The organism is Paractinoplanes abujensis (genome assembly GCF_014204895.1).
GTDB lineage: Bacteria > Actinomycetota > Actinomycetes > Mycobacteriales > Micromonosporaceae > Actinoplanes > Actinoplanes abujensis.
This window is the reverse complement of sequence record NZ_JACHMF010000001.1, coordinates 8867554-8925224: the sequence shown is the minus strand read 5'-3', so window position 1 is coordinate 8925224 and position 57671 is coordinate 8867554. Positions and strand designations below refer to the sequence as shown.

The window sequence follows — 57671 nt, the reverse complement described above, 5'->3', positions numbered from 1 at the left end:
GGCCTTCCGCGAGGACCCGGACGCCGGCCTGGCCGTGATCCGGCACGCGGTCGAGATCGCCGAGCGCAGCGGCCACCCGGACGAGCTCGGCGTGGCCTATCTGCACCTCGCGGAGCTGCTCACCGGTCCGCTCAACAGCATCGAGGAGGGAGTGCTGGTCGCCCGCCGCGGTGCGCAACGGCTGGCCTCGCTCGGGGCCGGCCGCACCTATCAGACCCGTCTGCTCGCCATCGCCGCCAAGGGCCTGTTCCGGGTGGGCCAATGGTCCGAGGCCGACACCGTGCTCGACGACGCGATGCGGCACCGGCCGTCCGGCGCCGACGCCGTCGAACTGCTGCTCTCGCGCTGCCAGCTCTGGGTCGGCTTCGGTGACGTCGACGCCGCCCACCGCGACCTCGACGCGGTGGCCACGCTGCTGGCCGGCGGCGGAGCCCGGCACGTGCTGCCGATGCTCACGCTGCGGGCCGGCCTGGCCATGTGGCAGGCCCGGCACGCCGAGGCCCGGGCCGCCGTGCAGCGCGGGCTGACCGAGACCCGCTCCGACGACCTGGTGCTGATCGGGGTGCTGGCCTGGCACGGCCTGCGCGCCGAGGCCGAGGCGCACGCGGCTGGGCAGCCGGTCGACCCGGGCGCATTGCGCCGGCTCACGGCGGCCGTCGAGCGGATGGCGGCCGGGGTCGGCAACGCCGCGGCGCCGGTGCGGGCCACCATCGACGGCTATCTCGACCTGTGCGCGGCCGAGCTGAGCCGGGCCGAGGGCCGGCCCGACCCGGCGCTCTGGGCCAAGGCGGCCACGGCCTGGGACACTCGCCGGCAGCCCTATCCGGCCGCCTACTCCCGGCTGCGCCAGGCCGAGGCGGCGTTGCAACGCCGGGCCCGGAAGGCCGTGGCGACCACGGCGCTGCGGGAGGCGTACGCGACGGCGATCGCGATGGGCGCCCGGCCGTTCGCCAACGAGATCGTCACCGTCGCCCGGCGTTACCGGGTGACGCTGGCCGACGACGCGCCCACGATCGAGATGCCCGCGCCCGCGCCCGGGCCGGCCGACGAGCTGGGCATGCTCACCACCCGCGAGCGCGAGGTGCTGGCCGCCCTGGCCGAGGGCCTGACCAACCGTGAGATCGGCGAGCGGCTGTTCATCAGCGAACGCACGGTCGGTGTCCACGTCGGGCACATCTTCGACAAGCTTCAGGTGCGCACCCGCGTACAGGCCAGCCGGGTCTTTCTCACAGCGGCGTGACCCTTTCGTTATCTTCGCGCGCGAACGCGTACGTCGAACTACGTCGTTCTACCGATCCCTACGTAGGTCGCCTTTGGAAGTCTGTGGCCACGGGGGAGCACCACCCGGCGGCCACCGCCGCCGGGTGGTGCTAGGGGGCCCTCCGCCTAGGTTGTGGAGGAGAACCGATGAACCAGTCGGTCTGGGGGCCGGCGCAGCAGGAGATGGCGGATCTTCTGAGCAACCACCCCGACGACGTCCCAGGAGTGGTCGAGCAGCTTCGTGAGCTGCAGACGATCCTGACCCGGGTGCCACCGCTGCTGGGCCAGAACCCGCTGTGCGACTTCAACCAGCTCTACCTGACCATCACCGAAGGTGTGCTCGAGCGGCTGTACGCCGGCAAGTTCAAGGATCCGGCGTTCCTGTCCCGGCTCGACGTGGAGTTCGCCGCGCGCTACTTCGACGCTCTGCGGGCCTGGGCCGGCAACGGGGCGAGCCCGCGGTGCCCGCAGGTGTGGGCGGCGCTGTTCACCCGGATCCCCGGGCCGGACTGCCGCCCCCTGCCCTCGGCCTGCGCCGGGGTGAACGCGCACATCAACTTCGATCTGCCGTTCGCGCTGGTGACCACCTTCGACCACCTGGGCCGCGACCCCATCGACGACAGCGAGCAGCACCACGACTACCTCGAGATCAACGAGATCTTCGCGGAGTCGATCCCCGGGCTGCGCCGCGGTTATCTGGAGAAGTGGCAGCTGCTCATCGACATGATGAACGGCTGCCTGGACGACTGGTGGCAGGGCGAAGCCGTCGAGTACACCCGCAACGTGGCCTGGCGCAACGCGCAGAAGCTGTGGGGCCTGCGACACGACATGAACGCCACCGACCGGGAGCGGACGACGCTCGACACCACGGCCGCGGGTGTCAACAAACTGCTGCTGTCCCCGCTCGGCGCCTTCCTCCAGTAGCCGGGTCTCCTGCGGGCCTCACCCCCGACGCGGGCCGATCCGCCGAGTCGTATCGGCACTCCCCTCGCGGCCACGCCTCCCGGGCTTGGAAACCGCTCTCCGAACTCTGGCCCGACGGTCCCCGCGGTGCCGTTATTGCCCGCTTTCAGGGGGCCTTCACGGGCACGACTCGCGGCGCACTATTGACACACATGAAAGCCCGGCGTAACACTGCGGCCATTCATGGAGAGCGCTTTCCCCGAGCGTCGTCCCGACATCCCCAGGAGTTTCCGTGAACTCGGCTTCCTCCCCGCCGCGCCTGTGGCGCCGCCTCGCCATCCCCCTGACCACGGCCCTCGTCGCGGCCGGCCTCGCCGTGACGGCGCACGGCAGCGCCTACGCGGCCGATGCCCTGCTCTCGCAGGGCAAACCCACCACCTCCTCCTCGAACGAGACCGCCGACACCGTGGCCGCCAACGCCACCGACGGCAACCCGGGCACCCGCTGGTCGAGCCAGTTCTCCGACCCTCAGTGGCTGCGCGTCGACCTCGGCGCCACCGCGACCATCAGCTCGGTCGTGCTGCAGTGGGAGAACGCCTACGGCACGGGTTACCAGATCCAGACCTCGCCCGACGGCACCACCTGGACCTCGATCTACACCAGGACCGGGGGCACCGGCGGCACCGAGACGCTCACCGTGAACGGCAGCGGCCGCTACGTCCGCCTCTACGGCACCACGCGCAACGGCGGCTACGGCTACTCGCTGTGGGAGTTCAAGGTCTACGGCTCGACCGGCGGCACCACGCCGACCGACCCGCCGCCGACCACTCCCCCACCGACCACACCGCCGCCGGGCAACTTCACGACGATCTGGGAGGACAAGTTCGACGGCCCGGCCGGCTCCTCGCCGTCGTCGGCGAACTGGCTCCTGCGTACGGGAACGCAGTATCCCGGTGGAGCCGCTAACTGGGGCACCGGTGAGGTCGAGACGGCCAGCAACAGCACGGCCAACGTCTCGCTCGACGGCAACGGGCGGCTGAGCATCAAGGCCCTCAAGGACGGCAGCGGCAATTGGACGTCGGGCCGCCTGGAGACGCAGCGCACCGACTTCGAGCCCCTGGCCGGGCAGCAGACTAAGTTCACCGCCGTGCTCAAGCAGCCCGACGTGGCCAACGCGCTCGGTTACTGGCCGGGTTTCCGGGCGACCGGCGCGGCCTACCGCGGCAACTACAACAACTGGCCCGGCGTCGGCGAGACCGACATCATGACCAACGTCAACGGCCGCAGCCAGCTCGCGCAGACCCTGCACTGCGGCACCGCGCCCGACGGGGTGTGCGCCGAGTACAACGGGCGGTCGTCCGGCTTCGCCACCTGCACGAGCTGCCAGACCGGCTATCACGAGTACACCCAGATCATCGACCGCACCAAGACCGACGAGGAGATCCGCTTCTATCTCGACGGGCGCCAGACCTGGATCGTGCGCCAGTCGCAGGTCGGCGTGTCGGCCTGGAACGCGGCCGTGCACCACGGCTTCTTCCTGCGGCTCGACCTGGCCATCGGCGGCTCGCTGCCCAACGCGGTGGCCGGCCGCACCACCCCGGCCCCGGACACCACCTCGGGCGGCGTGCTCAGCGTCGACTCGGTCAGCGTGGCCCGCACGGCCACCGGCACCGTCCCGCCGGCGATGACCGACCCGGCCGCGCCGACCCAGCCCAGCGTCGTCAAGGTGACCGGCAGCCAGGGCAACTGGCAGCTGCAGGTCAACGGCTCGCCGTACCAGGTCAAGGGCCTGACGTACGGTCCCCCGCAGGCGGCCGCCGACGGATACATGCGGGACCTGAAGAACATGGGCGTCAACACGATCCGCACGTGGGGCGTGGACGACGCGAACACCCCGACGCTGCTCGACCGGGCCTCCCGGCAGGGCATCAAGGTGATCGTCGGGCACTGGCTCAACCAGGGCGCCGACTACGTCAACGACACCGCGTACAAGAACTCGGTCAAGGCCGAGATCGTGGCCCGGGTCAACACCCTGAAGAACCACCCGGGTGTGCTGCTCTGGGACGTCGGCAACGAGGTCATCCTGACCATGCAGGACCACGGGTTGTCGGCGGCCGAGGTCGAGGCCCGGCGGGTCGGCTACGCGAAGTTCGTCAACGAGGTCGCGGTGGCCATCCACGCCGCGGACCCCAACCACCCGGTGACGTCGACCGACGCCTACACCGGCGCGTGGCCCTACTACAAGCAGTACGCCCCGGCGCTCGACCTGCTCGCGGTCAACTCCTACGGTGCGATCGGCAACATCTACTCGGACTGGCAGTCCGGCGGCTACACCAAGCCGTACATCGTCACCGAGGCCGGGCCCGAGGGCGAATGGGAGGTGCCCAACGACGTCAACGGGGTGCCGACCGAGCCCAGCGACCTGAAGAAGCGGGACCAGTACGCCAGCAGCTGGGCCACGATCAACGCGCACCCGACGGTGGCGCTGGGCGCGACCGAGTTCCACTACGGACTCGAGAACGACTTCGGCGGCGTGTGGCTCAACACCACGACCGGTGGGTGGCGGCGGCACGGCTACTACTCGCTCAAGCGGGCCTGGACCGGGCAGACACCGGCCAACACGCCGCCCGAGATCACCAGCATGACCGTGAGCAACCAGACCGCCGTACCGGCTGGTGGCACCCTGAACGTGTCGGTCAACGCGACGGACCCGCAGGGCGACCTGATCCGCTACAACCTGATGTATTCCGACAAGTACGCCGGGGGCGGCACCGGGCTGACGAACGTCACCTTCACCGACAACGGCAACGGCTCCTTCACGGCCAAGGCGCCCGACAAGCTCGGCGTGTGGAAGGTCTACGTCTACGCCTTCGACGGGCAGGGCAACGTGGGCATCGAGCAGAAATCGATCCGCGTGGTGGCGCCGCCGGAGACCGGCACCAACCTGTCGCGCGGCAGGACCACGACCGCGTCCACCTATCAGCCGACCGGCACGAACGGGCCGCAACTGCCCTCGTACGCCACCGACGGCGACTACGGCACGCGGTGGGCCAGCGAGTGGGTCGGCACGGCGTGGCTGCAGGTCGACCTGGGCTCGGTGCAGTCTTTCAACCACGTGCGGCTGGCGTGGGAGGCGGCCTACGCCACGGGCTACCAGATCCAGACGTCCAACGACGGCAGCACCTGGACGACGGTCTACGCGACGACGAGCGGGGACGGCGGGTTCGACGAGGTCAGCGTCTCGGGCTCCGGCCGCTACGTCCGGATGAACGGACTGACGCGGGCCACCACGTACGGTTACTCGCTCTACGAGTTCGGCGTCTATCGGCGCTGAGCATCGCCCGGAGGGCGGGCGTCGCGGTCACGGCCGCGGCGCCCTTTCTCGTGTGCCGCCGGCTGCTCACCTCCGGTGGAACTTCTCCGGCCCCGTACTTTCGGCCCTTCTGCCGTCCCGGTCGCGGTTCCAGGGTCTGGGCGAGGAGGCGGCGAGCACTTCCACGACACCGAGGGCAACCTGATCGGCCTGTGGAAGAACGTGGAGCAGATCATCGCCGGTCACTGTGACGGAGTTCGCAGCTCCGAATAACATAAACTCAGAACGCTCTATGAGTCGATGACCCTTGTTACGGTCCCGTTGCCATCCATCAATATCGAATCATTGACAGTGATGCCATTAAACGGCCAGACTCGCGAACGTGAAATACATTCCCCGGCTCCTGCTCGTCGCCACGCTCGGATTGACGGGCTGCTCGGCGACGGGGTCCGGCGACGCGGCCACCCCCACCGCGAACGCTTCGGCACCGGCGCAGGCGGCCGGCTTCGGAGGCACCGATCTGGCCTGGATCGAAATCAACATCGCGATGAACGAGGAGCTCCTGCCGCTGCTCGACCTTACCCCGAAACACACGCAGGATCCGGCCACGCTCGCCCTCGCGCTGCAGGTCAAGTCGTTCACCGAGGCCGAGCTGAACGTGTTGCGGCAGTTGCACACCCTGGCCGGCCTGCCCGCGGAGAACCCGCACAAGGGCATGCCGATGCCGGGCATGGTCACCCCGGAAGACATCACCGGCGTCCAGCAACTGGTCGGCGCGGCGTTCGACCAGACCGTGACCAAGCTCATCCGGGCCCATCTGGTGCAGGGTCAGAGCCTGGCCCGCAGCGAGGACAAATCGGGAGCCGAGGCCCGGACGCGCGATTTGGCACTACAGATTCTGCGCACGAGGGAAGTGGCGTTGTCGGCGATCCCGAGCAGTTCCCCGTGATTTCCGGCAACGCGAAAACGGGCGCCGTCGCTTCGACGGCGCCCGTTTCTTGGATGCTTACGGCAGCTCGTAGTTCTCGTTGAGCGCGGCGCCGCGGTCGGGCTTGTAAAGGTCGAAGCCGCGCGGGTCGCACTGCAGGCCGCCGTTGATGCAGTGGCGGACGAGGGCGGCCAGTGTCGGCGGGTCGAACGCGTTGAAGACGTCGTAGTGGAAGGAGTAGCCGCGGCCGCTGGAGAAGCGGACGTTGCTCATGTTGCCGCTGACCGGCCAGGCCATCTTGAACTCGATCATCGGGACGGCCACCGGATGTGAGGCCGGGCAGACCCCGAGCACCGGGTACGCCATGTGGCTCTTGTGATCGGGCGTGTCCAGGTGCAGCCCGTTCCAGCAGCTGGGGGCCTGGAAGCGGACGTTGAGCTGGCTGCCCGCCACGCAGTTGGCCGGAATGTCCCACTGGAACGACAGGTCACCGCACTCGAAGCCCTCCACCGCGCCCGGGTGGTTGCGGAAGTCCTCCAGCGTGGCGGTCGGGCTGCCGACCACGTAGCGCAGACCCTCGGGGAACGGGCGCACGCTGCGGTAGTCGATCACCCCGGACTTGTAGTAGATCGTCTGCCGGCCCACGGGCTGCACCGCGGTGGTGCCGTTGAGCAGCGTCGGCATCCAGTAACCGGTCTTGTCACCGGGTGTGATGCACGAGGTGCTGCCGCCCTTGAGGCTGGCGACCGTGGTGGCGGCGTTCGTGGTGGTGTTGCCCATGAACGTGTGCGAGTGCGAGGCACCCGGCATGTTCGGGAAGACGATCGGGTCGTCGTTCAGGTTGCCGCGACTCACCGAGCAGTTCATCTGGAACTCGCGGTGGGTCGTCGGCGGGTTGGTGGCCGGCGGCACTGCGGTCGACGGCACCACACCCGTCACGGGCGGGTTGGCCATGACGTAACCGGGGCCCGTGGTCGGCGGCGGCGTCGCGTACGAGCCGTAGACCTGGAACTCGTACAGCGAATAGCCGTAGCCGGTGCCCCGCTGCGTTCCGTACACCCGGACGTAGCGGCCGCTGCCGCTCACGTTCAGCGTCTGCGTGCCGCCCGTGGCGGTGCTCGTGCTGTAGACGTTCGTCCAGGTGGTGCCGTCGGCCGAGGTCTGGAGCTGGAAGGCCTTGGCGTACGCGGCCTCCCAGATGATCTTCACCTGGCTGATGCCGGCCGTGCTGCCGAGGTCGACGCGGAGCCACTGCGGGTCGCTCCACGTGCTGCCCCACCGGGTGGTGGAATTGCCGTCGACGGCCGCGGCGGCCGGGGCGCCACCGTTCTCGGTCGACGAGGCGAGGACAGGTTTGCCTTGGGAGAGCAGGGTGTCGGCCGCTTGAGCGGTCCGGACACCGGTGAGCAGGGCGGTCACGGTGAGGGCCGCGACCGCGCTCACGGTCAGAATGCGTCTAGGTCGATGGGGATTCACCAGGTCTCCTTTTGGGGGTTGGAGAGCGCTTTCCGAGTGTTACGCCGCGATGTCAAGGGCGTCAATACGTACGCGGGTTTCCGCTGGTTCCGGAACTTCGCGCGCAGTCCCGGCCGTACGGTCGGAGAGCGCTCTCCGGCTGTGCTATAAAGACGTCTATGCGAACCGAGCGGCTCCCGACCCTCGAGGACGTCGCCCGCGTGGCCGGGGTGTCCCGAGCCACCGTCTCCCGCGTCATCAACGGGATCCGCAACGTCGACCCGCAGTTGCACGAAGTCGTGTGGGATGCGGTGGGCCGCACCGGTTACGTGCCCAACCGGCTCGCCCGCTCGCTGGTCACCCGCCGCACAGGCACCGTCGCGCTGGTCGTCTCCGACTCCGAGATGCACGACGACGACCCGTTCATGGGCCGCTTCTTCGCCGACCCCTACTTCGGGCGCGTCGTCGGCGGCCTGATGAGCGTCCTGCGCGACAAAGGCGTCCAGCTCGCCCTGCAGATCGTCGGCACCGACGACCAGCGCAGACGCCTCGTCGGCGACCTGCGCAACGGTCAGGCCGACGGCGCGATCGTGCTGTCCCTGCCGCCCGTCGACCCGCTGCCCCGCATGCTCACCGAGGGCGGCGTCCCCGCCGTGCTGATCGGCCGCCCCGCCGACCCGGTCCCCATCGACTACGTCGACCTGGCCAACGACACCGGCGCCGCGCTGGCCGCCGACCACCTGCTGGCCCGCGGCTGCCAGCGCATCGCCATGATCTCCGGCCCGGCCGACGTCCCCGCCAGCAGCGACCGCATCGCCGGCTTCCGCCGGTCGCTGGCCCGCCGCGGCCACGGCTGGGTCCCCACCGAGACAGGAAACTTCACCCGCGACAGCGGCGAAACCGCCATGCGCACCCTGCTGGCCGGCAACCCTTTCCTGGACGGTGTGTTCGCCGCCAACGACTTGATGGCCCTGGGCGCCCTGGCCGCACTGCGCGACGCCGGCCGTTCCGTCCCGACCGACGTGGCAGTGGTCGGCTTCGACGACAGCAGCGCCGCCGTGGCCGCCTCGCCCGCCCTCACCACGATCAGGCACCCCCTGGAGGACATGGCCGCCGAGGCCGCCCGCCTCCTGCTGGCCCGCATCGAAGACCCCGCCATGCGCGTGTCCTCAGTCATCTACGAACCCGCCTTGATCACCCGCGACTCCGCATAACTGCGCAGCTCTGCCCCTGCGCGCGCAAACGCCCAACAACGCGGGGCCGGCGCCGGCAAACGTTCACCTGTGCGCGGGCCGGAGCGACCTGTGCCCCTGCGGGAAGGCATGAGCGCACCACCGCGCGCGGGTGAGTGGCAAGATGGCGGGCCCGCTACGGGCTGGCCGCCATGAACAGAAATGCTGCCAGCAGCGCCAGGTGCACGCCACCCTGGAGGACGTTGGCCCGGCCGGGCACGATGGTCAGGGTGCCCACGCCCACGGTGAGGGCCAGCAGAACCATCTGGGTACCGCCGAGGCCCAGCAGCAGCGGGCCCTCGAGCCAGATCATGGCGATGGCGATGGCGGGAATGGTCAGGCCGATGCTGGCCATCGCGGAACCCACGGCAAGGTTGAGACTGGTCTGGACGCGGTCGCGGGCGGCGGCCCGGACGGCGGCGATCGTCTCGGGGAGCAGGACCAGCAGGGCGATCACCACGCCGACGACCGCTTGGGGCAGGCCGATCGCGGCCACGCCGGACTCGATGGCGGGGGAGACGCCCTTGGCCAGGCCGACCACGGCGATCAGGGCGACCATCAGCGTGGCCAGGCTGACCAGCGCGGTCCGGGTGGAGGGCGGGTCCAGATGTTCCTCCACGTCGATGACCTGGCCGGCGGTGGTGATCGGGAGGAAGTAGTCACGGTGGCGGCGGGTCTGAACCGTGACGAACAGGCCGTAGAGGCACAGCGAGGCAACGGCGGCGAAGGTGAGCTGGGCCGGCGAGAACTGCGGGCCGGTGCGGCTCGTGGTGAAACTGGGCAGGACCAGACAGAGCGTGGCCAGGGTGGCCACCGTGGCGAAGGCGCCGCCGGTGCCTTCGGCGTTGAAGACCGAGACGTGCCGGCGCAAGGCTCCGACCAGCAACGAGATGCCGAGCAGGCCGTTGCAGGTGATCATCACGGCGGCGAAGACGGTGTCGCGGGCCAGGGACTGGGCCTTCTCGCCACCGCTGATCATCAGGGTGACGATGAGGGCGACTTCGATGACGGTCACCGCCACGGCCAGGACGAGTGAGCCGAACGGCTCGCCTACCCTGTGCGCGACCACCTCGGCGTGGTGGACGGCGGCCAGCACGGCGCCGCCCAGCAGGAGGGCGGCCACCACGACCACGGCCGACGGCAGGTCGCGGCCCCACGTGAAGACGAGGGCGACAATAGCGACGATCGGAACGAACACCGTCCATTGCGTGAGATAGCTTCGGATCGAGGCAGCCACCCGCCCACTCTGGCAGATGCGGGGCGGATCGGGGTTCCAGACCCGTTCGCCGGGCGTTTCCGTCCGGCAGGTCGCAGGATGGGTTCATGGCGTATGTGAACCCCCAGGGCGAATTCAACCGGGATCAGCGGTACATCACGACCCGGATCACCGCCGACGGCCGGGACGGCTACCCGGTCGAGCCCGGCCGCTACCGGCTCGTGGTCGCCCGCGCCTGCCCGTGGGCCAACCGGGCGATCATCGTGCGTCGCCTGCTGGGCCTGGAGGACGTGCTCTCGATGGGCATCGCCGGGCCGACCCACGACGAGCGCAGCTGGACGTTCGACCTGGACCCGGACGGCCGTGACCCGGTGCTCGGCATCGAGCGGCTGCAGGAGGCGTACTTCAAACGGATCCCGGGCTACGAGAAGGGGATCACCGTGCCCGCGATCGTCGACGTGCCGACCGGGCAGGTCGTCACCAACGACTTCGCCCAGATCACGCTCGATCTCTCCGGAGAGTGGACGAAGTTCCACCGTACGGGTGCTCCGAAGCTCTACCCCGAGGAGCTGCGGGACCAGATCGACAAGGTGAACCGGTTCGTCTTCGCGGACGTCAACAACGGCGTCTACCGGGCCGGGTTCGCCGGCACCCAGGAGGCCTACGAGGCGGCGTACGAGCGGCTCTTCGCCCGTCTCGACAAACTGTCGGAGCTGCTGGCCGGGCAGCGTTACCTGGTCGGCGACACGATCACCGAGGCCGACGTGCGCCTGTTCACGACGCTGGCCCGGTTCGACGCCGCCTACCACGGCCACTTCAAGTGCAACCGCAGCAAGCTGACCGAGATGCCGGTGCTGTGGGCGTACGCCCGGGACCTGTTCCAGACGCCCGGTTTCGGCGACACGACTGACTTCGTGCACATCAAGCAGCACTACTACATCGTGCACAAGGACATCAATCCGACCGGGATCGTCCCGGCGGGCCCCGATCTCTCCGGCTGGCTGACCGAACACGGCCGCGAGAAGCTGGGCGGGCGGCCCTTCGGTGACGGCACGCCGCCGCCCCCGCCCCCGCCGGCCGAGGTGGTGCCGGCGGGCCACGGCGTCACCCCCTGAGCGCCTCGCGCAGCAGGGCGTCCAGCTGACGCTGCTTCTCCGGCGAGAGGTGGGCCAGCATGTCCTGCTGCTGGGCGAGGCCGGCCCCGACCGCCTGCTCGACCGTGTCGAAGCCGGGCCGGGTGAGCCGCACCAGCACGCTGCGCCGGTCGCTGGGTGAGGGCAGCCGCTCGATCAGGCCCGCCTTCTCCAGCCGGTCGAGCCGGGCGGTGGTGCCGCCGGTGCTCAGCATCATCGAGGCCGCGAGCTCACCCGGGGAGAGCTGATAGGGATCGCCGGCCCGGCGCAGCGTGGCCAGCACGTCGAATTCGGGCCGGCCGATCCCGTACGGGGAATAGGCCCGTTCCATCCGGTCGCCGGCCAGCCGGGCCAGCCGGAAGATCCGCCCGAACACCGACATGGCCGTCGTCTCGAGGTCGGGTCGTTCCCGCGCCCACTGGCGGACGATCAGATCCACCCGGTCGCCTGAGTCGCTTGTCACCCCACCATTGTCTCGATGTCGAGCTTCTTGACAACGAGAGACCCCGCGCGGTTTTATCTTGATGTCGAGATACTTGGTGTCGAGGGAGTTCGTGATGCGGTCACCGGTCCTGCTGCTCACCGCGATCACCCCCGCCGTCTGGGGCACTACCTACGCGGTCACCACCGAATTCCTGCCCCCGGGCCGCCCGCTGCTCGGTGGTGTCCTGCGCGCCCTGCCCGCCGGGTTGCTGCTGCTCGCCCTCACCCGGCGGCTTCCGCGCGGCTCGTGGTGGTGGCGATCGGCGGTGCTCGGCACGCTCAACATCGGGCTGTTCTTCGCGATGCTGTTCGTCGCCTCCTATCGCCTGCCCGGTGGCATGGCCGCGGTGCTGGGAGCGGCCCAGCCGCTGATCGTGGCCGGGCTGACAGTGCTGCTGCTGACCGAACGCGTCGCCCTGCGTACGGTGGTGGCGGCGGTGCTCGGCGCGGGCGGGGTCAGCCTGGCGGTGCTCACGGCCTCGGCCCGGCTCGACGCCGCGGGACTGATCGCGGGCCTGGTCGGCGCGGCCTCCATGGCGCTCGGCCTGGTGCTCACGAAACGCTGGGGCCGTCCCGACGTACCGCTGCTGACCTCGACCGGCTGGCAGCTGGTGGCCGGCGGGCTCGTGCTGCTGCCGGTGATGCTGGTCGTCGAAGGCCTCCCGCCCCGGCTGACCGCGACCAACCTGGCGGGCTACGCCTACCTCTCCGTGATCGGCACCGCCCTGGGCTACTCGCTGTGGTTTTGGGGCCTCGAACGCCTTCCGGCCGCCCGGCTCGCCCTGCTGAGCCTGCTCTCCCCGCTGGTGGCCACGGTGGTCGGCTGGGCCGCGCTGGGCCAGAGCCTGACGACGCTGCAGGTGATCGGCATGGTCGTCGCCTTCGCCGCCGTCACCTGGGGCCAGCGGACCCGACCACCGACCCTGCAGACGCCGCCCGTGCCCCAGCCCGAGTCAGCGGAGGCCGCCGTTCTCGACGATGCGCTCGGGGAAGCCGATCCGGGCGGCGCGCAGCATGGCCCGGCCCACCCGGTCGGTGGACGTCACGTATTGGGGGGCAACCCGGTCCAGTAGGGGCATGAGCGGCGCGGTGACCGTCCAGAGCGTGTTGTACCACCCCGTCTTGGAGCGGATGCCGTGCTTCGGCTGAATCATCGCGGGCCGGAAGGCGTACGCATCGGGCAGCAGCTCGATGATGTCGCGTTCGGCCCGGCCCTTCACCCGGGCCCACATCTGCCGCCCCTCGGCGTTGGTGCCCGCCCCCGAGACGTACACGAAAGTAGTTTGGGGGTTGACCTCGGCGAACGTGCGCGCGGCGGCCATCGGGTAGTCGTAGGAGACGCGGGTGTAGGCGGCCTCGTCCAGGCCGATCGAGGAGACGCCCAGGCAGTAGAAACAGGCGTCGAAGCCGCGCAGCTCGTCCCTGATCGGCTCGAGGTCGGCGAAGTCGTGCAGGCGGACCTCGCGCAGGCGCGGATGGGTGAGGCCGGTGGGCGTCCGGATGACGGCCAGCACCTCCTCGACGTCGGGCGCGAGCAGGCATTCCCGCAGCACACCCTGGCCGACCATGCCCGTTGCCCCGAAGACCACGACCTTCATGGTCCGATCATTTCACCGCGGCCCGACGACGTGAGCAGGGGCGGAGGAAATTGTCGTACCCGCGGCCTAGGGTTTTCCCGTGCCCGTTGAACGCTGGTCGGCCGCTCAGGTCGAGACGCTCGCTCCCGATGCCTCGTCGGTCAAGGCCGCTCGCAGCCTGTCCTTCCCGGCCTCGTGGTCGGCGACCGGGCGGCTCGACGACATCCTGTGGGGACAGTGCCGCAATTATCAGGTCTGCGTCGACCTGACCGGCCCCGCGTTCAAGTGCTCGTGTCCCAGCCGCAAGATCCCCTGCAAGCACTCGCTGGCGCTGTTACTGCTCTGGGCCGAGTCCGATGTGGCCGACGCACCGCCGGCCGAGTTCGCCCGGGAGTGGCAGGCCGCACGGGCGGCGCGGGCCGCTGCCAAGCCCAAGGAGCCCGGTGCGGGCCCCGATCCGGCCGCCGCCGCCAAGCGGGCCGAGCAGCGGGCCGAGCGGGTCGCGGGCGGCCTGACCGAGCTGCGCCGCTGGCTCGACGACCAGATCCGCCAGGGCCTGGCGGGCGCCCAGCGCAGCGGGCCGCAGCCGTTCGAGGCCATGGCCGCCCGGCTGGTCGACGCGCAGGCCCCGGCGGCGGCGAGCGCCGTGCGCCGGCTGGGCTCGATCGCCGGCATCGGGCCGCACTGGGCCGACCGTCTGCTCGGCGAGCTGGCCCTGCTGCGGCTGCTCGTCTCGGGTTACGACCGGCTGGCCGACCTCCCGCCCGAGCTGGCGGCCACCGTGCGCAGCCGGATCGGCTTCCCCGTGGCCACCGACGACGTGCTGGCCGGTCCCCGCGTGACCGACCGGTGGCAGGTGCTGGGCCAGGTCGAGTCCGACGACGGCGCGCTGACCACGCGGCGCACCTGGCTGCGGGGCGAGACGACCGGCCGGTTCGCGCTGGTGCTCTCGTTCGCCGCGCCCGGCCAGCCGATGACCTCCGACCTCGTCGCCGGCACGGAGTTCCGCGGCGAGCTGGCCTTCTACCCCGGTGCGGCCCCGCTGCGCGCCCTCGTCGCCGAGAAGGCGAGCGCCGCCGAGCCGTTCCGCGAGCCCAGCGGCGCCCTGCCGCTGGCCGCGGCCCTGGCCGGTTACAGCGCGACCGTGGCCGCCGAGCCGTGGCGGTTCGACGCGCCGGTCCTGCTGTCCGGCGTCGTCCCCAGCGGCGACGCCTGGCTGGTCGACGAGTCCGGCGCCGCCCTGCCGCTCGCCCCCGGCCATCGCGAGCCGTGGTGGCTGCTGGCCGCGGCCGGCGGACACCCGGCCACGGTGGCCGCCGAGTGGTCGCCGGCCGGTCTGCGCCCGCTCGCGGCGTGGGTCGAGGGCCGGTTCGTGGCAGCCGCTCCCCCGCAACCCGACCCCAGTCGCACCGGCCACCCCGAGCTGCCGCCCGAGCTGCTGGCCGCGGCCCTGGTCGGCACCAACCGCCGCCCCTGGACGGGTGAGGCCTCCCTGCTCGAGGCGGCCGCCGTGGCCCTGACCCGGCATCGGGCCGGCGTGCTGCCCGGCGACGGTCACGAGGTGGTGCCGGCCACGCCCGCCGAGACGCAGGCGCCGCTGCCCACCCCGGCCGGCGCGCGCCTGCTGCGCATCCTGGGCGGGGCTGTGCCCGGCGGCGCCCAGCTCGCGCAGGAGCTGCTCGGCCAGTGGCTCGCCGCCGCGGCCGAGCGGGGCGGGCATGTGCCCCCGGCCGCGCTGCCGGCGCTGCTCGACGCGGGCCGGCGCAACTCGATCGTGCGGCCCGCGCTGGCCCGGGTGGCCGGCCGCCGGGGCGCATGGCTGGCCGGCATGCGGGCCGACTGGCGCTGGCTGCGCGACGAGACGACAGTGGTGGCCGAGCTCCCCGACTGGCACATGGGCAGCTCCGGCGAGCGCGTGGGCCACCTGACCCGGCTGCGCCAGACCGATCCGGGCCGGGCCCGCGAGCTTCTCGAGAGCACGTGGGCCGAGGAGTCCTCCGACGACCGCGCCCGGTTCGTCGGCGTGCTGGCCACCAGTCTGTCCGCCGACGACGACCCCTTCCTGGAACGGGCTCTCGACGACCGCCGCAAGGAGGTCCGCGAGGCGGCGCTCGATTTGCTGCGCCGGCTGCCCGGCTCGCGGCTGCGCGCCCGCATGGCCGAGCGCGCCCGGACGCTGGTGCGCCGCGAGCGCCGGATGCTCGGCGCCGACCGGCTCGTCGTGACGCCGCCCGAGGAGCTCGACGCCGCCCTGCGCCGCGACGGCGTGGCGTCCACCCCGGCCCGCGGCATCGGCGTCAGCGCCTGGCTGCTGGAGGAGGTCGTGGCGGCCACGCCCCTCGACACCTGGTCCGACCCGGCGACGATGCTGCGGCTGGCCCGCGGCAACGACTGGGAGACGCCGCTGCTGCACGGCTGGGCCAAGGCCGCGGTCGTCCAGCAGGACCCGGCCTGGGCCGGCGCGCTGCTGACCGAGGTGTCCGGCGCGCTGCGCGAATCCGTGCGGTGGGATCTGCATCTGGTTCTGCCGCCCGCGGAGCTGGGACGGCTGGCCGCCGACGCCCTGCGCCGTGACGACGGCCTGGCCAACCGGCTGCTGGCGATCCATCCCGGCCACTGGCCCGAGGAGCTGTCGGTGGCGGTGCTGGAGACGATCGCCCACCGCGCCCGCACCGACCGCCACAGCTGGCAGCTGGGTGAGCTGTGCCGCGAGGCCGGCCTGGCCATGCCGCCGGGCTACGCCGAGCTGGTGAGCCGCCTGGCGCTGCAGCTCGACCAGGAGCCGGCCGACCCCTCCCGCGTGCGGCCGGTGGCCGAGCTGGCCCGCACCCTCACGTTCCGCCAAGAGATGTTCGACGAGCTGACAACGGCTTCCTGACTTTCACCTTTGGAGTTGCACGTGACCGCTCTGCGCCCGCACGCCGAGGACCAGTACGCCGAGGAGCTGGCCCTGCTCGCCGCCGCCGACGACCGGCCCCGCCCGCCCGGCTGGCGGCTCTCCCCGCAGGCAGTGGTGACCTACCTGCTCGGCGACGGCGCCAAGATCACCCCGAAGTACGTGGGGCCGCGCCGCCTGATGGAGGTCGCGGTGTCCACCCTCGTCACCGACCGGGCGCTGCTGCTGCTCGGCGTGCCCGGCACGGCCAAGACGTGGGTCTCCGAGCATCTCGCGGCGGCCGTCTCGGGCGACTCGACGCTGCTGGTGCAGGGCACCGCGGGCACGGCGGAAGAGGCGATCCGGTACGGGTGGAACTACGCGCGCCTGCTGGCCGAGGGGCCCTCCGAGGCGGCGCTGGTGGCCAGCCCGATCATGCGGGCCATGCAGACGGGCACGATCGCCCGGCTGGAAGAGCTGACCCGCGTGCCCTCCGACGTGCAGGACGCGCTGATCACGATCCTGAGCGAGAAGACTCTGCCGGTGCCCGAGCTCAACACCGAGGTGCAGGCGCAGCGCGGCTTCAACCTGATCGCCACGGCCAACGACCGCGACCGCGGCGTCAACGAGCTGTCCAGCGCGCTGCGCCGCCGGTTCAACACCGTCGTGCTGCCCGTGCCGGCCTCGGCCGACGACGAGGTCGACATCGTCGCGCGGCGGGTGGCTCAGCTCGGCCAGTCGCTCGACCTGCCCGAGGTGCCGGCCGCGCTCGACGAGATCCGCCGCGTGGTGACGGTCTTCCGCGAGCTGCGCACCGGCCTGACCGAGGACGGCCGCACCAAGCTGAAGTCGCCCACCGGCACGCTGTCCACGGCCGAGGCCATCTCGGTGATCACCAACGGCATGGCGCTGGCGGCGCACTTCGGCGACGGGCGGCTGCACCCGGCCGACGTGGCCGCGGGCATCGTCGGCGCGGTCGTGAAGGACCCGGTCTCCGACGGGGTGGTCTGGCGCGAATACCTGGAGACCGTGGTGCGCGAGCGGACCGACTGGCGCGACTTCTATCGGGCCGCCCGCGATGCCTGAGCGTCTCTACGGCATTCGCCACCACGGCCCGGGGTCGGCCCGGGCCGTGGTGCAGGAACTCGAACGGCAACCGCCCGACGTGCTCCTGGTCGAAGGGCCGCCCGAGGCCGACGCGCTGGTGCGGTGGGTGGCCGACGCGGGGCTGGAGCCGCCGGTGGCGCTGCTGGGCTATGCGGCCGACGATCCGCGGCGGGCGGCGTTCTGGCCGTTCGCGGTGTTCTCGCCGGAATGGCAGGCGATCCGGTGGGCCGTCGAACGCGGGATTCCGGTGCGGTTCTTCGACCTGCCGTTCGCCTACCGGCTGACCGATGAGAGGCGGGCTTCACCGCCTGATGCGCCTGACGCTCCGGCGGGGCCGCTGACTCAGCCATTGCCGGGGCCGGACGGGCCGAGTTCGAGCGACCCGAGTTCAGGCGAGCCGAACACAGGCACCGATCCGGGCGGACCGGATGCGGCGGCGGCCCCGGCGGAGGCGGAGGGCGAGCGGGCGCAACCGCGGCGGCCGGTCGATCCGATCGGCGAGCTTGCCGCCGCGGCGGGCTACGACGACCCCGAGCGCTGGTGGGAGGACGTGGTCGAGCATCGGGGGATGCCCGCGTTCGAGGCCATCGCCGAGGCCATGACGGCCATTCGCGAGCAGTCGCCCGAGGACCCCGACGATCTCGTGCGCGAGGCGTACATGCGCGGGGTGCTGCGCGAGGTGCGCAAGACGTACGAGGACATCGCCGTCGTGTGCGGGGCGTGGCATGTGCCCGCCCTGGCCCGCAAGGTCGCCGTCAAGGACGACACCGCGCTGCTCAAGGGGCGCAAGAAGGCGAAGGTCGACTTCACCTGGGTGCCGTGGACGTACGGGCGGCTGGCGTCGTGGTCGGGCTACGGCGCGGGCGTCACGTCGCCGGGCTGGTATCACCACCTGTTCACGTCGGCCGACGAGGTGGTGCCGCGCTGGCTGGTCGACGCGGCCGGGGTGCTGCGGGCCGAGGGGGTGCCCACGTCGTCGGCGCACATCATCGAGGCCGCCCGCCTGGCCGAGGCGCTGGCCGCGCTGCGGGGACGACCCCTGGCCGGGCTGTCCGAGGTGACCGAGGCGGCCGAGTCGGTCATGTGCGACGGCGAGCCCCTGCGCGTCGAACTGATCACCCGCAAGCTGGTGGTCGGCGAGCGCCTGGGCGGGGTGCCCGACGACATGCCCGCCGTACCGCTGGCCAAGGATCTGGCCGCCCAGCAGCGGGCGGCCCGGCTCAAACCGGAGGCGCTGGAACGTGCGCTGGAACTCGACCTGCGCAAGGAGACCGACCTCAGGCGCAGCCGCCTGCTGCACCGGCTGCGCACGATCGGGGTGCCGTGGGGCGAGCCCACGTCGACCCGCCGCGGCACGGGCACGTTCCGCGAGGAGTGGCGCCTGCGCTGGCAGCCCGAGTTCGCGATCCGCCTCGTCGAAGGCAGCATGTACGGCACCACGGTGGTCGCGGCGGCCACGGCCAAAGTGGTGCGGGCCGCGCACCGGGCCGAGACGCTGGCCGACGTGACCGCGCTGGTCGAGACCTGCCTGCTGGCCGACCTGGCCGAGGCGTATCCGCAGGTGCTGGCCGCGCTCGACACCCGGGCCGCGCTCGACGCCGACGTCAACCACCTGATGGCGGCGATCCCGGCGCTGGCCCGCACCCTGCGGTACGGCGACGTCCGGCGTACGGATGTGGCCGGGCTGGCCACCGTGACCAGCAGCCTGCTCGTCCGGGTGTGCGCCGCGCTGCCCTCCGCCGTCGGCTCACTGTCGGACGAGGCGGCCAAGGTGTTGCGCGACCGGGTCGACGGCGTGCACTCCGCGGTCGGCCTGCTGGAGGACGACGAGCTGCGCGACCGCTGGCTGTCCACGCTGGAGTCGCTGGCCGGGCGGGCCGATCTGCACGGGCTGCTGGCCGGCCGGCTGACCCGGCTGCTGCTCGACGCGGGCCGGCTCGACGGGGCGGAGGTGCGCCGCCGGTTGCGGCTGCCGCTGACCGTGGGCACGGCACCGGCACACGCTGCCGCCTGGGTGGAGGGTTTCCTGTCGGGCGGCGGGCTGCTGCTGGTGCACGACGAGGCGCTGCTGGCAGTGCTCGACGACTGGCTGGCCGACATCGCGGCCGACGCGTTCGACGACGTGCTGCCGTTGCTGCGCCGCACCTTCGGCGCGTTCGAGGCGGGTGAGCGGCGGGCCATCGGCGAGCGCGTGGCCGGGCCGCGCACGGGCGGCGCGGGGCGGGCCGCGGGCGGGCTCGGCTTCGATCCGGCCCGCGCCGATCTGGTGCTGCCCACCCTGAGCGCCCTGCTGGGGCGGGAGATCCGATGAGCGACGACGTCCCCGCTGGGGCGGGAGGTTCCAGAGGTTCCATGAGCGACGACGTCCCTGTTGAAGTCGCAGGTTCCGTGAGCGACGACGAGGCGGCCCGGGAACGGCGGCGACGGTGGCGGATGGTGCTCGGCGGCCCCGCCGAGGAATCGCTGGGCAAGGCCGAAGGGCGGGACGGTGCGATGGATTCGGCGTTGTCGGCGCTCTACGACCAGGGCGGCGACGGTGACAGCGAGCGGAGCAGCCGCCGGTCCGCGGGGCTGGGTGGGTCGGCGCCCAAGGTGGCCCGCTGGCTGGGCGACATCCGCGAATACTTCCCGAGCACTGTTGTGCAGGTGATGCAGCAGGACGCGATCGAGCGGCTCGACCTGACCCGGCTGCTGCTCGAACCCGAGATGCTGAGCGCGGTCGAACCGGACGTGCACCTGGTGGGCACGCTGCTCTCGCTCAACCGGGTGATGCCCGACCAGACCAAGGACGCGGCCCGCCAGGTCGTACGGACGGTGGTCGAGCAGCTGGAGAAGCGGATCGAGCAGAAGACCCGGGCCGCGGTGACCGGGGCGCTCAACCGGGCCGCGCGGATCAACCGGCCGCGCCACGCCGACATCGACTGGAACCGCACGATCCAGGCCAACCTCAAGCACTACCAGGCCGAGCACCGTACGGTCATCCCGGAACGGCTGATCGGGTACGGGCGGCGCACCTCCGCCGTGCAGCGCGACGTCGTGCTCTGCGTGGACCAGTCCGGCTCGATGGCGGCGTCGGTCGTGTTCTCCGGCGTGTTCGCGGCCGTGCTGGCGTCGATGAAGTCGCTGCGCACGTCGCTCGTCGTCTTCGACACGGCCGTGGTCGACCTGACCGAGCAGCTCGAGGACCCGGTCGAGGTCCTGTTCGGCACGCAGCTGGGCGGGGGCACCGACATCAACCGGGCCATCGCGTACAGCCAGCAGTTGATCACGAGGCCCCGGGACAGCATTTTCGTGCTGATCAGCGACCTGTACGAGGGTGGCGTACGCGATCAGATGCTGCGCCGGGTGGCCGAGATGACCGCGGCCGGCGTGCAGGTCGTGGTGCTGCTGGCGCTCTCCGACGAGGGCGCCCCGGCCTACGACCACGAGAACGCGGCGGCCTTGGCGGCCCTCGGGGTGCCCGCTTTCGCCTGTACGCCGGACGCGTTCCCCGACCTCATGGCGGCCGCGATCGAACGCCGCGACCTGAAGGCGTTCGCGGAGCGATTCGCCACCGAGCGCGCCTTGTGACGGCGAGGCGCGGTAACTAGCGTGAAGGCTATGAGTGCTTACTTGAGCAACCCGCGCGTGTGGCAGGAAAGCTGGGACCGGCAACAGCAGGCGTTCCTGCCCGACCGTGAGGAACGGTTCGCCGCGATGCTCGAGGCGGTCGCCGCCACCACCGACGGCCCGGCGCCGCGGGTGCTCGACCTGGCCGGCGGCACGGGCACGATCTCGCTGCGCACGCTGGCCCGGTTCCCCGGGGCGCGGGTCACCGTGCTCGACCAGGATCCGGTGCTCATGGCGATCGCGTCGGCGTCGCTGCGCGACCGGGGCACAGTGGTCGACGCCGACCTGGGCGACCCGGGGTGGCGGGCGAAGCTGCCTGAGGAAGGTTTCGACGCCGTGCTGACCGCGACGGCGCTGCACTGGCTGCCGGCCGAGCGGGTGGCGGCGCTCTACGGCGAGGTCCGCGAGGTGCTGCGGCCCGGCGGCATCTTCGTCAACGCCGACCACATGCCCGAGGAATCGCTGCCCACCCTGTCACAGCGGCTCCGCGACCACGGCCGGGCCGAGCGGGAGGCCCGCTACGCCGCGGGCGCGGCAACGTCCTGGCCCGACTGGTGGGCCGCGGCGGCGGCCGACGAGTTCCTGGCGCCCCGGGCCGTCGAGCGTGAACGCATCTACCCGCAGACCCGGCACAGCCACGAGTGGACGCCGCCGGCGCTGTGGCACGTCGACGCGCTGCGGGTGGCCGGTTTCAGCGAGGCCGGCGTCCTGTGGCGCGGCGGCACCGACGCGGCGGTCGTGGGCCTGCGCTGAGGCAGGCCCGCCCCCGGCGACAAGCAGCGTGGCCGAGACACCTGATGGGCGTCGCGATGAGCAACGCGCCGTTGAGCTGAGCAGCACCCCGAGATGAGCAGCGCGCCGAGCTGAACGGCGCGCTGAGGCGGGCGGAGCGGCACGGCTTGCCGAAGTGGTGCCGCGGGCGGAGCAGCGGAGGTCGGCGGAGCGGTGAGGGCGCGGAGCGGTGAGGGCGCGGAGCGGTGAGGGCGCGGCGCGGTGAGGGCGCGGCGCGGTGAGGGCGCGGCGCGGTGAGGGCGCGGCGCGGTGAGGCGAGCGGCACACTCTCAGTCGTGCCGCGGCTGCGGGGCGTGGGCATAGGCTGGCGGCGTGCCGTTGACTGGAGAATATGCGCCCAGCCCCTCCGACTGGGCCCGCAAGCAAGCCGACAAGATCGAGGAAAGCGGTGGCACCGCCGGGAACGAGCTGCACGGCAAGCCGGTGGTGCTGCTGACCTCCGTGGGCGCCAAGACCGGCAAGCTGCGCAAGACGCCGCTGATGAGGGTCGAGCACGAAGGTGAGTACGCGGCCGTCGGCTCACTTGGTGGCGCGCCCAAGAACCCGGTGTGGGTCTACAACCTGCGCAGCAACCCGCACGTCGAGCTGCGCGACGGGACCGAGGAACACGACTACGTGGCCCGCGAGGTCGAGGGGGACGAGCGCGCCGTCTGGTGGGAGCGCGCCGTCGCGGCGTTCCCCAACTACGCCTCGTACCAGGAGAAAACCGAGCGGCTCATCCCGGTGTTCGTCCTCACGCGCCGGTAGAGGACGCGGCCGGGCAGCGAGCGACGCGGCCGAGCGGTAGACGACGCGGCCGGACAGCAAGCGACGCGGCCGAGCAGTAGACGACGCGATCGGGCAGCGAGCGACGCGGCCGAGCAGTAGGTGGCGCGGCCGAGCAGCCAAGCAACGGGCGACACGGCCCAGCGACAAGCGGCGCGGACCGAGCTGCGGACACCCCCGCCGAGCGGCGAGGGACGCGGGTGAACTGAGGGAAAATCGGGTGCCATCCGGGCATCGACGGACGATCATCGGTGTATGCGTACTCCCCACCAGTCCGTCGACCGGCTCGGCAGCCGGCACGTCGAGCAGGCGCCGGTCGCGCCCGTGTCGGCCGCCCTGCCGCTGGCCGGTGCGGTGGATGACGGCGACCGCCTGGTCGACGTGGTGGATCTGCTGGCGCTCGACGCTTTCGTGACCGGCCGGGAGCCGTACGGGCGCAGTAAGTATCTGGAAAATGTGCGCGCCGACGCGCCGTTGACCGCTGAGGGCGCGCGCACGGTCCGGGACGCGCTCGACGAGGACGGGCAGGGTCTGCTCGCCGTGGGCGACGGCTGGACGTTGCACGTGAACCGGTGGAAGCAGAGCCGCCGGGCCCGGGTCACGGTCACCGCGGTCAGCGCCGAACTGGCCGACATGATCCTCGAGGCGGCCGTGAAGGACGCCGTCCAGGCCCCCGAACCTTCCCCCGAGAACGTCCCCATCGGCTTCTGGCATTTCGGGCAGCACGGTCCGCGCCGCGCTGCCCGGGAGATCGACGCCGCGCCGTGGGAGTCGATCCGGCGCAACTACGCCAGCCCGGTCGCGGCCACGCTGGAACGGCTGATGGAGCTCGACGGCAAGACGATCAACGGTCGCCTCCTGCTGCTGCACGGCGAGCCCGGCACCGGCAAGACGACGGCGTTGCGGGCACTGGCTCAGCAGTGGCGCTCGTGGTGCCAGGTCGATTGTGTGCTCGACCCGGAGCGGCTGTTCAACGACCCGGCTTATCTGATGAGCGTGGCGTTGGGCAGCGACGACGAGGACGAGCCGCGCTGGCGGCTGCTCATGCTGGAGGACTGCGACGAGCTGATCAGCGGCGAGGCCAAGGCGAGCGCCGGGCAGTCGTTGTCGCGGCTGCTCAACCTGACCGACGGCCTGCTCGGTCAGGGCCGCAACGCGCTGATCGCGATTACCACGAACGAGGACTTGGCGTCGCTGCACCCGGCCGTCGTGCGGCCCGGCCGGTGCCTGGCCAGCATCGAGGTCGGCCGCCTGCCGTACACGGAGGCGGTCGAATGGCTGGGCGCCTCGCGCGGAATCGCCGCGCACGGGGCGACGCTGGCCGAATTGTACGCGCTCAAGAACGGCAGTGAGCCGGTGACGGTTCCGAAGCCGGAACCCAGTACGGGTATGTACCTGTAAACGAGCAGTAAACGAAGGCTAGCCTAAATAAATGTGCCCGCCGTCGCGATGAGCAACGGCGGGCGCATTACCGAGCGTATGGTCAGCCCTTTTCGTACGTCATGCAGTCGGCCTTGTCGCCGGACTCGCCGACCACGATCGCGGGGGCCTTGCACTCGAGGTTCTGGTTGTGCGTACAGTCGGAGCGCTTACACGCGCCCACCTGCGCCAACGCCTTGCCCGTGCCGCCCTTGTCACCGGTCACGTAGGTGTCGCACTCGGCGGAGATGGCGCTGCCGATAGTGACCGCGAAGGCGGTGCAGCCGTCGTGGTTGTAGCCACAGCTCGTCACGGTGCAGGTCTGCACGCGGGGCATTTCCAGCATCTGAGTCATCGTCATCGCCTCCATTTTCGCAACCCGGTCACGTCGACGATAAACCATTTCCCGGAAATGCCGAAACTACACCACGATTTTATTTGATTAGGTAAGGCGCACCTAAGGAATGCGATTCAGAAGTTTCTTGTCGGCCGATCCGGGCCCGTACGACTCGATCTCCACCGGGGCCGACAGAAGGTTCTCGATGGCCGCGGCCCAGTCGTCGGGGCGGGTCAGCGGGCCCGGCCGGGCCTGGTGCAGGCGGGCGGTGAGCGCCTCCTGGTAACCGAGATCGCGAGGGGGCCCGGGAACGATCCGGGTCCAGGGCCGGCCGTCGATCGTGTACGACTCGCAGATCCGCAGGGCCGGGCAGCGCTCCGGGACGTCGAGGTGCGTGACGGCCAGCCCGTCGACCCCGCCCGCCACTTCGACCGCGTACCGGTGGGCGACCGCGTCGAAGTGCCCGACCCGGAAGGCGCCCTGCCACTCCCCCGTCGCGTTGTGCCCCTCGGGCAGGTCGAGCGTCGCGTCCTCGGTCACGAACGGCCCGGCCCCGTGCCGGGTCGTGTAGGTGCGCACGACGCCGATCCGGGTGAACGAGCCGCACAGCTCCGACACGTTGCCGAACGTCGTGGTCGACCAGGTGGTGTGCGGGTGCCAGCCGCGCCACTCGTCGAGCAGCACACCCTGCGCGCCCTCGAACACGCACGGGCCTTCCCGCAACAACCTTTCCCCGTACGTGGGGCCGACGATCGCCACGGTGCGGCCGAACGCCCGGAACGCGTCCACGACGTCGTCGAGCGGCACCCCGGCCGGCCCGAGGTCGGACTCCACCGCGGCCAGCCGACGCCGGAGCCTCGTACGGGAAAGGGTGTCCGACACTCGTGGCGCGCCGGGGTGACTCGCTGCGTACGCCATGGTCTCGCCCACGCCCATGCCGCACGAACCGTGACGGTCCCCGCCGCGCGCCCGTTCCCGCCGCTGGTTGGCCGCACGATGCCACGGAGTGGCGAGCAGAGCGTCCCCGTCCACCGTGAGCAGCTCGAACGGGTTGCCCAGAGCCGCCGCCTCGGCCGCCAGCGCGAGCGGGTCGACCACCACGTACCGGGTCAGGTGGGTCGGGACACCACGCAGCGTGCCCGACCCGAACTGCGCGAACGTGTGCTGCCGGCCGTCCTCGGTGACCACGTTGTGCGCGGCCTGCGCTCCCCCGTTGAAGCGCAGGACCGCCCGTTTGGCCGAGTACGCACACAGAGCGTCGACCACGGTCCCCTTGCCGGCGTCCCCGTAACCGAGGTCGACCACCGCGACGTGGTCGTTCACAGCCGTTCGTTCCCCGACGCCGCGTTGCCGATCGGCAGCGTCCCCCGCCGCACCACGCCCCCACGCTGCAGCGGCGCCAGGGCCTTGCCGACGGTGGCCGAGAAAGCGGAGCCCGACTCGACCAGGTCGTCCAGCCCGGCGTCGAGGTCGATGGTGCCTTCGCCGAGACCGACGGTGAGCGCGATCGTCTCGCACACCGCGTCGAGGTCGTCGAGCTCCAGCACGTTCTGTCCGAGCAGCCCGCGCCACCGCCGCAGCACGTCACGGTTGCCGCCGTGACCGGCCGCGGTGGGCAGCAGGTAGTAGACGTCGAACGTCCGCTGGAGCTCGACGACCAGCTCCTCGGTGCTGATCGGCTGGGTGCGCTCGCCCAGGAACTTCTCGACCTCACGCGGGTTGACCTTCGGGTACGGCATCTCGTCGCCGATCAGGAACAGGTAGCCGCGCCGCCCCCGCTTCTCGAACGAGTCGAGCGCGGTGTGCCGGGCCATGAAGTACATGGCCAGCTCGTACGACTCGGTCATCTGACCGCCGCCCCCGCCCTCCAGCACGATGCGGGCGAGGTCCTCGTCCATCCGGTTGTCCGACTCGAACTGGCCGATCTGCAACGGCACCCGGTCGCAGGTGGCGTCGCCGACCGCACCGAACAGGATGTGCGGGTCGGTGGCGTAACCCTTGCGGGTGAGCAGGCCCAGCAGCTGCGGCAGCTTGGTCTGCAGTACCCGCGGCACGCCCCCCATCGAACCGGTGACGTCGAACAACACGGCGATCGGGGTGCTGAACGGGTGCTCGTCGCTGTCGCGGCTCTCCCGCTCGGTCACACCCTTGGGGTCGAGGGCCGGGTGGGCCTTGCGGGCGCCGCTGTCGCTGTAGGCGAAGGCGCTCGCCCCGGTGGCCCGGCGGTAGTTGTCGGCGGCGGTGTAGACATCGGTGGACCAGCGTCCGCTTCCCATGACTTGCTCCTTCTAGAACTGGAAGGGCCGGAACTCACGCGGCCCGTAAAGGTTGTGGAGGGTTTCGTCGAGCTCGTGCAGCAGCCGCCAGGCGTCCTGCGGGCGCATCCGCGGCGCGTCGTACAGGCAGCCGTCGGCGAACCGCCGCAGCGCCCGGGGCGGGTCGTGCATCAGCCGGGTCATCAGCCCGGTGGCCATGTAGATGTCGGTGGCCGGCCCGGCGGTCTTGGACGTGAGAACTTCGGGCGGGTACGCCTCCCGCTGCCGGGCGACGATCGCCTTGACCCGCGGGCCCGAGTAACACCAGTCGACGAGCGCGAGACCGTGCTTCTCGGGATCGATCAGCACGTGCTCCTCGAGCACCGCCCCGTGGATCACGCCGGCGCGGTGGGCCCAGCCCAGCCCGACCAGCAGCCGCCGCCACATCCAGGCCGCGTCGCGCGGATCTATCGCCCGTTTCAGCTCGCTCAGCGCGACGAACCCGTCCAGCCGCTCGATGGTGTTGACCCGGCGTCGCTTCCGCTCGTGATCCTCGTGCAGATAGCTGTCCCGCAGCCGCGGCGCATAGAACCGATACTTCGGATCGCCCTGCGCGTGCAGCCCGGTCAGGGCCGCCGCCTCGGCCTCCATCAGGTCGTTGTCGCCCGGGCTGCGCGGGATCTTGTTGAGGGTGCCCCCGTCCACCACCAGATCGGCGATGTCACCGGTGACAACCACCCGGGCCCGCTCGTTGTAGAGCCGCGACAGCGTGGCGAAAGCGCGGGTGGCGGTCGCGCTCTCGGCCTCGCTCACAGCGTCCGGGTGCACGGCTTTCGCGAGCTCCCGGTACGTCTCCCCCAGCTCGGCGAACGTGCGGGCCCGCTCGATCCGGGCCACGGCCTCCGCGAACCTCATCGCACGTCGTCCTCGCGCGTGGGCCGCAGCAGCGCCGGATGCAACAACCGGGCGTCGCCGGCCCGGTAGAGCTTGGGCTTGGGCCCGCCCCGCTCCCCGCCCCTGGCCGCCGTCTCGCCCGTGCTCTCCACGAAGCCCGGCACCGAGAGCACCTTGCGATGGAAGTTGCCCGCGTGCAGCTCCTCCCCCCAGACCACGGCGTAGATCTGCCGCAACTCCGAGATCGTGAACTCGTCGCCCGCGAACGCCGTGGCCAGCGGCGTGTACTCAATCTTGGAACGGGCCCGGTCGAGCCCGTCGGCCAGAATCGTGTCGTGGTCGAAGGCCAGGCCGGTGGCCTCGGTGACCGGCACCCAGTAGGCCCCGGACGCGTCGCTGCCGGACTCCGGCTCGGGCAGACTCGGCGCGAACGCCAGGTAGGCCACCGAGAACACGCGCATCCGGGGGTCACGATCCGGATTCCCGTACGTCTTGAGCTGCTCCAGATGCACCCGCTCGAGGTGCACGCCGGTCTCCTCCTCGAGCTCCCGCAGCGCCGCCTCGTCGAGCGTCTCGCCCCGGACGAACCCGCCGGGCAGCGCCCGACGCCCGGCGAAGGGCTGCTCACCCCGCTCGACCAGCAGCACACAGAGCCGCTCGGCCCGGATGGTCAACGCCACCACGTCGGTGGTGACGGCAACCGCCGGAAAGGCCCGCGGGTCGTACCCGGCGAGGAAGTCCTTCTCGTCCATTCCCGGCTCCAAGTTCTTCTCAGTACGAGTAATTCTCGGTATGAGAAGAACCTAGCACAAAGCGGCGCGGTCGGGAACGGTCCCGCCCCGCTACGGTCAGTAGGGTCCAACAGTGAACGTCGCGCCACTGCTCACGATCGTCGGCTTGGCCGTGGACCCGGCGGCCGGGTCTCCGCTGGCGACAACTGTGACGATGTAGGCGCCCTCGGCCACGGGAACGCCGGCCACGGTCGAGCTGTCGCTCGGGTTCAACTGGTCGGCGGACAGGTCGAGGGAGCACACCAACTCGTTGTCACTGATCACCGAGAGGACGACACACTCCGCGACCCCCCGGTTCGCCGCTGGGTCGTACGCGTCTTTGACTAGGAAGACGTGGGCCTGGCCGCTCGTCGGCGTACCGCCCTGGTCGAAGGTGAGCTGCGAGAACCCAGCGCCACCGACATCGAGCGTCACGGCCGAGCCGGACACCGCCGTGTTCGGGGCGATCACGATGCCGTTGCTGTAGGCGAACGGGATCGGCGCATCGGCGGTGGTGTCGTCGTTGTCGGGGTTGAGACTGCTCACTGGTCCGCCCGGCGTGCTGACAGTCAGCGCCAGACCGCTCGCCGCGGCATGCGGCCCCGTCGTGGCGCTGAGGCTCAGACCGTTCGCCGCGACCCTGACATCGGTGAGAGCGACGCCATCGATCGAGACCGTGGTGCCCGCCGCCGTGAACCCTGTGCCGTTAACCGTGATCAGCTGCCCACCGCCGGCCGGGCTGCTGGCCGGAATGATCGACGTGATCGTCGGTGGCACGGCCACCGTGTACGACGAGGTGGCCAACAAGGTGCTCGCGGTTGTCGACCCGCTGTCATAGACGCAGACGTTCCACCTGGCCGAGGTCTGCGCGCCGACCAGGACCAGCCCGCCGGGATTCACGGTGCTCGGATTACCGTCGGCATCCTGGGCGGGGTACGGGCCGGACGGCACCTGGAACAGGACCTTCGTCGTGGTGACCCGCTTGACCGTAGCCGGATCGACGGTCAGCACGCCCGCGGTCAGGGTCGTGCCGGTGCCGGCGATCTGAGTGACCGGCTGGGCCGAGGCGCTGCAGGCGGCGTACTGGAACTGGACCGTCGGTTGCGTTCCGGCCGGGAACGGTATCGGCACGGACGAAGTGGCCGTGACCGAGCCGAGAACAGTGCTGCCACCGCCACTGGGGCCGGTGACGCTGCTCAGCGTCATAGGCAGCGCAGCGGCGGAGGCGGGAAGCGTCGAGGCGGCCAGCATCAGGGCGGTGAGGGTGACGAAGGCCACCCCACCGCCGGCGAGCCGGGCGGTACGCGAAGTCATGGGCGGCCGACCTCCTCAAACGTGACGGGTCTCGAGCAGCCGTCAGCAGCGTAACGACAGCCTTGCTCCTGAATTGCGGAGAACGCGAAAGCCGTTGGCAGTACCCGGCAACGCCGTCATACCGGACCCATACGGTCAGACCCAACAAACTTTGTAACTCTGGGCAATTACTCAGATACCGCAAGTTACGCTTCGTCGCGAGATGGCCCGGCGATGTTGATCTGCATGGGCCTCACCCACTTGACCGAAGCGGTTTTCCAGAACCGCAGGAGGACATCGCATGAGCAAGACTCAGTCCAGCGTCCGGTCGCGGCTGGTCCGCGCCGGCCTCGCCACGGCGGCAGCGACGGTGACCGTCACCGCGGCGACCATCAGCCCGGCGTTCGCGGCCAACGTGCCGCTGACCTTGAGCTCGTCCACGGGTCCGTCCGGGACTCCCAACCCCGCCGTCACGATCACTGCTTCGGCGACGACGGCGTGGCTGACCGGCGTCACCGCCCCAGTCACCACCTTCTCGCTCCCTGCCTGCGCGTCGACGTACACCACCGCGCAGTCGACCGCCGTCACGCCGACCACGGCGACAGCCGGTAACGTCTTGACCGGCGCCAGCGACACGGTCAAGATCTCCAACAACAAGGCGACGATCACCGTGCCCCCGCTGCCGCTGTCGCCGTCCTCGGCGGCGACGACGCGATACAACGTCTGCATCTACGCCAGTTCGACGGCGAACGACCCGATCATCGGCTCGGCCACCTACTCGGTCGCCGCACCGGCCACCCTCGCCTCGACTGCCGTCTCCCCGGCCTCCGGGCCGGCGCTGGGCGGCAGCACGATCACGGTGTCCGGTACGGGCTTCCCGACCACGGCCGGGCAGATCTCCGCGACGCTGGGCGGCGTGGCACTGACCAACATCACGCCGATCAGCAGCACCAGCTTCACCGCCGTCACCCCGTACCGCGCCTCGGGCACGGTGGCGCTGGCGGTCACGACGCCCGCCGGCACCGTGACCAAGCAGAACGCCTTCACGTTCTCCAACGGCATCGTGATCTCGCCCAACACGGCCAGCAACACGCTTGCCACTTCGTCCAACCCGGTCTACGTCGACGTTCTGGGGTCGAACTTCCTCGCCCAGAACTTTGGTAGCTTCACAGCGGCGACGGACGCTCCCAACGGGGCGTCCGCGAACGCCAATTCGCAGGTCTTCCTCGTGGACGGCGCGTATAACGCCGGCACCACCACGTCGGTCTACACGAACGGCCCGGTCGCCCGTTGCACCGGTGTCGTCATCATCAGCGACAGCGAGCTGATCTGCCAGCTCAACCTGGCCACCGGCAAGCTGACCAGCACGACCGGCGCCGCGGCTAACGCCATCGTGCCGGAGGGCACCTACACCCTGACCGTCGTGTCGAACGGCGCCACCAAGACCGGTGCCACCAACGACCCGACGCTGACTCCGACCGTCACCCCGGCCGGCATCACCGTCTCGGACATCTCCAGCGGCTCCACATTCACGGTCGCGAACTACTGATCCCCACGTACCACTAAGAGCGGTGGCCCGGAGCGAAAGCTCCGGGCCACCGCCCGTTGTGCACGCCGGAGCTCACCCGCCGACGGTCAGGCGCTTCCACTCCTTGTCGATGCGATCGGCGGCAAGTTTCCACGAGGGCCGGCCGGCAGTGTTCGTCGAGATCGTGAAGACGCTCTGCCGTGCGCTCGTGCGCCAGCAGACCAGCAGGGTCGGCCGGACCACTACGGGCGCGCCCTGACTCAGCCGGATGCGGTTGGTGCACTCGACGTCGCCGTGCTTGTCCGCCTCGCCGGCTACCCAGCTGAGTTCGTGCTGGCCGGTCAGGTCCTGGGCCGCCGAGGTGATCCGGATGTGGTCGGCGCCGACCTTGGTCTCGCTGCGCTTAAGCTCGGATGCGGCTGCCCAGACCTTCGTCTGCGGCAAGGGCCGTTTGACGTTCACCTTTTCGTCCTTCTTGGCCTTCCCCTCCACCGCTTTCTGTTTCTGCTCCGCCGTTGACGGCGACGGCGTCGACACGGGGGGAGCCGACGAGGGCGGCGGCGAGGTCGGTGACGTCACCGCATCGGCGGTGACCCTCGGATCCGGCGAGCTCACGGCCGGGGCGGGCGTAGCCGTCTCCAGGACGGCTGTGTCCTGCGACCCACCCGGCCTCGTGGTGAGCAGGAAGGCGCCGACGCCGACCACGACGAGGCCGGCCGTACCGGCCATCACCTGTCGACGACGCCGCGGCTTGTCAGACGTCCGCTGGGGCATGGTTTCTCAGCTCCTTCACGAGTTCGCCGGCCTTCATCCCAGCCGGTCCCAGGTGGTGTCGAGGGCGTTGAGGGTCCGCGTCTGAGCCGGGTCGGCACCTCGCGAGACGGAGAGCACGACCACGCTGCGGTCTTCGGTGATGCGCCAGCAGAGCAGCATGTTGGGACGCATCGTGGGCTTCGCGCCCTGGGCGAAGCGGATGTTCTGGGTGCAGCGCGCGCCGCCGGCAGGCTTCCCCTCGTCGGCGGCGAGCAGCATCTCGCGCTGCCGGCTCAGGTCGTACCGGGCCGAAACAATCCGCATCGTCCCGCCGTCGGGCAGGTCACGGGTCTCCTCGACGAGCGAGTCGGCATTCTTGAGGACCGCCGGCGGCGGCGCGGTGATCGGCCGCTGCAGAGGGTGTCCCTCGCGGGCGGCCTTGGCCCGGGCGGTCTCGATCTCTTTACGCACCGTCCCCTGGTCGACGGCGGGCGTGGTGGGCGTCGCGGACTTCGTCGTCCTGCTGGACGCGGAGTCAGCCGAGGCGACCGCCGCCGACGGAACCGCCACCGCCGCCGTCAGGGACGGCGCTGCGGCGGAGGTCGGTTCCGAGGTGGGCACGACGATCGGCGGCGCCGCGTCCAGCCTGGGCAGGGCCGTGGTGTCGTCGCTGTTCGTCAGGAGAACAGCGCCCACCCCCGCCACCACGACCAGGCCGGTCGCACCGGCCACCGCCAGTTTGCGGTGGCGGTTGCGGTCGCCGCTGGACACGGTCTGCTCGTCGTCAGAAACACTCATGCTTATCGATCCTCGAAGGCTCGGATACGGCCCGCCACAGCGAACCCCGATCACCTTCATGCTGGCAGGTCACCCGACAAATAGGTCGAAAACCCCGGAGTCGAGCCCTTCGCGTCCAGCGGCAACGGATCTGCACCGGGCAAAAGTCTGCTGGATGCCGAAGCCCGGCCGATTCGACTCCCCGACTGACCTAGGGGAGGACGACTTTGAGGAAGCACCTGCGCCGCTATTCCATTGGCGCTCTTGCTGTCGGCGCGATCGCCGGCGTAGGCGCCATCGCCCTGCCCGCCAACACCACTGCGGCCACCGAGTGGCAGCCGGCTTCGTACAACCTGACCGCGGCGGCCGACACGTTGTTGCCGGCGACCGTCTCCGAGCAGAAGCCGGTTCGGGTGGTCACGACCAGTGTCGGCGCTGACGGTAAGCCCGTCGTCAAGGTGACCACGGCTACCAGCAAGCCGGGCGCCGAGCAGGCCGTCAAGGCCGGGCAGTCCGCGAAGGGCGCCGTCGGGGTCGAGCTCGACGCCGTCGCCACCGCCAGCGAGGTGCCCACCGGCAGCGACACCTACCGCAGTCAGCAGTGGGACTTCAGCAAGATCTCCGTGGCCGGCGCCTGGAAGACCTCGACCGGCGCCGGGGTGACCGTGGCCGTGCTCGACACCGGTGTGGAGGCCACCCACCCCGACCTGGCGGCCAACATGGTGGCCGGTTACGACGCCGTGGCCAACACCGACGGGGCTACCACCGACCCCAACGGGCACGGCACGCACGTGGCGGGCACGATCGCGGCCGTCACGGGTAACGGTGTCGGGGTCAGCGCGATCGCGCCCAACACCAAGATCATGCCCGTGCGGGTGCTGAAGGCGAACGGTTCCGGCTACATGTCGGACACCGCCGAGGGCATCATCTGGGCCGCCGACCACGGCGCCGACGTGATCAACATGTCGTTGGGGTCGTCGGAGAAGGTCACGGCGGTCAGCAACGCCATCTCGTACGCCCGCAGCAAGGGTGTCGTCGTGGTGGCGGCCGCCGGCAACGAACGGGCCAAGGGCAGCCCGACCAGCTACCCGGCCGCCGACGCGGGGGTCATCGGCGTGGCCGCGACCGACTCGGCCGACAAGATCGCCAGCTACTCGAACGCGGGCAGCTACGTCGACGTGGCCGCGCCGGGCTCGGCCATCCTCAGCACCTACCCGACCGCGCTGGGCAGCAGGACCGGCTACACGACCATGAGCGGCACCTCGATGGCGTCGCCGCACGTGGCCGCCGTGGCCGCGCTGCTCGTGGCGTACCAGCCCGCGCTGACCCCCGACCAGGTGGAGAGCGCACTGACCACCTCGGCCGTGGACCTGGGCCCGAAGGGTCGCGACAACGATTTCGGCTACGGCCGGATCGACGCCGCCGCCGCGCTGGCCGCGGTCACGCCGACCACGACGAGCCCGGCCGCACCGGCCGGCCCGACCGCGACGGCCACCCCGAGCCAGACCACCGTGGCCCCGACCACCGCCCCGGCCACGACGACGCCGCCCACCACCACCGCCCCCACGGCGCCGAGCAAGAGCCCGACGGCCACGCCGACGCCCAGCAAGAGCCCGACCGCCACGCCGACGCCGAGTAACAGCCCGACCGCCACGCCGACGCCCAGCAAGAGCCCGACCGCCACGCCGACGCCGGGCAAGACCAAGGTCACCCCGGTGGTCCAGGTCGCGACCCCGTCGACCTCGGTCGTCTACGGCAGCGCGGCCACGGTCACGTACACGGTCACGGCGGGCACCGCCCCCTGGGCCGGCAAGCCCGTCCAGATCGGCGTCAACGGCACCGGCTCGTCGAGCATCAGCTGGACCCGCTTCACGACCGACGCCAACGGCAAGCTCACCGTCCAGGTCAGGGCCACGGCCCACTTCCAGGTCCGCCTGCAGGTGCTGGGGACCGACGCGTCCAACGCGACCACCTCGGCTGTCACCTCGTTCACGGTCCGCTCGTCGGCCACCGTGTCGAGCCCGGCCGCGCGCAAGCTGTCGGTCAAGGTCAACGGCCCGGCCGGTCGCCCGGGTCAGGTCCAGCGGTACGAGAACAACAAGTGGGTCACCGTGAAGAGCTTCACCGCGGCCCCGGGTGTGACCACCGTGACCGGCCTGCCCTCGGGCGCGACGGTCCGGGTGGTCTTCCCCGCCACGAGCTCCGTCACCAGCTTGACGACCGCGGCCGTCAAGATCGCCTAGTTCAGCCGGGCCCATTCGCGTTCCAGGGCGGCCACCGTCTCTCCCGACGATGGCCGCCCTTGCGACGTGATCGCGACCGTCACGACGCTGCGCCGCGGCGACACCCGCCAGCAGACCAGCGTCGAGGGCACCACCCGGGGCCGGGCACCGGGTTCGTTGCGTACGGTCCGGGTGCACCGGGCCCGCCCCACGGCCCAGCCGTCGTCGCCCGCGAGCGCGAGTTCCGGCTCGCCGGTGAGGTCGAAGCCGGCCGACGTGACCCGGATCGTCCCACCGGTGGCCGGCTCGTCGTGCCGGTTGATCACTTCCGCGACGGCCATGCCGGACGCCGAGGGTGACGGCGTGGGCGTCGGCGTCGGCGTCGGCGTGGGGCTCGTCTCCTGCCGGGCGCCCGACCGGTTCGGTTTGCCGGGGCCGGCCGGCCCGGTGCGGGCCTTCGTCCGGGAGGGAGCCGGCGCGGACGAGGGTGCCGGCGACTGCGACGGGGTCACGACGACCGGCGGTTCCAGGGCGACGGTGTTCTGGGCGAGCTGGATCCCCTGCACCACGAACAGCCCGGCCGCCCCGAACACGGCCAGCCCGGCGACCGCCACGCCGAGCTGTTTGCGGCGCTGAATGCGCCGCTCCCGCATTCCCGAGCGGTAGACGCCGTTCTCGTCGTGCACTGTCATCGCGGCCAGCCCGTGGTCATCCGTCATCTCGGCTCCCATGCTGCCACCCAACAAGGACAAAGCTCACAAAAACGCCCGACACCGAAGTGCACCGAACTGCTTCCCGCCACGGCACCCGACCGGTCCGAAATGCCTGACCGAAGGACAACGAGAGGGCGGGGTCAGGCGTGCGGAAGCTCGGTGCGGGTCTCCTGGTGTTCGGTGCGATGGCAGGCGGGGTCACCCTGTCGATGCCCGGGAACGAGCCGGTGTGGCAGTCGATCACTCACGGGCTCCGCGTGCAGCCCGAGCGCGAGCCGGTGTGGCAGCCGGTCACTCACGGTCTCCGTGCGCAGCCCGAGCGCCTGCTCCCGGCCGCCGTCTCCCCGACCCGTCCCGTACGGGTGGTGACCACCTCGATCAACCGGGGCCGGCCCGTCGTGTCGGTCCGCACCGCCACCGACCGCGCCACCGCCTCGGTCCTGATCGCGCAGGGGCAGCGGGCGCCCGGCGCGGTCAGTGTCGAGACCGATGTCGAAGTACGGGCGGCCGCCGTCGACCCGCTGCTGCCCGAGCAGTGGGATCTGGCCCGCGTACGGGTGGACGGCGCGTGGCCCCGCTCGACCGGCGCCGGCGTGACCGTGGCCGTGATCGACAGCGGCGTGGACGCGGCGCACCCCGACCTGGCCGGGCACGTGCTGCCCGGCGCCGACTTCATCACCGGCACCGAGGGCGTTTCGACCGACCCGTACGGACACGGCACCCATGTGGCCGGCACGATCGCGGCTCTGACCGGCAACGGCGAGGGCATCGCGGGGATGGCTCCGGACGCGTCGATCCTGCCCGTACGGGTGCTCGGACCCAACGGCACCGGTTACATGTCGGACGTGGCCAACGGCATCGCGTACGCGGCCGACCACGGCGCCGACGTCATCAACCTCTCGGTCAGCGCCACCGATCAGGTCGGCGCGGTGACCAACGCCGTCGCGTACGCCCGCGGCAAGGGTGTCGTGGTCGTCGCGGCGGCCGGCAACATGCGCCGCTCCGGCAGCCCTGCCGCCTACCCCGCGGCCGACCCGGGCGTGATCGCGGTGGCCGCCACCGCCGCCGACGACTCCGTGGCCGTCTACTCCAACCGCGGCGACTACGTCGACGTGGCCGCCCCGGGCAGCGACATCACCAGCACGTACCCGGGCTACCGCTACGGCCGGATGAACGGCACCTCGATGGCGTCACCGCACGTGGCCGCCCTGGCCGCGCTCCTCAAGGGGGCCGACCGGGGTCTCACGCCGGACCAGGTGGAGCACGCGATCACCGCCTCCGCCGTCGACCTGGGCGCGCCCGGCCGCGACGCCGACTTCGGAGCGGGCCGCATCGACGCCTCCGCCGCGCTGGCCACCCTGGTTCCGGCCGGCCCGTCCACCGAGCCCACGCCGGAGGCGACCGCGCCCGGGACCACCGAGCCGACGACCGGACCCGCTGCCGGACCCACGACCACCCCGTCGGCCGAGCCCGCGCCGGCCCCGGCGATCACCACGGCGACGCCCGTCCCGACGACCGCCTCGCCCACGCCTGCCCCGACCACCGCCACGCCTGAACCGACCACCGGCACGCCTGCCCCGACCACCACCGCTACGCCCACACCCGCGCCGGCCACTCCGGAGGGCCCGGTGATCCGGCTGGTCCGTCCCGGCGCCGGCCGGCTCGCCGTGTTCGTCCTCGGCGTCGAGGGCGTTCCCGTCCAGATCCAGCGGCGGGACGGCGAGGAGTGGACGACGATCCTGACCTGCACCGCGACGAAGGTGGCACGTTTTGACGGACTTGTCCCCGGCCTGGACCACCGGGTCGTCGTGGCCGGGACGATTAGTGACGTGATCCGGCTCTGAGAGCGCTGTCCCAGGAAATGATCATGCGGTTTACTTCTCAACCATGGGCATCATCTCCAGGGGATTCGGCGGCCGGCGGCGTGAGTCGGTGCCCGGCCTGCCGCCCGGTCAATATCTGACGCACGACTTCCCGGTGTTGTCGGCCGGGCCTACCCCGCGCATCCCGCTCGATCGCTGGCGCTTCACCGTCACCACCGAGACCGGCGAGAAGACGAGCTGGAACTGGACGGAGTTCCAGGCGCTGCCGGCCGAGGACGTCACGGTCGACATCCACTGCGTGACCAAGTGGTCGAAACTCGGCACGACCTGGCGCGGTGTCTCGCTCGACACCCTGCTGGAGAACGTCGAGTCGGCCGCCGACTACACGATGGTGCACAGCTTCGGCGGATACACCACGAACGTACCGATGGAAGATCTCCTCGACGGCAAGGCGTGGATCGCGTACAAGTTCGATGGTGAGGACCTCGAACCCGAGCACGGCGGCCCGGCCCGGCTCGTCGTTCCGCACCTTTATTTCTGGAAATCGGCGAAGTGGGTCAACGGCCTGCAGCTGATGAATGAGGATGAGCCCGGCTTCTGGGAGGCCGCGGGCTATCACATGTACGGAGACCCATGGCGCGAACAGCGGTATCAGGGCGACTGACCTGGCGGGCGGCCACGCTGGCCGAGGCCCGGTGGGAGACGCCGACGGCGCGCACGCTCGTGCTCGACGTGCCGGACTGGCCGGGCCACCTGCCCGGCCAGCACATCGACGTGCGGCTGACGGCCGAGGACGGGTATCGCGCGCAGCGCAGCTACTCGATCGCCTCGGCCTGGCCGCACCCCGAGGGCAGGGTCGAGCTGACGATCCAGCGGCTCGACGACGGCGAGGTGTCGCCCTACCTGACCGACGTGGTCGAGCCGGGCGAGCAGATCGAGCTGCGCGGCCCGGTGGGCGGCTGGTTCGTCTGGCGTGACAAGCAGCCGGCGCCGGTGCTGCTGGTGGCGGGCGGCTCAGGCGTGGTGCCGCTGATGGCGATGGTGCGGGCCCGGGCCACGGCGAGCGCGCGGCAACCCTTCCGGCTGCTCTATTCGGTCCGTACGCCGGAGGATGTGCTCTACGCCGACGAGCTGCGCCGACGCGTACGGGATGACGCCGGTCTGGACGTCCATTACGTCTACACCCGCAAGACTCCCGACGGATGGCCCTCGCCCCCGAAGAGGATCGACGTGGCCGCGCTGAACACGTACGGTTGGCCGCCGGACTTCGAGCCGGACTGTTACGTCTGCGGTCCCACCACGTTCGTCGAGACCGCCGCCGACATCCTGGTGGCGCTCGGTCACGACCCGCGCCGGATCCGCACCGAACGCTTCGGGGGTACGTCGTGACGAACGGGACACCGCTCGACGGCAACGCGATGGCCGGTGACCTGCGCGAGATCTTCGCCGTGGACGTGACGGCGGCGCGCTATGTGTGCGCGGGCTGCACCCACGCCGACGCGGTGGGCACGCTGCTGCTGTGGCACCAGTCCCCGGGCCTGGTGGCGCGCTGCCCGAGCTGCGGGGACGTCGTGGTCACCGTCGTGCGCGCGCCCGATCGGGTCTTCCTCGACCTACGGGGCAGCGTACGGCTCGAAGTGCCGCTCGAAGGCAGCTGACGTTGACCGCCGGGGAGGGCCCGCCCGACGACCCTTTGCTGGCCGAGATGGCCACGGCCGTCGCCGAGGCCGGGCCGGACTTCGTGGCCACCATCCGGGCCGACCAGGACGAGCTGATCCGTACGGCGCCCGAGAGCGTGCTGATCATTCAGGGCGGGCCGGGCACCGGCAAGACCGACACCGCGCTGCGCCGGGTGGCCTGGCTGCTCGGCCAGCCCGACCTGGGCCTGAGCGCGCCCGAGGTGCTGGTGGTGGGGCCGTCGTACGCCTTCGCCCAGCGCACCCGCGGCCTGCTCGACGCGTGGGGCTGCGCAGGGGTGGCGCACAGCTCGATCGAGGGGTTGCTGCCCAAGGCGTCCACCGGCCGTCCCGAGGCGCCGCACGTGACCCGGCTCAAGGGCGAGGCGCGGATGGCCGGTCTGCTCGGCCGCGCGCTCGACAAACACCGCGAGCAGCGGGCCAAAGTGCCGGCCCTGATCGCCGTACGGGGGCAGGTGGTGACCCTCGACCCGGCGACCATCCAACGCGTGATGACCACGGCCAAGGCGAGTGAGGCGACCCCGAGCGACCGGCGGCGCCTGCTGCGGGCCGCGCTGGTGTCGGGCACCCAGGACCCGCGGCTGATCCTCGAGGCCGCCGACATGCTGGCCGATCGGTTGTGGCCGGAGTTCGACGCGCCGACGTTCCTGACCGAGCTGTTCGGCTCGCGGGCGTTGCTGACCGCGGCGGCCGGCGGCGAGTTCACCGACCGTGAGATCAACGCGCTGTACCGGCTGGACGGCGAGGAGCCCCCGTTCGGCGAGGCCGACCTGCCGCTGCTGGACGAGGCCGAACATCTGTCGGGTCAGGAGCCGCAGACGTACGCCCATGTGGTGGTGGACGAGGCGCAGGACCTCTCCCCCATGCAGCTGCGGGCGATCTCGCGGCGCTCGTCCAACGGCTCGCTGACCGTGGTCGGCGACATGGCCCAGTCGACCGGGCCGTGGGCCCGCGACGACTGGCACGACGTGCTCGCGCACCTGCCCTCGGAGATGCCGCACGTGCACCGCGAGCTGCGGTTCGGCTATCGCGTGCCGCGGCAGATCTTCGAGCTGGCGGCCGAGCTGCTGCCCACCGCGGCGCCGAGCGTGCAGCCGCCCACGACCGTACGGGAAGGGCCGGCCGACCCGATGATCGCGCCGGTCGACCCCGAGAACAGGGCCGGTGTGGTGGTGGCGGCCGCGGCCGATCACGCCGCCGACGGGCGCTCGGTGGCGATCATCTGCCCGGCGCGCTGCCGCGAGGAGGTGGAGGCGCTGCTGCGGGCCGAGGAATTGCCCTGGCGTACGGCTCCCGGCGACGAACGCAGCCCGGCGATCACGCTGCTGGGGCCGCACGAGGCGAAGGGGCTGGAGTTCGACGCGGCGATCGTGGTCGAGCCCGGGTTCATTGTCGACGACGACCCGCGCGGGCATCGGCTGCTCTACACGGCGCTGACCCGGGCCACGGGCCACCTGCACCTCGTCGGCGCACCCGAGGACCTGCCGGCCGGGGAGCCTGTCGCCATCGCGGCGCCGGCGGTGGAGGAACCCCCTTCCCCCGAACCGCCGGCGCCGCCCGCTCCCCTTGATCCCCAGGTGCAAGAACAGATCGACATGGTGGCTCACGCGCTCGCTGAGACGCTGCTCGCGAACCTCACGCCGGAGTTGTGGCCGGTGGCGCTGGACCGCCTGATCGACATGATCAATCCGGACTCCTGATCGCCGGCCCTGGTACTTCAATGGCGGGCCCTAGTTACGGAAGCCGCTCCTCAGCCGCTGGGCCAGGGACACCGGCGCCGGTGGCCGGGACGACGGGGCCGGGCGCGGTGACGACGACGGGCTGGACCGGCCGACCGGGCGGTCGTAGTCGGCGGTGGCGATCGCCTCGATGATCTGGCCGTCGCCGAAATTCTCCGACTCGGGAATCGAGGGGACGAAGCCGACGAGGATGCCGTTACGCATGATCTGGGCCTCGAGACCGGCCGTGCCGTCGTTGTCCCAGATCGCCTCGCGGCCGTCGGGGAGCGTGACGCGAATGCCGTACTGCGTGATGCCCGCCTGCGGCAGCTTCACATGGGCGAAGACGTTGCGCGCTCGCAGCGTGTCGACGATCCGCCGTGCCCGTTCTTCTTCCATGTGAGGAACGTAGTCGCACGGCCTGAGGACAGCCTGAAGATCGGCTGTGGCACTCGTGTGAATCTCTTGTCACGACCAGCCATCGACGCAGGTCACATCGATGCACGTTACTACTCCGTAACGGCAAAGTCACCGTCTGTCTTTTGTTCGCGACCTGAATTACCGTTCGGTAACCGGAGCGCTCCGGCTTCCTCTCCCACCCGGACCGGAGGCCATCCCATGGGCAGACGCCTATCCCTCCTAGCCTGTCTGGTCGTCACGACCCTGTTGACGTTCACCCTGGCCGCACCCGCCCGCGCGGCCTCGTCGATCGACTACGTCGCGCTCGGCGACTCCTACTCCTCGGGAGTCGGCGCGCCCGGCCAGAGCATCCTGTGCTTCCGCAGCGCCCAGGGTTACCCGGGCCAGTGGGCGGCGCGCAACCAACCCCAATCCTTCACCGACCTCAGCTGCGGGGGCGCCGAGACCTCCGACGTACGGAACCTGCAAGTGCCGTTCCTGAGCCGGTCGGCCGACCTGATCAGCATCACGATCGGCGGCAACGACGCGGGCTTCGCCTCGACCGTGCTGGGCTGCCAGACCGGCACCGACGCCGCCTGCGCGGCCAAGGTCAATTCGGCCCGTACGGACATCACCTCCACGCTGCCGGCCAAGCTCGACGCGACGTACGCGGCCATCAAGCGCAAGGCCCCCGGCGCGCGAGTGATCGTCCTGGGCTATCCCGCGCTGTTCGACACCTCGTCGGCGTCGTGCGGCATCATCGGGATGAGCCTGGCCAAACGGCGCTCGCTCAACGAGGGCGCCCAGGTGCTCAACGAGGTGATCGCGGCCCGGGCCGCAGCGGCCGGTCTCACGTTCTCCGACGTACGCGACGAGTTCGCCGGCCACGGCATCTGCTCGGCGAACCCCTACCTGCACGGCCTCACCGTGGTGCCGCCGCAGAACTCCTTCCACCCCAACCTCGCCGGCTACACGAACGGCTATTTGCCCGCCCTGGTCAGCGCGCTGTAGCCACCGTCAGAGTTCCTCCCGGGCGGGTGCGCCTCCGCTGGATGCGCACCTCCCTAAACGCACCCGTCCGGGACCGCTGGATCACGCCGACGACCAGGATCGTCTTCGTCATGGCTCAGGTAATCGCTCTGCTGTTGATGCTCGACGTCGCGCTGGTGCTCATCGCCCTGGTCGACTGCCTCCGCGCCGACGAGAGCGCCATCCGCACCGCACCTTGGGCGGCGTGGATGTTCGCCATCCTGCTGATCTCCCCGATCGGGGCGATCGCGTGGTTCGTCAAGGGCCGCCCGGTCACCGCCGTCCCCCTGCGGGCACGCCCGGTGTTCGTGGCCCCCGACGACAACCCCGCGTTCCTGAAGTCCCTGACCACCGCCATCCGCGAGCGCGACCTGGACGCCTGACCGTCAGCCCCCGCCACCCTCATTGGCGCCCTGACCCCCGGCGGCCACACCCCGCCGGGGGGGGGGTTCGTGGCCGACGGCCTTCGCCCTACTCGCCGCCCTGAAGTTTGCGGTTGAGCTCGAGAGCCTCCTCGAGCTGGTCCTCGAGGATGATGATCCGGCAGGCGGACTCGAGCGCGGTGCCCTGGTCGACCATCTCCCGGGCCCGTACGGCGAGTCGCAGCTGATAGCGGGAGTATCGGCGGTGGCCGCCGGCCGAGCGGAACGGGGTGAACAGTTTGGCCTCGTCGAGGCGGCGCAGAAAATCCTGCGAGGCGCCCACGATCTCCGCGGCGCGGCCCATGGTGTAGGCGGGATAGTCGTCGTCGCCGAGCATGTCCTCGGACTGGGCCATACATTTCTCCATGACGAGGGCCCCGGCGCTGACGCGCCGGGGCCCGGGATTACAGGTTGAAACCACCATCTACCGGCAGGTTCGCCGGGTTCTCTTTTCCGCACCGCATCGCTATGGGCGATATGGGGTGCGAGGATCGCATAAGCGTGACCGGAGACCACCTCTCATTCGATGGGACTACGGTGTCCACCGCGCGACTCGGACAACGTCCTGGCGGCGGGCGATCCAACGGTGTTCAGCCCTCCCTTTCCTCTGTTTCTCTTCACTTGACTGCCGGTGCCGGAGCCCACGCGACTTCATGGCCCCCGCACCCTGTTGCTTCAGGCTGAGCCCCGAACCTGCATCGGCCCCGCCTGCGGTTGCCCTGACCTGGAATGACGTCAAGGTCTTGTCGTGCTCTTCCTCGGGTCTTGCCTTCCTTGCTCGTACTTACCTTGCTCGCGGTGAGGCTTCCACCGCGGCGGCCGGGCGAGCCACGGAGTGATCCGGGCCCTGCTTGACGCTCGGTCCGCTTATCGGCGTTTTATCCCGATATCTGCATTAACGGAGGCAACGTTACCTGCCCCCACCGAGAAAGTCTAGGTTCTGGACACCAGATTTTCTCGGTGGGGTGACGAGGTCAGTTGCAGGTGACGCCGTTGAGCCGGAAGCCCGTCGGGGCGGCGGCGTTGCCCGTGTGGTTGGCCTGGTAGCCGATGCTCGTCGAGGCACCCGGCGCCAGCGTGCCGTTGTAGCTGACGTTGGTCGCGGTCACCGTGCCGCTGGACGGCGCGTAGGCGGCGTTCCACCCGCCGACGATGGTCTGCCCGGCGGCCAGGGTGAAGGCCAACGACCAGCCGTTGACGGCGGCGGTGCCCGTGTTGGTGATCGTGATGGAGTTGGTCAGGCCGGAGTTCCAGGCGCTGACCGTGCTGCTGATCCGGCAGGCCCCGTTACCCGCAGGCGGGGTGGTGGCGGGCGGGGTGGTCGCCGGGGGTGTGGTGGGCGGCGGAGTCGTCGCCGGGGGTGTGGTCGCGGGCGGCGTGGTGGGTGGGGTGCCACCGACGGCGCCCATGATGGCGTCGATGATGCCCTGCTGGGTCACCGTGGCGGAGCTGCGGTTGAACAGGCCGAAACCGTGCTGCCCGTTCCAGCCGTTGTCCCAGTAGGCGGTGGCCGCGCCGTACTTCTTGGCCGTGGCGACCAGGGTGCGCGCGTAATCCGCACGGTAGCGGTTGTTCGTGGAGTCGTACGTCGTCTTGTCGATCGAGCCGTACTCACCGACGAACACCGGATAGCCGCGCGAAACGAACTTGTCGTACACCTTCTTCAACTGGCCGTCCATGAAGTCTTCCTGACCCCACGTCGACTTCTTGGCCGGGTTGGTCGCGCCCGGCCCCCACTGCGTGATGGTGCCGTCCTCCTGACCCGCGAAGTCCCACGGGTCGTAGTAGTGGACGGAGATCATGATCCGCTGCTCGTTGGCGGGGATGGTGGACGACCTGTACTGGTCGGTCGGGAGCACGAAGCCGCTGCCCACCGTGTGGTCGATGTTCGTGTTCCAGCCGGGCGTCAGCAGCCAGCGCGCCGCGTTGTTGCCACCGGTCCGCCGTACGGTGTCCACAAAGATCTGGTTGTACGCGTTGATGTTCGAGTAGCACGGCTGAGTCGGGTTGCCGTACTGGCCGTCGAAGTTCTCGTTCATCGACTCGAAGATCAGATGGTCGTTGTAGCTCTGGAACTTGGTCGCCACCTGCTGCCAGACCTTCTGATACTTGTCCCTGATCGTGGTCTGGTCGGCCGCGTCGCAGATGAGCCACGACCCCGTGACGGTCTTGTAGCCGTCACCGTGCATGTTGATCAGCACGTACAGCCCGCGGCTGTGGGCGTAGTCGACGACCTCCTGGATCCGGTTCAGCCAGGCCGCGTTCACCGTGTAGTTCGGGCCGGCCCCGATGTTGCCGAGATACGAGACCGGAATCCGGATCGTCTTGAAACCCGACGCGCGCACCCGGTCGATGAGCGCCTGGGTCACCACCGGGTTGCCCCAGGCCGTCTCGCCGGGGATGCCGTTGTTGTTGGCCTCCAGCGAGTTGCCCAGGTTCCAGCCGGCACCCATGTCGGCCACCAGCTGCGACGCGTTCAACTGGGCCACTGCGTCCGCCGAGGCGGACCTGGTCACGCCGTACGTGCCGGCGAAGGCCACGGTCGCGGCGAGGAACGCGAGCCCGGCCTTCCTCAATCTCGATGACATGGTCACCCTCTCGTCAATCCCAGGCGCTGCCGCCGTCGGACAAACCGTCATCCCCGCCCAGCGCCACCTCCCATCCGCTGGGAGCGCTCCCATCATCGCAAGCCATCGATGTCTTGTCACGTTCTCGAAATATTCGCGCCGTCCCCGGCCGGTCGCTCAAACCTCAGCGGGTGACCACACCCCCGCCGCTGGACACTCCCCAGCACACGGCCATCTGCGCCCATTGGCGACCCCGAGCGCACGGCCATCTCCCACCGCCGGCCAATTCCTGCGCGCCTGGCTGACTCGGCCGTCGAGGCGGTGCTGCTGTGACCGTCTCCCGCGCCGACCGGTTCCTCAGCACGACGATGCATCACCCATCGGTGAGGGCCTCAAACCGCGGCTGACCTGCCGTTGTGGACAGACAGCGGCGTTCGCTATGGTGCGGCAGCTTTTCAAGCCGACCCTCAGAACGGACATAGATATGACTGCCACGACCACTGCTGCGACCGGCCAGAAGTCCTGGGTTGTCGCCCTGCTGCTCAGCTTCTTCCTCGGCGTGATCGGCGCCCACCGCTTCTACGTCGGAAAGATCGGGACCGGCCTGCTCATGCTGGTCACCCTGGGCGGCTTCGGCGTCTGGGCGCTTATCGACTTCATCATGATCATCATCGGCAAGTTCTCCGACAAGCAGGGCCTCGCTCTCGCCCGCTGACCACACGGCTCAACCGCGCCCGGGTCCGCCCCACGGGGCGAGCCCGGACGCGCCGCAAATACGGCAGCCCGCAACACCGCACGCCAACCGGCGTGGGCACGAACTGCGAGACGCCGACGCAACGGCCAACCGCGAACACCGACACGGCGCTCGGCACGAGCTTCGAGGCCCGCCGCAACGTGCACCATTCGGACGCCGACCCGGGCGCGTGGCACGAGCTACGCACAACACCGATCACCGACACGGCGCAGGGCACCAGCTACGCGCGATACGGAACGCCGGCACAGCGCGGCATGAGTTCCAAGGCCCAACGCCGGCACAGCGCGCGGAACGAACTACGCGATGCCGACGTGAGGCCCCACACCGAACACCGACACAGCGCGCGCTTCGAGGTCCTCGGCGCGATGCGCAAACACCCGGACGCCGACACACGGCGCGGGTTAGAGCTACATGCAATATCGAATATCGACGTGCGCAGGCGGGCCACCGGACGCCGTCACAGGGTGAGCACCAGGGTGCAGTTGGGGCGCAACACCCGACCTGCAGCGTCAGCATAGGGCGAAGCGCAGGAGTAGAGCCTGTTCGACGACGGCCTCCCGGGCGCGGCAAGAGACGCAGGCACCGGCGAGGAAACGGGCGTGCACGAGAGGCGCAGGCCCAGGCGTAGACGAGAGGCGCAGCCCCAGGGCAAGGACACCGGCGTGCACGAGAAGCACAGGCCCAGGCGACGACACCGGCGTGCACGAGAGGCGCAGCCGCAGGCAAGGGTGCAGGCGCAAGCGTAGGCGAGAGACGCGGACGCAGCCGCGGCGAGACCCGCGGACGCCGGCGGGCGCAGGACGCGGTGGCTGCGCGGTCAACTTCGGGGATGTCCGCGCAAGGAGTCCGAGGATGTCCGCCTCGATAGTCCACGGTGGCCGGACGGGCCGCTCGCGAGGGAGGGAGGGAGGGAGGGAGGGAGGGAGCGTTTCGACGGCGTTGCGTGTTAGTTAAAGGTATCAATAAACTCTCCTGGCAGATAGCGATTGATCTATCTCTGGGGGAGACCTGGTGAAGCGATCCATGACCGCGGCGCTGGCCGTGGCGTCGACGGCGATAACCCTGCTGGCCGGGCAGCCCGCAACGGCGGCCGGAACTCAGCGGGGCGACGGCCCGGCGGCCGGCGCAGCCAAGCCGCGGGTGACCGGCAGCTACTCGACCGGCGCGGCTGACGCCTGGGCCCCGCTGCCCACCACCCCGCGCGGCGCGCAACCCGATGCCACGGTGGTGGTCGACCCGTCTCAGCAGCGGCAGCATTACAGCGGCATCGGGTTCTCGATCGACGAGACCAGCGTCTCCAACCTGTGGAAGCTGACCCCGGCCGAGCGTGAGAGGGCCGTCAAGCTCCTGGTCGACCCCAGGGAGGGGGCCGGGTTCGACCGGTTCCGGCTGACCATCGGCAGCCCCGACCTGATCGAGCATCTGCCTTTCTGGTCGTACGACGAGTTGCCGCCGGGGGTGACCGAGGACTTCGAGCTCAAGTACTTCTCGATCCAGCGCGACATCGACCTGCACATGGTCGACACGATCAAGCTGATCCAGAAGTACAACCCGCAGGCCACGTTCTTCGCGTCGGCCTGGAGCGCGCCGGCCTGGATGAAGACCAACAACCGGTTCACCGGTGAGGTGGCGCTCAAGCCGGGCAGCACGACCGAGCATTACCAGGTCGGCCGGCTGCGGGACGACTGCATCGACGTGTTCGCGCGCTATTACGTCAAGTACATCCAGTCAATGCGTCAACATGGAATCACCATTGACGCGATCACGATGCTCAACGAGCCGGGCATGGACGTCGTCTACCCGGCCATGGACATCAGCGTCGAGCAGCAGCAGAAGCTGGCCGTCGCGATCAAGCGTGAGTTCCGCCGGTCCCACGTGAAAGCCCAGCTCTACGTGCACGACTTCAACTTCTGGGACTGGCGCGACCCGAACAGCACGGCCACCAAGAACTACTACCGGATCTTCAACGACCCGAAGACCCGGCAGGCGGCTGACGCGATCGCGTTCCACCCGTACTGGGGTGACCCGGCAGTCATGCGCGACGCTTATCAACAGTTCGGCAAGCCTGTGCACATGACCGAGACGAGCGACCTCAACCCGGCCACGGTGCTCAGCTACTTCCGGCTGAACGCAAGCAGCTACACCCTGTGGGCGCAGGCCACCGACCAGACCGGCGGCACACTGCACTGGACCGACAAGCGCGACAACAACGTCGACTGGGAGGAGGTCGGCCGCACCACCAAGTGGCCCGATCGCCTCGTCAAGGTCAACACCGAGACCCGGACCTTCTCCGTACGGGATGAGCTCTACCCACTCGGCCAGTTCGCCCGCTACCTGAGCCCGCGCGACGTCCGCGTCGAGTCGAGCGCCCCCGCCGCGGGCGTGAGCAACGTCGTCTACCGCGACGGCGACCGGTTCACGGCGATCCTGGCCAACTCCGGGGCCCAGAAGGTCGTCCGTATCGTCCTGGGCGACGAAACGCAGCTGGTCACTGTGCCCGCCAACGCGTACGCCACCTATCAGTGGAGGGCCGACCCGCCCCGCCGCGACCATGCCCCGATCCTGCGCGAGGTCCCGCCGCTGACAGTCGACCAGTACGCCACCACCCTGTTCCGCCTGTCGGCCACCGACCGTGATCGCGACCGCCTGGCCTACTACGCCACCGACTTGTCCACAGGTGTGTCGGTGGACGCGTCCACAGGTGTGGTCACGCTCAAGCCAACCACCGCGGGAGCCCAGCGGCTCACTTTCCACGTCACCGACGGAGCGGCCCGCGACACGGTGACGGTCGAGGTCACCGTGAAGCCGAAGGGCGCTCCGGTGGGTGTACGGGTGGAAGCCGAGTCGTACGCCGCGCAGAACGGCTGGACCGAGGGCGGCGCCAGCTTCGTCGAGAGCAACGCGGGGGCCAGCGGGGGCAAGAACGTCGGCTGGACCGCCCCGGGCAACTGGCTGAGCTACCGCGTCGACGTCGCCCGGGCCGGGACGTACGACCTGGAGCTGCGCGTCGCCAACGGCACGGGCGCGGTGGCCACCGACGCGATCTCGTTCCGCGACGCCGCGGGCGCCAAGCTGGCCACGGTCTCGGTGCCGGACACGGGTGGGTGGGCCGCCTACCAGTCGGTGCACGTGCCGGTGACCCTGGCCGCCGGGGACCAGCTGCTCACCGTCCATTGCGAGACCGGTGGCTTCAACCTGGACTACCTCACGCTGAGCTGACGCCCGACGGGTGCCGCTGCCACGGTGGCGGCACCCGTACGGCTGCCATCCCGGCCGCCGCGGCCGCTTGCACCCCGAAATCGGTGTCCTCGAAGACCAGGCAGCGCCCGGGAGAAACGCCCAGCAGGCGCGCCGCGGCCAGGAAGCACTCCGGGTCGGGCTTGCCGTTCAGGTAATCGCCCGCGCACACCATGACGTCGAACCGGTCGAGCAGGCCCAGCGCGTTCAGCGACGCCGTCACCGATTCCCGGCTGCTGCCCGAGACGACGGCGAACGGCAATGTCCCGTACGAGGAAAGAATGTGCTCGAGAACCTCGGGGACCGCTCGCACGTCGGGCAGCAACTGCTGGAAGACCTGCTCGCGGCGCTCGTCGACCAGGTCGACCGGCATGGCCAGGCCCTGCTGCTCGTTCAGGTCCTCGATCACCGAGACCGGGGTGCGGCCGCCCCACGCGTAGAACAATTCCTCGGGGAACGTCGCGCCGTATTCGGCCAGCGCCCGCTGCCAGGCCAGATAGTGAATCGGCATCGAATCGGCGATGGTGCCGTCACAGTCGAACAGGTACGCGTCGAACTCGCCCTCGGGCAGCGGCAACATCACGCGGCAACTGTAGATCCCGCGCCGGTCCGGATCGGGGTCTCGCCGTTCGTCGGAGACATGTATTACGTCTTCGGACCGGGAGGCCCGCGTGATCGACACCCGACTGGACCGCCGATGGGCCGTCACCGCCGTTTTCTTCCTCAACGGCCTGACGCTGTCCACCTACATCGTGCGCGCCCCTTCGTTCAAAAGCACCCATGCCCTGAGCGACGCCCTGTTCGGCTTGTCCGGGCTGTTGTTCGCCCTGGCCGCGCTGGTCTGCATGCAAGCAGTCGGGCCGCTGGCCGCCAGGATCGGCACCCGTACGATCCTCGCCTGCGCACTCGCGGTCATGCCTCTGCTGCTGGCCGGCCTGGCCGTCGCGCCCGGCCCGCGCTGGTACCTGGCCGGGGCGGCCGTGCTCGGCGGCGTGCACGGCGCCACCGACGCGGCGATGAACGCGAGCGCGGTGGCAGTCGAACGCGCGGCGGGTCGCCCGATCCTCAACGGCTGCCACGCGGCCTGGAGCATCAGCGCGGTCATCGCGTCGCTGTCCACAGCCGCGCTGGCCCACGCCGGCGTCTCCCTGACAGTGCACCTGATCACGGCCGCTGCCGTCCTGCTGCTCGCGGGAATGATCACCGCACGCCGGCTGCCGGACAGCGGCCGCTCCGAGACCTCCGCGCCGGCGCGAGCGGGCTGGAGCCGTCCGCTGGTCCTGCTCGGTCTGACCGCGACCGCGCTGATGATCTGCGAGGGGGCCGCGCTCGGCTGGGGCGGCATCTTCCTGCACGAGGAACGCGGCGCGTCGCTGAGCCTGGCCGCCGTGGGGATCACGGCCTACACCGGCGCGCAGGCCTTGGGCCGGCTGGCCGGGGACCGGTTCACCGATCGCAACCGGCTGTTCCGGGTCGGGGCGGCCATCGCCACCTGCGGGTTCACGATCGGGGTCCTGGCGCCGCACCCCGGGGTGGCCGTGGCGGGGTTCGCACTGGCGGGGCTCGGTTCCTCGGTGCTGGTGCCGCTGACGTTCAGCGCCGTCGGGCGGCTGCCCGGCGCCTCGGCCGCAGCCCTGGTCTCCCGGCTGACCACGTTCACGTACAGCGGGATTCTGCTCGGCCCGGCCCTGATCGGCGGGGTCGCCGACCGGATCGGCCTCGCTCCCACCATGACCGTGGTGATTCCGCTGATGCTGCTCGCACTGCTTCTCTTCCCGACGCAGAGGGGCGGCCGGCCGTGAAGCCGGCCGCCCCTCGATCATCTCAGTCGAGCAGCGCCGTGACGGTGCCCGCGGCCACCGTCCGGTTCCCCTCCCGTACGGCGAAACCGACGCCCACCTCGAGCGCGACCGGCTTGCCGAGCGTCACCGTGACCTTGTCCAGCGTGTCGCCCGGCATGACCAGGTCGACGTCACCGAGGTCCATACCGCCGGACACGTCGGTGGTGTGGAAGTAGAACTGCGGCCGGTAGTTCGCCTCGAACGGAGTGTGCCGGCCACCCTCCTCCTTGGTCAGGGCGTACATCCGCGCCTCGAACTTCTGGTGCGGGGTCACGGAACCCGGGATCGCCACCACCTGACCGCGCTCCACCTGCTCGCGCTTGATGCCACGGAGCAGGATCGCCGCGTTGTCACCGGCCTCGGCGGTCTCGAGCGACTTGCCGAACGTCTCCAGCCCGGTCGCCACCGTCGCGATGGTCGGCCCGAGCCCGACAACCTCGACCGGCTCGCCGACGCGCAGCGTGCCCCGCTCGACCTTGCCCGTGACCACGGTGCCGCGGCCGCTGATGGTGAGCACGTTCTCGATCGGCATCAGGAACGGCTCCCCCAGCTCACGGGGCGGAATCGGCACGTACTCGTCGACCGCGTCGAGCAGGTCCACGATGGACTTCACCCACCGCGGGTCGCCCTCCAGGGCCTTGAGCGCGCTGACCCGCACGACGGGCACCTCGTCACCGGGGAACCCGTACTCGCTCAGCAGCTCGCGGACCTCGAGCTCGACCAGGTCGAGCAGCTCCGGGTCGTCCACGGCGTCGCTCTTGTTGAGCGCCACCACCAGGTGCGGCACACCGACCCGCTGGGCCAGCAGCACGTGCTCGCGGGTCTGCGGCATCGAGCCGTCCTGCGCGCTCACCACGAGGATCGCCCCGTCGACCTGAGCCGCGCCCGTGATCATGTTCTTCACGTAGTCGGCGTGGCCCGGCATGTCGACGTGCGCGTAGTGCCGGTTGGGCGTCTCGTACTCGACGTGCGCGATGGTGATGGTGATGCCGCGGGCGGCCTCCTCCGGGGCCTTGTCGATGCCCTCGAACGCCACGTACCGGTTGGAGGCCGGGTCGCGGTCGGCGAGGACCTTCGTGATGGCGGCGGTGAGGGTCGTCTTCCCGTGGTCGACGTGCCCCATCGTGCCGATGTTGACGTGCGGCTTCGTACGAACGAACTGGCTCTTGGCCATGATCTTCTCAGTCCTCACTGGATGTAAGGGCAATGTGGGTTGCGCGCCTGTTGCCAAGCAGGGACGCGCCAGAACCGCGCAGGGTCCGACCACCCTCCCCCTACGGTTCTGCTGCTGGTGGGGAAGGGTCAGATTCGCGTATCGGCGCCGCTGAGCGAGAACACGCACACGGGAGCCGCCGCGAGGGGCAGCTGCAGACCGAGTGCGAACATGTGGATCACGATAGGCCGAAACACAGAACCCCGCGAATGTATTTCCGCCCGCGTGAAGGACCGATGCCGAGCTTCCCGGACGTCTCTGATCTCCGTGACTGCGGCCTGTGCGCCGTCGCGGAGCGCTGACCGGGTCTCAGACGGCCGGGCGCAGGCCGGCGGTGTCGAAGGCGACCAGCGAATCGACGACCAGCCCGTCGCGCAGACGCATGCGGTCGATGCCCTCCCAGGTGATCGGGTTTCCGGCCGCGGTGGCCGTGCCGCGCCAGCTCACGAAGCAGAGGTCGTCCGCGGTGGCGTGCGCGGTGACGGTGAGCCGGACGTCGGGGAAGCGCTGCACGATCGACGCCACCCGCGCACGCCAGGCCTCGACGCCGCGCAGTGGCTCCGGCAGGCCGGGATAGCGCAGCTCGATGTCGGTCGCGGCGAGGTCGCCCACCCGGGCCGGGTCGGGCGCGGCCCAGAACGCGGCCCATCGATCGACGAAATCAGCCATGGCGACCTCCATTTACATACTTTGAGTACGTACCTTTGGTATGTATCATTGAGGCGTCCCGATTGCCGTGTCAAGACGAGGAAGTCCCTTGCCTTCGCGCCGCACCCAGGCCGAACGATCCGCCGGCACCACCGCCGAGCTGCTCACCCGCGCGACCGCCGCGTTCGGGTCGGCCGGCTTCGACCGCGTCAAGCTCGACGCCGTGGCCGAGGCCGCGGGCCTGACCAAGGGGGCGGTCTACCACCATTTCGGCGGCAAGCACGAACTGTTCCTCGCCGTCTACGCCGCCGCCCACGAGCGGATCGCCGCCCGTACGGTGGCCGCCGTCACCACCGCCGGTGATGCCTGGGGAAAGCTCGAAGCCGGCGTGGCCGAGTTCCTGACCGCGGTCGCCGAGCCCGAGCTGCAACGCATCGTCGTCGTCGACGGCCCGCGGGTGCTCGACCGGGCGACCATCCGCGACGTCGAGGATCGGCACACCGCGGGCCTGCTGCGCTCCGCGTTCACGCGCCTTCGCGAAGCGGGCGAACTCAGCGCGGGCGACGACGACCTGCGCACCAGGCTCGTGCTGGGTGCCGTCTGCGAGGCGGCGGCAACGATCGCCGAGTCGGCAACGCCGGAACAGACCCTCGCGGCGGCCCGTACCGACGTGGGCCGCCTCCTGAGCGGCCTGCGGGCCTGACGAAGCCCCGGGTAGCGCCGGCCGGCCCGCGGATTTACCAGGTGAAGCTCTCACCGCGGGACTCGCCGGTCAGGGTGCGGCCCTCGCGCATGTAGCTGAACGAGACGACCACCGCGTAGCTGCGGCCCCGTGCGGGTTTGACCGCGGCGGGGCCACAGCTGCGGGTGGCAATGCGCTCGCCGGAGAAGTCGAGGTTGTCGCAGGTCTTCGGGGTGCCCACGGTGCGGCCGGTGCGGCTTTCCCGCAGGACGATGGTGATGCGACCGCGCGCGCCCGCGGCGCCGGTGAGCGAGGCTTGGTAGCGGACGTCGCGACCGGTCATGCGGCACGGCTTGGCGACGACGCCGGTCCTGGTCGACCAGTCCACCGCCACGCCCGTGCTGCATTCCCAGGGGCCGTACGGCTTGGCCTCGGGCTGCGGCGATCGGGTCGGCGTCCGCTTCGCGGCGGGCCGCGCGGCGGGCTTTCCCCGTACGGCGGAAGGAGCCGCCGGCGAGGCCCTCGGGGTGACCACCGGTGGCGGGAGCGGACGGGAATGGCCGGTCAGGGTGCGACTGGACGTGGGCGTGGCCGCGCGGGGCTGAGCCACCGTCGGGACGGAACGGGACGAGGGCGCCTGCGACAGGGGCGCGATGACCACGGCGGGCACGGCCAGGTCGCGGCGTTCGTCGTCGGCTCGGCCCATGTGCCAGGCCGTGGTGGCGACGGCGGAGGCGACCATCGCGGCCGCGATCAAAGACATGGTGGCCCCGGGACGGGCCCAGCGCCAGCTCGGGACGGCGTTGCGGCGCGACGGGGACGGCCGGCGCGGAGCGGGGATCGAGGCGGGGTGCGGCGGCAGCAGGGGCTCGGACCGTACGGGGTCGATGGCTGGTTGCAGGATCGGCGCGGGGCGGCGGGACGGCCCGTCATACAGCGAGTCCAGCGACGGCGCGGGCATGGCGGGCACGTCAGCGAAGCGGCGGGCGGCGTCGGAGAGGTCGGCCACCAGTTCGGCGGCGCTGGGACGGAGCCGGGGTTTCTGCTCCATGCACGCCATGATCACGTCCCAGATCGGGCCGGGGATGCCGGGGCGGCGTACGGGATTGCCTTCGAGGTGGCGGCGCATCAGGTCGGGGATCGAGTCGCTGAGGTACGGCGGATGGCCGTTGACCAGCTCGTAGAGGAGCACGCCGAGCGCGTACACGTCGGTGGCGGGGTTGGCCGTGGCGCCGTGGAACGCCTCGGGCGACATGTAGTGCGGAGTGCCGACGACCGCGTTGGGCGTGGTCATGCTGGGCGTGTTGAGGATCCGGGCCACGCCGAAGTCGGTCAGCCGGGTGTCGGGGCGGCCGTTCTCGACGGCCAGCAGGATGTTGTCCGGCTTGAGGTCGCGGTGCACCACGCCCAGGTCGTGCGCCTCGGCCAGCGCCGCCGCGACCTGCGCGGTGAGCCGGGCCGCCTCGCCCGGCGGCACGGTGTGCTGCTCGCGCAGCAGGTCGCGCAGGTTGCCCCCGCTGACCAGATCCATCACCAGGCCGAGGGTTTCGCCCACGCTGAACAGGTCGCGCACCCGTACGACGTTGCGGTGTCGCAGCATGCGCAGGATCGTGCGCTCCTGCACGAACCGGGTGACCAGCTTGGGCTGCCGCAGCAGGCTCTCGTGCAGCAGCTTCACCGCCACCGGCGTGCCGGAGGTCTGGTCCAGCGCCTCCCACACCGTGCCGGTCGCGCCCTGCCCGATGGGGCGTTGGAGCACGTACGAGCTGCCGACGCACCGCCCGCTCAGGTCCATGGTCGACGTGCCGTACGTGTCGGCGCGTACTCCGGCGCTCGACCGATCCGACGTGCGATCCTGGGTCACTCGAAGGTCCTTCCGAAGCGGACAGTGCCCCGGAATATTGCTTTTTGTCCGGATCGATTGGCAAGCCCTTACGCCCGGTTTCGCACCTTCGGTCGGAGTCGCGCTATTCCCGTTACTTGGCCGTGGCGGGGTCGTTCGGAGCACTGGACGGCTGGGTGCCGGCCAGCGTGCGAATAGCCCCGAGCAGCGTCGACCTCGTGAACGGCTTCTCGATCAGCATGCTGTTGTCGTCCAGGTGCAGCTGCGGCCCGAGCGACGCCGCGGTGTAACCCGACATGTAGAGCACCGGTAGGTCGGGCCGGTGGGTGCGCAGCGCGTTGGCCAGCTCCGGGCCGGTCATCGTGGGCATCACCACATCGGTGATCAGCAGGTCCGGGTGCTGACCCGCGGCCACCAAACTTACAGCCTGCAACGTGTCGGTGGCGACCGTGATGGCGTACCCGGCCGGCTCGATCAGACGCTGCACCAGCTGCGCCACCTCGGGCTGATCCTCCACGATCAGGACCCGGCCGATCACCGTGGGCGCGCCCTGACGACCCGTGCCCGAGGCGGGTTTCTCCTCGGCCGCGGGCAGATAGAGGTGGACCGTGGTGCCCATCCGCGGCTCCGACTCCAGCTCGATGTGGCCGCCGATGCCCTGCACGATGCCGGCCGTGGTGGCCAAGCCCAGACCCGCCGCCGTGGGCCGGGTGGTGAAGAACGGTTCGAGGGCGCGCTGCCGCACCTCGTCGGTCATGCCCACGCCGGTGTCGGTGATGACGATGTGCACCAGCTTGCCGGCGGGCATGCCCTCGGGGCCCTTACCCGGCTCGACGACCTCGTTCATGGCGGCCACCCGCAACATGCCGCCGTGCAACATGGCGTCGCGGGCGTTGGCGGCCAAATTGACCAAGGCCTGCTCCAACGGGCCACGCTCCGCGCGCACCGCCCAGACATCCGGACCGAAAGCCAGGTCCAGACCGATGTGCTCGCCGAGCGTACGGGAAAACAAAGATTGGACGTCGGTGAGCAGGTCGGGAATCGGGATGATCTCGGGGCGGTTGCCGTCGCTGCGGCCGAACGCCAGCAGTTGGTGAGTCAGCGAACGCCCCGTGCCGACGGCCTCGAGGATGTCGGTGGCCAGGCGGTGGTGCTGGCTGTCCTGCTCGCTCGACGACGAGATCATCTCGGCCGAGCCGCCGACCACGGTCAACAGGTTGTTGAAGTCGTGCGAGATGCCACCGATCAGCTGGCCCAGGCTGTCGAGCCGGCGCAGATGGTCGAGCTGGCGCTTGAGCCCGCGGGCGTCGATGTGGTCGGTGGTGTCGGTGACCATGCAGACCACGCCGGTGAACTCGCCGTGATCGCCCATCAGCGGCATCATGCTGATCCGGACGCTGCGCTGCGACCCGTCGGCGCGCATCAACCGGGTGCCGCCGACAGTGGAACGACCCTCCCGGCACTCGTTGATGCGGCGGTTGAGCTCCTTCTGACCCTGGTCGTTGAGGAAACCCCGCAAGGACACGCCGACCAGCTGCGACCGCGGCATGCCGAGCACCACGCCGATCGGTTCATTCGCGTACGTGACCACGCCGTCCGCATCGAGCTGAAGCACACCCTCGGGGATCGTCTCCAAGACCCGGCGGTAGCGCTCCTCGCTGGCCCGCAGCCGCTCCAAGGCGCGGGCGCTCGAACAGGCCAGGGCCAGCTCACCCGCGATGTCACGGGCCAGCTCGACCTCAGCCGTCGAATAGAACGAGCCGGGCGTCTCCCGGGTCAGGACCAGATAACCCGCGTACGTGTTGTCGACGATCACGGGACACAGGACCGCCGAATGGATCTCGTGCTCCTCCCCCGCCAGCGGCTCGACGCCGTCGCCGGCCAGCACGAGGGGGCGCCGGCTGGCCGCGAGCGCGGTCGAGAAGTCGTCGTCGGGGAGCTGGTCGACGTGGTCCAGCACCCGGGACATGGACGCCGAACGCTCGTCGTCGATGTGGTGGTAGGTGATCGAGTCGTAGCGGCCGTCGTCGCGCAGGAGCTGCACCCCCGCGCCGTCCCCGATCATGTCGGCGGCGGCGCGGGCGGCCGTGGACTGCACAGCGGCAGGATCGTGCGAGACCCGGCTGAGCGCCAGGGCAAGATCGGCAAGTGCGTACCGGAGGGGGTAAGCCATGACACCCATGACGACA

Annotated in this window: 48 protein-coding genes (1 of these 48 running past the window's edge); 27 read left to right on the top strand and 21 right to left on the bottom strand. The window is 70.6% G+C overall.

All coding sequences use genetic code 11. The features are described 5' to 3' along the window. The 4 genes from BKA14_RS41140 to BKA14_RS41125 all read left to right on the top strand — a co-directional run. Nucleotides 1–1240 carry the 3' portion of a helix-turn-helix transcriptional regulator gene (locus tag BKA14_RS41140; RefSeq protein WP_184956123.1) on the top strand. Its footprint begins 1559 nt before the window's first position, so 1240 of the gene's 2799 nt are visible here — the last part of the coding sequence; the start codon falls outside the window, past its left edge; the stop codon is at nt 1238–1240. Between the two features lie 167 nt (nt 1241–1407). Then, the gene (locus BKA14_RS41135; protein ID WP_184956122.1) at nt 1408–2184 is read left to right on the top strand and encodes a DUF5995 family protein; all 777 of its coding nucleotides are present in this window, start codon (nt 1408–1410) and stop codon (nt 2182–2184) included. Between the two features lie 271 nt (nt 2185–2455). Continuing rightward, entirely contained in the window at nt 2456–5497 is a 3042-nt protein-coding gene (locus tag BKA14_RS41130; protein ID WP_239092645.1) for a discoidin domain-containing protein, read from the top strand. A gap of 361 nt (nt 5498–5858) precedes the next feature. Continuing rightward, on the top strand, nt 5859–6425 hold the full coding sequence (locus BKA14_RS41125) for a DUF305 domain-containing protein (RefSeq protein ID WP_184956121.1): 567 nt from the start codon (nt 5859–5861) through the stop codon (nt 6423–6425). A gap of 57 nt (nt 6426–6482) precedes the next feature. On the opposite strand, the gene BKA14_RS41120 is transcribed toward BKA14_RS41125, so the two are convergent. Continuing rightward, nucleotides 6483–7847: a DUF1996 domain-containing protein gene (locus tag BKA14_RS41120; protein ID WP_239092646.1), complete on the bottom strand. Its 1365-nt coding sequence runs from the start codon at nt 7845–7847 to the stop codon at nt 6483–6485. Between the two features lie 191 nt (nt 7848–8038). On the opposite strand from BKA14_RS41120, the gene BKA14_RS41115 reads away from it, so the two are divergent. Then, nucleotides 8039–9073: a LacI family DNA-binding transcriptional regulator gene (locus BKA14_RS41115; protein WP_184956120.1), complete on the top strand. Its 1035-nt coding sequence runs from the start codon at nt 8039–8041 to the stop codon at nt 9071–9073. A 154-nt stretch (nt 9074–9227) separates the two neighbouring features. Here the strand turns inward: BKA14_RS41115 and BKA14_RS41110 are convergent, their stop codons facing one another. After that, nucleotides 9228–10328, bottom strand: a complete 1101-nt coding sequence (locus BKA14_RS41110; protein ID WP_184956119.1) for a calcium:cation antiporter — start codon at nt 10326–10328, stop codon at nt 9228–9230. 86 nt (nt 10329–10414) lie between these two features. Between BKA14_RS41110 and BKA14_RS41105 the strand changes: the two genes are divergently transcribed. Beyond that, nucleotides 10415–11422 carry a glutathione S-transferase family protein gene (locus tag BKA14_RS41105; RefSeq protein WP_184956118.1) on the top strand — a complete coding sequence of 336 codons (1008 nt, stop codon included), beginning with the start codon at nt 10415–10417 and terminating at the stop codon, nt 11420–11422. On the opposite strand, the gene BKA14_RS41100 is transcribed toward BKA14_RS41105, so the two are convergent. Beyond that, nucleotides 11412–11903 (bottom strand): MarR family winged helix-turn-helix transcriptional regulator, encoded by a 492-nt coding sequence (locus tag BKA14_RS41100; RefSeq protein ID WP_239092647.1) that lies wholly within the window; start codon nt 11901–11903, stop codon nt 11412–11414. The genes BKA14_RS41105 and BKA14_RS41100 overlap by 11 nt on opposite strands. 94 nt (nt 11904–11997) lie before the next feature. Here BKA14_RS41100 and BKA14_RS41095 point away from each other — a divergent pair, with 94 nt between their 5' ends. Next, the gene (locus tag BKA14_RS41095) at nt 11998–12996 is read left to right on the top strand and encodes an EamA family transporter (protein WP_184956117.1); all 999 of its coding nucleotides are present in this window, start codon (nt 11998–12000) and stop codon (nt 12994–12996) included. On the opposite strand, the gene BKA14_RS41090 is transcribed toward BKA14_RS41095, so the two are convergent. Further along, nucleotides 12877–13521: a Rossmann-fold NAD(P)-binding domain-containing protein gene (locus BKA14_RS41090; RefSeq protein WP_184956116.1), complete on the bottom strand. Its 645-nt coding sequence runs from the start codon at nt 13519–13521 to the stop codon at nt 12877–12879. The two genes, BKA14_RS41095 and BKA14_RS41090, sit on opposite strands and share 120 nt — an antisense overlap. A 79-nt stretch (nt 13522–13600) precedes the next feature. Between BKA14_RS41090 and BKA14_RS41085 the strand changes: the two genes are divergently transcribed. From BKA14_RS41085 to BKA14_RS41055, 7 genes are all read left to right on the top strand, one after another. Beyond that, nucleotides 13601–16378 carry an SWIM zinc finger family protein gene (locus BKA14_RS41085; RefSeq protein WP_184956115.1) on the top strand — a complete coding sequence of 926 codons (2778 nt, stop codon included), beginning with the start codon at nt 13601–13603 and terminating at the stop codon, nt 16376–16378. Between the two features lie 21 nt (nt 16379–16399). Further along, complete coding sequence (locus BKA14_RS41080; RefSeq protein WP_184956114.1) at nt 16400–17461, top strand: ATP-binding protein; 1062 nt, start codon at nt 16400–16402, stop codon at nt 17459–17461. Then, a complete protein-coding gene (locus tag BKA14_RS41075) occupies nt 17454–19793 on the top strand; it encodes a DUF5682 family protein (protein WP_184956113.1) in 2340 nt (779 codons plus the stop codon). The genes BKA14_RS41080 and BKA14_RS41075 overlap by 8 nt, the downstream gene beginning before the upstream one ends. 77 nt (nt 19794–19870) lie before the next feature. Next, complete coding sequence (locus BKA14_RS41070; protein WP_184956112.1) at nt 19871–21052, top strand: VWA domain-containing protein; 1182 nt, start codon at nt 19871–19873, stop codon at nt 21050–21052. A gap of 30 nt (nt 21053–21082) precedes the next feature. After that, entirely contained in the window at nt 21083–21844 is a 762-nt protein-coding gene (locus BKA14_RS41065; protein ID WP_184956111.1) for a class I SAM-dependent methyltransferase, read from the top strand. Between the two features lie 351 nt (nt 21845–22195). Then, nucleotides 22196–22630 (top strand): nitroreductase family deazaflavin-dependent oxidoreductase, encoded by a 435-nt coding sequence (locus tag BKA14_RS41060; RefSeq protein ID WP_184956110.1) that lies wholly within the window; start codon nt 22196–22198, stop codon nt 22628–22630. A 273-nt stretch (nt 22631–22903) separates the two neighbouring features. After that, on the top strand, nt 22904–24049 hold the full coding sequence (locus tag BKA14_RS41055; RefSeq protein WP_184956109.1) for a DUF5925 domain-containing protein: 1146 nt from the start codon (nt 22904–22906) through the stop codon (nt 24047–24049). An 82-nt stretch (nt 24050–24131) separates the two neighbouring features. Here BKA14_RS41055 and BKA14_RS41050 read toward each other — a convergent pair whose 3' ends face one another. The 6 genes from BKA14_RS41050 to BKA14_RS41025 all read right to left on the bottom strand — a co-directional run bounded on the left by BKA14_RS41050 (nt 24132) and on the right by BKA14_RS41025 (nt 29637). Continuing rightward, nucleotides 24132–24422, bottom strand: a complete 291-nt coding sequence (locus BKA14_RS41050; RefSeq protein WP_184957254.1) for a DUF1540 domain-containing protein — start codon at nt 24420–24422, stop codon at nt 24132–24134. Between the two features lie 102 nt (nt 24423–24524). Next, on the bottom strand, nt 24525–25727 hold the full coding sequence (locus BKA14_RS41045; RefSeq protein WP_184956108.1) for an adenylosuccinate synthetase: 1203 nt from the start codon (nt 25725–25727) through the stop codon (nt 24525–24527). Then, on the bottom strand, nt 25724–26680 hold the full coding sequence (locus BKA14_RS41040; protein WP_184956107.1) for a hypothetical protein: 957 nt from the start codon (nt 26678–26680) through the stop codon (nt 25724–25726). Before BKA14_RS41040 ends, BKA14_RS41045 begins: the two co-directional genes overlap by 4 nt. Before the next feature lie 12 nt (nt 26681–26692). Beyond that, nucleotides 26693–27574 carry a protein kinase family protein gene (locus tag BKA14_RS41035; RefSeq protein WP_184956106.1) on the bottom strand — a complete coding sequence of 294 codons (882 nt, stop codon included), beginning with the start codon at nt 27572–27574 and terminating at the stop codon, nt 26693–26695. After that, complete coding sequence (locus BKA14_RS41030; RefSeq protein ID WP_184956105.1) at nt 27571–28305, bottom strand: NUDIX hydrolase; 735 nt, start codon at nt 28303–28305, stop codon at nt 27571–27573. Before BKA14_RS41030 ends, BKA14_RS41035 begins: the two co-directional genes overlap by 4 nt. A gap of 96 nt (nt 28306–28401) precedes the next feature. After that, entirely contained in the window at nt 28402–29637 is a 1236-nt protein-coding gene (locus BKA14_RS41025) for an IPT/TIG domain-containing protein (protein ID WP_184956104.1), read from the bottom strand. Nucleotides 29638–29917: 280 nt separating this feature from the next. On the opposite strand from BKA14_RS41025, the gene BKA14_RS41020 reads away from it, so the two are divergent. Further along, on the top strand, nt 29918–31165 hold the full coding sequence (locus BKA14_RS41020) for an IPT/TIG domain-containing protein (RefSeq protein ID WP_184956103.1): 1248 nt from the start codon (nt 29918–29920) through the stop codon (nt 31163–31165). A 72-nt stretch (nt 31166–31237) separates the two neighbouring features. On the opposite strand, the gene BKA14_RS41015 is transcribed toward BKA14_RS41020, so the two are convergent. Together BKA14_RS41015 and BKA14_RS41010 are read right to left on the bottom strand one after the other, a co-directional pair. Then, on the bottom strand, nt 31238–31681 hold the full coding sequence (locus BKA14_RS41015) for a hypothetical protein (protein ID WP_184956102.1): 444 nt from the start codon (nt 31679–31681) through the stop codon (nt 31238–31240). 270 nt (nt 31682–31951) lie between these two features. Continuing rightward, nucleotides 31952–32695, bottom strand: a complete 744-nt coding sequence (locus tag BKA14_RS41010) for a hypothetical protein (protein ID WP_184956101.1) — start codon at nt 32693–32695, stop codon at nt 31952–31954. Nucleotides 32696–32901: 206 nt separating this feature from the next. Here BKA14_RS41010 and BKA14_RS41005 point away from each other — a divergent pair, with 206 nt between their 5' ends. Then, the gene (locus BKA14_RS41005; RefSeq protein WP_184956100.1) at nt 32902–34917 is read left to right on the top strand and encodes a S8 family peptidase; all 2016 of its coding nucleotides are present in this window, start codon (nt 32902–32904) and stop codon (nt 34915–34917) included. Here BKA14_RS41005 and BKA14_RS41000 read toward each other — a convergent pair. Next, nucleotides 34914–35615 carry a hypothetical protein gene (locus BKA14_RS41000; RefSeq protein WP_184956099.1) on the bottom strand — a complete coding sequence of 234 codons (702 nt, stop codon included), beginning with the start codon at nt 35613–35615 and terminating at the stop codon, nt 34914–34916. The genes BKA14_RS41005 and BKA14_RS41000 overlap by 4 nt on opposite strands. Before the next feature lie 140 nt (nt 35616–35755). On the opposite strand from BKA14_RS41000, the gene BKA14_RS40995 reads away from it, so the two are divergent. From BKA14_RS40995 to BKA14_RS40975, 5 genes are read left to right on the top strand one after another with little or no spacing between them, the layout of a single operon-like run. Continuing rightward, nucleotides 35756–37453 carry a S8 family serine peptidase gene (locus BKA14_RS40995; protein ID WP_239092648.1) on the top strand — a complete coding sequence of 566 codons (1698 nt, stop codon included), beginning with the start codon at nt 35756–35758 and terminating at the stop codon, nt 37451–37453. Between the two features lie 43 nt (nt 37454–37496). Further along, nucleotides 37497–38096 (top strand): sulfite oxidase-like oxidoreductase, encoded by a 600-nt coding sequence (locus tag BKA14_RS40990; RefSeq protein ID WP_184956098.1) that lies wholly within the window; start codon nt 37497–37499, stop codon nt 38094–38096. Beyond that, a complete protein-coding gene (locus BKA14_RS40985) occupies nt 38066–38821 on the top strand; it encodes a ferredoxin reductase (RefSeq protein ID WP_184956097.1) in 756 nt (251 codons plus the stop codon). Before BKA14_RS40990 ends, BKA14_RS40985 begins: the two co-directional genes overlap by 31 nt. Continuing rightward, nucleotides 38818–39090 (top strand): DUF6510 family protein, encoded by a 273-nt coding sequence (locus tag BKA14_RS44765; RefSeq protein WP_239092649.1) that lies wholly within the window; start codon nt 38818–38820, stop codon nt 39088–39090. Before BKA14_RS40985 ends, BKA14_RS44765 begins: the two co-directional genes overlap by 4 nt. 2 nt (nt 39091–39092) lie before the next feature. Beyond that, nucleotides 39093–40829: a UvrD-helicase domain-containing protein gene (locus BKA14_RS40975; RefSeq protein WP_184956096.1), complete on the top strand. Its 1737-nt coding sequence runs from the start codon at nt 39093–39095 to the stop codon at nt 40827–40829. A gap of 30 nt (nt 40830–40859) precedes the next feature. Here BKA14_RS40975 and BKA14_RS40970 read toward each other — a convergent pair whose 3' ends face one another. After that, nucleotides 40860–41246: a hypothetical protein gene (locus tag BKA14_RS40970; RefSeq protein ID WP_184956095.1), complete on the bottom strand. Its 387-nt coding sequence runs from the start codon at nt 41244–41246 to the stop codon at nt 40860–40862. 219 nt (nt 41247–41465) lie between these two features. On the opposite strand from BKA14_RS40970, the gene BKA14_RS40965 reads away from it, so the two are divergent. After that, nucleotides 41466–42257: an SGNH/GDSL hydrolase family protein gene (locus tag BKA14_RS40965; RefSeq protein WP_184956094.1), complete on the top strand. Its 792-nt coding sequence runs from the start codon at nt 41466–41468 to the stop codon at nt 42255–42257. Nucleotides 42258–42367: 110 nt separating this feature from the next. After that, nucleotides 42368–42658 (top strand): PLD nuclease N-terminal domain-containing protein, encoded by a 291-nt coding sequence (locus BKA14_RS40960; protein ID WP_184956093.1) that lies wholly within the window; start codon nt 42368–42370, stop codon nt 42656–42658. An 88-nt stretch (nt 42659–42746) separates the two neighbouring features. Here the strand turns inward: BKA14_RS40960 and BKA14_RS40955 are convergent, their stop codons facing one another. Beyond that, a complete protein-coding gene (locus BKA14_RS40955; protein WP_184956092.1) occupies nt 42747–43052 on the bottom strand; it encodes a MerR family transcriptional regulator in 306 nt (101 codons plus the stop codon). A gap of 619 nt (nt 43053–43671) precedes the next feature. Next, nucleotides 43672–45285, bottom strand: coding sequence for a cellulase family glycosylhydrolase (locus tag BKA14_RS40950; RefSeq protein WP_184956091.1), 1614 nt, complete (start codon nt 45283–45285; stop codon nt 43672–43674). Nucleotides 45286–45748: 463 nt separating this feature from the next. On the opposite strand from BKA14_RS40950, the gene BKA14_RS40945 reads away from it, so the two are divergent. Both BKA14_RS40945 and BKA14_RS40940 read left to right on the top strand, forming a co-directional pair. Then, nucleotides 45749–45979: a TM2 domain-containing protein gene (locus tag BKA14_RS40945; RefSeq protein ID WP_184956090.1), complete on the top strand. Its 231-nt coding sequence runs from the start codon at nt 45749–45751 to the stop codon at nt 45977–45979. A gap of 1050 nt (nt 45980–47029) precedes the next feature. Then, nucleotides 47030–49237 (top strand): carbohydrate-binding protein, encoded by a 2208-nt coding sequence (locus tag BKA14_RS40940; protein ID WP_239092650.1) that lies wholly within the window; start codon nt 47030–47032, stop codon nt 49235–49237. Here the strand turns inward: BKA14_RS40940 and BKA14_RS40935 are convergent. Continuing rightward, nucleotides 49224–49835 (bottom strand): HAD family hydrolase, encoded by a 612-nt coding sequence (locus tag BKA14_RS40935; RefSeq protein ID WP_221478616.1) that lies wholly within the window; start codon nt 49833–49835, stop codon nt 49224–49226. The two genes, BKA14_RS40940 and BKA14_RS40935, sit on opposite strands and share 14 nt — an antisense overlap. Before the next feature lie 91 nt (nt 49836–49926). On the opposite strand from BKA14_RS40935, the gene BKA14_RS40930 reads away from it, so the two are divergent. After that, a complete protein-coding gene (locus BKA14_RS40930; protein WP_184956088.1) occupies nt 49927–51057 on the top strand; it encodes an MFS transporter in 1131 nt (376 codons plus the stop codon). A gap of 22 nt (nt 51058–51079) precedes the next feature. Here BKA14_RS40930 and tuf read toward each other — a convergent pair whose 3' ends face one another. Together tuf and BKA14_RS40920 are read right to left on the bottom strand one after the other, a co-directional pair. Beyond that, nucleotides 51080–52270: an elongation factor Tu gene (gene tuf, locus BKA14_RS40925; protein ID WP_184957250.1), complete on the bottom strand. Its 1191-nt coding sequence runs from the start codon at nt 52268–52270 to the stop codon at nt 51080–51082. Nucleotides 52271–52618: 348 nt separating this feature from the next. Then, on the bottom strand, nt 52619–52978 hold the full coding sequence (locus tag BKA14_RS40920) for a nuclear transport factor 2 family protein (protein WP_184956087.1): 360 nt from the start codon (nt 52976–52978) through the stop codon (nt 52619–52621). Nucleotides 52979–53066: 88 nt separating this feature from the next. Between BKA14_RS40920 and BKA14_RS40915 the strand changes: the two genes are divergently transcribed. Next, nucleotides 53067–53660, top strand: coding sequence for a TetR/AcrR family transcriptional regulator (locus tag BKA14_RS40915; protein WP_184956086.1), 594 nt, complete (start codon nt 53067–53069; stop codon nt 53658–53660). A gap of 34 nt (nt 53661–53694) precedes the next feature. Here the strand turns inward: BKA14_RS40915 and BKA14_RS40910 are convergent, their stop codons facing one another. After that, nucleotides 53695–55503: a serine/threonine-protein kinase gene (locus tag BKA14_RS40910; protein ID WP_239092651.1), complete on the bottom strand. Its 1809-nt coding sequence runs from the start codon at nt 55501–55503 to the stop codon at nt 53695–53697. Between the two features lie 112 nt (nt 55504–55615). Next, the gene (locus tag BKA14_RS40905) at nt 55616–57655 is read right to left on the bottom strand and encodes a hybrid sensor histidine kinase/response regulator (RefSeq protein ID WP_239092652.1); all 2040 of its coding nucleotides are present in this window, start codon (nt 57653–57655) and stop codon (nt 55616–55618) included. Nucleotides 57656–57671: the final 16 nt, after the last annotated feature.

Bases quoted from the DNA above. Each gene is read 5' to 3' on its own strand.
- BKA14_RS41135 (WP_184956122.1), top strand. From the start codon at position 1,408: ATGAACCAGTCGGTCTGGGGGCCGGCGCAGCAGGAGATGGCGGATCTT.
- BKA14_RS41115 (WP_184956120.1), top strand. From the start codon at position 8,039: ATGCGAACCGAGCGGCTCCCGACCCTCGAGGACGTCGCCCGCGTGGCC.
- BKA14_RS41105 (WP_184956118.1), top strand. From the start codon at position 10,415: ATGGCGTATGTGAACCCCCAGGGCGAATTCAACCGGGATCAGCGGTAC.
- BKA14_RS41095 (WP_184956117.1), top strand. From the start codon at position 11,998: ATGCGGTCACCGGTCCTGCTGCTCACCGCGATCACCCCCGCCGTCTGG.
- BKA14_RS41090 (WP_184956116.1), bottom strand. From the start codon at position 13,521: ATGAAGGTCGTGGTCTTCGGGGCAACGGGCATGGTCGGCCAGGGTGTG.
- BKA14_RS41075 (WP_184956113.1), top strand. From the start codon at position 17,454: ATGCCTGAGCGTCTCTACGGCATTCGCCACCACGGCCCGGGGTCGGCC.
- BKA14_RS41065 (WP_184956111.1), top strand. From the start codon at position 21,083: ATGAGTGCTTACTTGAGCAACCCGCGCGTGTGGCAGGAAAGCTGGGAC.
- BKA14_RS41055 (WP_184956109.1), top strand. From the start codon at position 22,904: ATGCGTACTCCCCACCAGTCCGTCGACCGGCTCGGCAGCCGGCACGTC.
- BKA14_RS41050 (WP_184957254.1), bottom strand. From the start codon at position 24,422: ATGACTCAGATGCTGGAAATGCCCCGCGTGCAGACCTGCACCGTGACG.
- BKA14_RS41040 (WP_184956107.1), bottom strand. From the start codon at position 26,680: ATGGGAAGCGGACGCTGGTCCACCGATGTCTACACCGCCGCCGACAAC.
- BKA14_RS41035 (WP_184956106.1), bottom strand. From the start codon at position 27,574: ATGAGGTTCGCGGAGGCCGTGGCCCGGATCGAGCGGGCCCGCACGTTC.
- BKA14_RS41030 (WP_184956105.1), bottom strand. From the start codon at position 28,305: ATGGACGAGAAGGACTTCCTCGCCGGGTACGACCCGCGGGCCTTTCCG.
- BKA14_RS41025 (WP_184956104.1), bottom strand. From the start codon at position 29,637: ATGACTTCGCGTACCGCCCGGCTCGCCGGCGGTGGGGTGGCCTTCGTC.
- BKA14_RS41020 (WP_184956103.1), top strand. From the start codon at position 29,918: ATGAGCAAGACTCAGTCCAGCGTCCGGTCGCGGCTGGTCCGCGCCGGC.
- BKA14_RS41010 (WP_184956101.1), bottom strand. From the start codon at position 32,695: ATGAGTGTTTCTGACGACGAGCAGACCGTGTCCAGCGGCGACCGCAAC.
- BKA14_RS41000 (WP_184956099.1), bottom strand. From the start codon at position 35,615: ATGACGGATGACCACGGGCTGGCCGCGATGACAGTGCACGACGAGAAC.
- BKA14_RS40990 (WP_184956098.1), top strand. From the start codon at position 37,497: ATGGGCATCATCTCCAGGGGATTCGGCGGCCGGCGGCGTGAGTCGGTG.
- BKA14_RS40985 (WP_184956097.1), top strand. From the start codon at position 38,066: ATGGCGCGAACAGCGGTATCAGGGCGACTGACCTGGCGGGCGGCCACG.
- BKA14_RS40970 (WP_184956095.1), bottom strand. From the start codon at position 41,246: ATGGAAGAAGAACGGGCACGGCGGATCGTCGACACGCTGCGAGCGCGC.
- BKA14_RS40965 (WP_184956094.1), top strand. From the start codon at position 41,466: ATGGGCAGACGCCTATCCCTCCTAGCCTGTCTGGTCGTCACGACCCTG.
- BKA14_RS40960 (WP_184956093.1), top strand. From the start codon at position 42,368: ATGGCTCAGGTAATCGCTCTGCTGTTGATGCTCGACGTCGCGCTGGTG.
- BKA14_RS40955 (WP_184956092.1), bottom strand. From the start codon at position 43,052: ATGGCCCAGTCCGAGGACATGCTCGGCGACGACGACTATCCCGCCTAC.
- BKA14_RS40950 (WP_184956091.1), bottom strand. From the start codon at position 45,285: ATGTCATCGAGATTGAGGAAGGCCGGGCTCGCGTTCCTCGCCGCGACC.
- BKA14_RS40945 (WP_184956090.1), top strand. From the start codon at position 45,749: ATGACTGCCACGACCACTGCTGCGACCGGCCAGAAGTCCTGGGTTGTC.
- BKA14_RS40935 (WP_221478616.1), bottom strand. From the start codon at position 49,835: ATGTTGCCGCTGCCCGAGGGCGAGTTCGACGCGTACCTGTTCGACTGT.
- tuf (WP_184957250.1), bottom strand. From the start codon at position 52,270: ATGGCCAAGAGCCAGTTCGTTCGTACGAAGCCGCACGTCAACATCGGC.
- BKA14_RS40920 (WP_184956087.1), bottom strand. From the start codon at position 52,978: ATGGCTGATTTCGTCGATCGATGGGCCGCGTTCTGGGCCGCGCCCGAC.
- BKA14_RS40905 (WP_239092652.1), bottom strand. From the start codon at position 57,655: ATGGCTTACCCCCTCCGGTACGCACTTGCCGATCTTGCCCTGGCGCTC.